This is a genomic window from Mitsuaria sp. RG, from assembly GCF_028369275.1.
Taxonomy (GTDB): domain Bacteria; phylum Pseudomonadota; class Gammaproteobacteria; order Pseudomonadales; family Pseudomonadaceae; genus Aquipseudomonas; species Aquipseudomonas peradeniyensis.
The window spans coordinates 57672-115342 of sequence record NZ_JAQMYQ010000013.1; the positions used below are offsets into that span (position 1 = coordinate 57672).

The following is a 57671-nucleotide window of genomic DNA, read 5'->3' on the forward strand; positions in this document are numbered from 1 at the left end:
AGCGTGCTGTGGCTCAAGTCCGACAACCGTGCCCAGGCCGAAACCGAGCTGGCGGCCGGCACCCTGGACTACACCCATGAACTGGGCACCCTGGGCCTGACCTATATCCACGGCATCGACGTGACCGACCAGTGGGCCAGCGAGTTCCAGAAGGCCCGTGAGGGCATGGATGTGTACAGCCTGCGCGGCGAAGGTGGCGTCGGGCTGGAAAACACCCGCTTCGCTTTCGAGTACGCCTGGCAGGACAAGCGCGGTGGCCGCGAGACCGCCTGGTACACCGAGGCCGCCTACACCTTCGCCGAAGCCCCCTGGGCGCCGCAGCTGACCTACCGCTACACCCGCTATTCGGCGGGCTGGGACCTGTTGTTCACCGGTCTGTCCAGCGGCTACGGCACCTGGATCCAGGGCGAGGTCGCCGGCAACTATGCCGGGCCGTTCAACACCAACAGCGGCATCCACCATGTGGGCCTGAAGGCCACGCCACGGGACGATCTCACGGTCGGCGCGCTGTTCTTCGACTTCGACACCGTGCGCACCCGCGACACCCTGAACCTGGATGCCCAGGAGCTGGATCTGTATGTGGAATGGGCAGTCAACGAGCACCTGATCGTCACCCCGCTGCTGGGGCTGTTCAAGCCGCGCAAGGATCAAAGCAATGGCGGCAACCAGGTGGGGAGCGGAACCAATATTTATAGTCAGTTGACGGTGGCTGTGCCGTTCTGAAGGGGTACCGGGGGCGCCCTGCGCCCCGTTCGCGGCACAAGGCCGCTCCTACAGGGACGCGCATTCTGCTGTAGGAGCGGCCTTGCGCCGCGAAAGGGCTGCGCAGCAGCCCCTGGATCCATCAGCCCAGCAGAAGGCGCAGGTCGGCACCGACTTCAGCCAACGGCGGGCACCAGTAGTACCCCCCCGTCAACGGCCGGCTGAAACGGTACAGCCCATCGATCACGCCATCCTCGAGCCCGCTCATGCGCCGTAGCTGCACCTCGAAGGCATCCAGCGAGAAGCCCAGGGCGACGAACGCCAGGCCCGCACCACGCTCGTCGGTCCACGCCACCGAACGACGCACCACGAACGCCTCCGGTGCGAAGCTTTCCTGGGCGGTACGCTTGACGTGGGCCGACTCGGGCGCATCGTCGAGCTCTTCGTTGTCGCTCAGGCGGCGACCGATGATGTTGTCCTGTTCAGCCTGGGGCAGCGACTTGAAGTACTCCAGGTCGTGCTTCCACAGCTGGAACGCGGCAAAGCTGGAACCCGCCAGGCCAGGCGCCTCGCCCGGCACGATGGCGGCGGCGACGGCCTCTTCGTCCACCGGGTTCTCGGTGCCGTCTTCGTAGCCGGTCAGGTCATGGCCACCGCGGTGCAGGAAACCGTCGACGCTGTCGACCAGGCGCAGCGCCGGCGCCAGCGCCTGCTGCAGGGCCTGGGCGCGCAGGAACAGCTCGCCGCGTTCGCCGCCGCGCAGCCACAGCCACAGGGCGTGCTGGGTCGCCGGGTTCTCCACCACCGCGTCCAGTTGCGGGAAGCTGCGCAGGCCCGGCACTTCGCGGCCCAGGGCCTTGACCAGCGGCGCGCCGACGCCCAGGATCAGGCTCTGCCCATCGACCTGCGGCAACAGCTGGTCGAGGACGGCGGGCAAGGCCTCGAGCGAGTCGAGGGCGAAGAACAGGTGGCGGGCATGGGCCGGCACCGGAGTGGCAAGCAGACCTGGCTGGAACGGCATGACAGGCGAATCCTCGGCAAAAGGTCGAATGCTACTGCGCCGTGCGATGCACCGCAACGCGACACAGGGCCGCTCGCCCCGGTAACAATCGGTTACCAAGGTAGGCCAGTTGCGATTAGCTATCGTTGCGCCACCACCTACACTCCTCGGAATCCTTCGCCCGAGAGACCGCCCATGACCGCCTCCCCGCTGCTCACCGCCCTTCTGCCGCTGGCCCTGGGTATCATCATGCTCGGCCTGGGCCTGTCGCTGACCCTGGCCGACTTCGCCCGGGTGGTGAAGTACCCCAAGCCGGTGGTGATCGGCCTGGTCTGCCAGATCCTGCTGCTGCCGCTGGTGTGCTTCCTGATCGCCAACGGCTTCGGCCTCGAATCGGCGCTGGCGGTAGGCCTGATGCTGCTGGCCGCCTCTCCGGGCGGCACCACCGCCAACCTGTTCAGCCACCTGGCCCATGGCGACGTGGCGCTGAACATCACCCTGACCGCGGTCAACTCGCTGATCGCCATCCTCACCATGCCGCTACTGGTGAACCTGTCGCTGATCTGGTTCATGGAATCGGACCAGGCCATCCCGCTGCAATTTGCCAAGGTCATGCAGGTGTTCGCCATCGTCCTGCTGCCGGTGGCGCTGGGCATGCTGATTCGCCGCTGGACGCCGCGCTTCGCCGCGCGCATGGAAAAACCGATGAAGATCGTCGCGGCGCTGTTCCTGGCCTTCACCATCGTCCTGGCCCTGGCCAAGGACTGGCAGACCGTGGTCGAGTACGCGCCGATCGTCGGGGGCGCCGCGCTGCTGTTCAACCTGCTCAGCCTCGCGGTAGGCTACTGGGTGCCGCGCCTGCTGAGCATTCCGAAGCGCCAGGCGATCGCCATCGGCATGGAGATCGGCATCCACAACGGCACCCTGGCCATCGCCCTGGCCCTGAGCCCGACGCTGCTCAACAACGCGACCATGGCGGTGCCGGCGGCGATCTACAGCCTGATCATGTTCTTCACGGCGGCGGGGTTTGGCTGGTGGGTGAGCCGGGGGCACAAGGCCGCCGGCACCGTCAGCGACTGCGCCTGAGTACCAGGTCTTTCAAGGTGTTTGGGCTCGAGGGCTATTGACCGCATCAGGGCTACCAAGGGCTGCGCCTAAGTACGAAATGTGTCTGCGCGAGGCCAAACTAGGCTAAAAGGGGAAGCAAGCGCAATGCACTGGCGTACATGAGCATTCCGAGCCCCGTTTCGGGTCGGACTCGGGATACTCACCACGCCTCGATGTTGGCGCCCCAGCCGGCGGATACTTCGCAACCATTGGATTCAGGCAAAGAAATGTAACAGCCTGCCATTCGCAAGCCCGGCGATCGCGACTAGGCTCAGAAGCATGTGATGCCGGGCCCCTCTGACGGTTTGCGCCGCCATGTCGGAATCACTGTTGCCTTGCAACGTCGACAATCAAGGAGGGGCTCATGACGGCTCTGCAGCATTTCCTCTTCACGCCTTTTCTCGGCACCAGCGCCTGGTTGTGGCTGGTCTTCATCACCATCGTCATCGCCTTGCTGGTTCTCGACCTGGGTGTGCTGCACCGCCAGGACCGCGAGATCGAGATGCGCGAAAGCCTGTTGCTGTACTCGGGCTACTTCAGCGTTGGCGTGCTGTTCGGCCTGTGGGTCTGGCATGAGCTGGGCGCGCAGCCGGCGCTGGAGTTCTACACCGGTTTCCTGGTCGAGCAGTCGCTGTCGATGGACAACGTGTTCGTCATGGCGATGATCTTCAGTTTCTTCGCCATCCCCCGCCGCTACCAGCATCGCGTGCTGTTCTGGGGCATCCTCGGGGTAGTGGTGCTGCGGGCGATCATGATCGGCGTGGGCGCCGCGCTGGTGCAGCACTTCGCCTGGGTGCTGTACCTGTTCGGCGCCTTCCTGCTGTTCACCGGGGTGAAGATGGCCCTGTCAAAGGACGACGCCCACCCGGACCTGGCCAACAACCCGGTGCTGCGCTTCGTGCGCCGGCACATGCGCGTCACCGACCAGCTGCATGGCCGGCACTTCTTCGTCCAGCTCACGCCGCCCGGGGCGACGCGGGCGATCCGCTATGCCACGCCGCTGTTCCTCGCCCTGGTCTTGATCGAGCTGGCCGACCTGGTGTTCGCCGTCGACAGCGTGCCGGCGATCTTCGCCATCACCCAGGACCCGTTCATCGTCTACACCTCGAACATCTTCGCCATCCTTGGCCTGCGTTCGCTGTACTTCGCCCTGGCGGCGCTGATGCACCGCTTCGTCTACCTCAAGTACGCGCTGGCGCTGGTGCTGATCTTCATCGGCTGCAAGATCTTCTGGCACGGGCTGGTGGGCAAGGTGCCGGCCGGGATATCGCTGGGGGTGACGTTCGGATTGCTGCTGGGCGGAGTGCTGTTGTCACTGCTGCGCACCCGTGACCAGCCGCCACCCGCCGATACCGACGCCGTGCAGGACACGCCGCTGCCCACCACGGACATGCCGGCGACTCCACGCCCTGCCGGCGAAAACCCGGAAAAGAAAGACCCGCACCTGCGGGTCTGATCAGGGGGCGAGCCCCTCGACGATGATCACCTGCGCCAGCGCCACGCCCTGGCAATGGCGGCAGGCATCCTGGTACAGGTCCGACCGGTAGCGGGCCCCGCGGCACTGCAGAAGGTCGCCGGGGGGGGTGGTGATCCTGGCCAACCACGAAGAGCGACCTGAGCAAGGGCGCCGGGGCCCATTGAACGCGACGGCGCCCACAGGACCTGTGGGCGCCGCGATGGGGATTCAGCGCGGATTTACTTCTTCGACGGGACACGCGGCGTGAAACGCCCCTTCTTGGCCCGCTGCAGGTGCGCCGGTTGCAGTTGTTCCGACTCGTCCAGGGTCATGTTGGCAAAGCCCAGGCGCACGGCTGCCTGGCCACAGCGCACCTGGCTGTTGATCGGAAACGCATCGTTCAGGTCTTCGAAATAGGATTCGCTCATGCCCTGTCTCCCTCCAATGGCGACCGTGCCGGCAGGCAATACGCCTGCCTAGTGAAGCGGCGGTCCGTTGAAGTTAGACTAGCCGGTCATTTGCAGACCAGTCGGACAAAATTTCCTGGTCCGACCAGTGGCAACTGGCCTTACTTCAGACGTACCGCCGTGCCGGTGGCGAACACCACGACCATGCCGCCCTGTACCGACGGCATGCTGATCTCGAAGTCCACGCCCACCAGCGCATCGGCTTGCAACTGCCGTGCCCGCGCCATGAGTTCCTCGGTGGCCTGCTCGCGGGCCAGCTTCAGCGCGCCCTCCAGGGTTTGTGAGCGGCCGCCGAAGAAGTCGCGAAAGCGTGCGAAGAAATCGCGCACGAAGTTGATCCCCTGCACCGATTCGGCGCTGACCACGCCGAGGTACTCGGCAATCGGGCGGCCGTCGAGCTGGCTGGTGGTGCTGATGATCATGGGTGACGCTCCTGAAACAAGACAAAAGAGCACGATCCTAGCAAAAACATCACCGCCAAATTACACAAGCAAAACCTTGAATAATGATTTTCCGACTCCTAGACTCCCAGCGCAGGACCACGCAAGGAGCGTACATGACCGCAATCCCCGAACAGCCCCCGGCGCGCTGGAGCGAACTGCTCAGCGGCGGCAACGCGCTGCGCTCGATCGCCCTGGCCGGCGGCGTCGCCCTGCATGCCATCAATGTCTACATCGTCACCACCCTGCTGCCGACCGTGATCGAAGAGATCGGCGGGTTGGCCTTCTATGCCTGGAACACCACCTTGTTCGTGGTCGCCTCGATCATCGGTTCCACCCTCTCCACCCGCCTGCTGGCCCGCAGTGGGCCGCGAGTCGCCTACCTGCTGGCGCTGCTGGTGTTCACCATCGGCTCGCTGCTCTGCGCCCAGGCCGGGAGCATGCCGATGCTGCTGCTTGGACGCAGCGTGCAGGGCCTGGGTGGCGGCATCCTGTTCGCCCTGAGCTATGCGCTGATCCACCTGGTGTTCGACAGCCGCCTGTGGCCCCGCGCCATGGCCCTGGTCTCGGCGATGTGGGGCGTGGCCACGCTGTGCGGCCCGGCCGTGGGCGGGGTGTTCGCCGAAGGTGGACACTGGCGCTGGGCGTTCTGGTCGCTGCTGCCGGTGGCTGGCGCCCTGGCGCTGATCGTCTGCCTGCGCCTGCCGGCGCGCCAGGCCGTGGACGACAATGGCGCGCGCCCGGCCTACGGGCTGATCGCCTGCCTGGTGGCCTCGGTGCTGGCGATCTGTGCAGCCAGCCTGGCCGATACCTTGTGGATCAACCTGGCCGGCATCGTCGTGGGCCTGGCCCTCGCCGCGCTGATCGCCCGCCGCGATCCGCGGGCGCGCCATCACCTGTTGCCCACCGGGGCCTACAGCCTCAGGCAACCGATGGGCGCGCTGTTCGCCATGATGTGCCTGCTGGTGGCGGCCATCACCACCGAAATCTATGTACCTTACTTCCTGCAGCGCATCCATGGCTTCGGCCCTCTGGCCGCCGGCTACCTGACCGCCGTGATGGCCGCTGGCTGGACGGTTGGCGCCCTGGCCAGCGCCGGACGCGACCGCGATGGCGGCGCCTGGCAGATCCGCAGCGGGCCGCTGGTGGTGGCCGTGGCGCTGCTGGCCCTGGCCGTGCTGACCCCCGCCCCGGCCTGGATCGCCAGCGCGCCGGGCCTGGCCCTGTTCGCCCTGGCCCTGGCCGGCGTCGGCCTGGGCATCGGCCTGGGCTGGCCGCACCTGCTCACCCGGGTGCTGCAGGCAGCGCGCCCCGGCGAGGAAAACCTCGCCTCGGCCTCGATCACCACCGTGCAACTCTACGCCACCGCCCTGGCCGCGGCCCTGGCCGGCCTGGTCGCCAACGGCGCCGGGCTGGTCGAGCCCGGCGGCGAGCAAGGTGCGCGCCAGGCGGCGCTATGGCTGTTCGCCGTGTTCGCCTGCGCGCCGCTGCTGGCGCTGCCGTTGGCGCTGCGACTCACCTCTGAAAACAAGGAGCGCCCATGAAGGAATCCAAGGAAGTCTACGAGCGGATCAGCGAGCAGTTCGAAGACTTCACCAGCCACGCCAGCCAGCGCGGGGTCGAGGTCGACACGTTTCGCTACATGGCCGGCGAAGTGACCGGCGAGGAAGTTCTCGACCTGGCCTGCGGCCATGGCTTCTTCAGCCGCCGCCTGAAGGACTGGGGCGCGGCGCGGGTACACGGCGTGGATATCTCGCCGAGCATGATCTACCAGGCGCGCCAGGCCAACGACGGCATCGCCTACGAAGTGCGCGACGTGGCGCAGATGGGCCGCATTGGCCAGTTCGACAAGGTCACCGCCGCCTGGCTGTTCAACTACGCCGGCAGTGTCGAGGAATTGCGGCGCATGTTCGAGAGTGTCGCCCTTAACCTCAAGCCGAACGGACAGCTGATCGCCTACACGGCGAACCCCGCCTTCGACCTGGCCCTGGGCAATTTCACCGAGTACGGCATTCGTGTGCTGGACGAACAGCCGGTGGAAGGCGGCCTGCGCTGCCGGGGCCAGTTCATGAGTACACCGCCTGCGGACTTCACCTATTACCGCTGGCAAAAGTCGGTCTACGAACAGGCCGCCCACGATGTCGGCCTGCGCAACGTGCGCTGGATTGCCCCACTGATCAGCGGGATCCGCAAGAAAGCGCATCCGCCTGGGTATTGGGACCTGTTCGAGCAGAACAGCCTGCAGGTCGGGCTGATCTGCAGTCGCTAGGTTGCGCGTTTCCCAGATCACCTGTCGCAGCGGGAACAAAGTTGTAAGCATCACCAGCGTGGGAGCGGGCTTGCCCCGCGATCACCGGCAAAGCCGGTGCCACACATCGCATCGCGGGGCAAGCCCGCTCCCACGCTATTGCAGTTAAATCAATAAGGCCCCAAGGATCTGTGATGTGATCACGATCGCCGGGGCTGCTTTGCAGCCATTTCGCGGCACAAGGCCGCTCCTACAGGGAAAGCACAGGGCGCTAGACCTGGACCAGCCACTCATCCACCAGTCCCTGGCGCGCCAGGGCCTCGCACCAGGCTGGCTCGGCCTCGACCTGGACTTCGTTACAGTCGAGTTCATGCAGCGCCTGTAGTAGCTGCAAGCCACCCAGATCCTCCAGCTCCTGGCAACGCGCACGGGCATACCGACCGTCCCGCCTCGCCTGCGCCCCATGCAGCACCAACGTCGGCGCCCGCCCATCGAGCACCTTGGCCGAAGCCGGGCAGTCCAGCCCCTGGTCGAGCAGTACCCGCAAGGGCACCACCGGCTCGGCCCTTTGCCCGGCAACCTGCGCCACCAGCGAGGTGTCGCAGGCCTTCACCCAGTCACAAGTGGTCAGCAACGCCGAAGCCCTGCCCCGCCAGTGCGCCAGGGGCGTCTGCTCGTCGCAATGGCTGAGCATCGTGCCTTCGCCCAGCGTACCGATCTCCAGCGCCGCCGGACGCAACACCCGCACCCAAGGGCGCTGGCGCTCGATGCGCGAGAAGAACCCGCGATTGAGCGCCCGTGCCCGTGGGCAAGGCAAGGCCTCGACCGCGATGCCCGCACCACGCAGGCGATCCGCGCCGATGCTCTGCGAGACATCGCCGCTGGCCGTGACCACCCGACTCACCCCCGCCGCCACCAGGGCATCGGCGCACGGCGGCGTGCGCCCATGGTGACCACAGGGTTCCAGGGTCACATAGGCGGTCGCACCCCGCGCCGCCGTGCCCGCCTCGCGCAGGGCGTGCACTTCGGCATGGGCCTGGCCGGCGCGCTGATGCCAGCCGCGCCCCACCACCTGCCCGGCGTTGACGATCACGCAGCCGACCCGCGGGTTGGGCATGGTGCTGTACAGGCCCTGGCTGGCGAGCGCCAGGGCCATGTCCAGGTAGTGGCGATCAATTGCACTCACGTGCGAACCAGCGCCAGCAGGTAGCGAGCCTCGCCGTGCTGGCGCTCGATCACCTCCAGCCCCTGCCAGGTGAAGCCATGGCCCTCGAGGGTCTGGCGGATGCCGTCGTCGGTGAAGAAGTAGCCCTGGCGCTGGTTGTCCATCTCGCGCCAGCCCGGCTGCGGATGGGCCGCGTCGACCCCGAACACGTTCAGCCCCACCAGCGCGCCGGGGCGCAGCAGGCGGCGCACATGGCCCAGGTATGCAGCCCACTCATCCGGGTGCTGGTGGTGGAAGCAGCCATTGTCCAGGGCCGCGTCGAACACCGTGCCCGGCGCCGGCTGCCAGTCCTGCATGGCCTTGTTCACCAGGTCCAGTCGATCGCCCCAGCGCTTGCGCAGCAACGGCCAGCTGGAGTTCTCGACGATATCCAGCCCGGTGACCCGGTGCCCGGCGAGGATGAAGGTGGAGGCGTCACGGCCACGGCCCACACCGATGTCCAGCACATGCTGGTCGGCACGCGGGTCGAGCCGTTCAAGGAAGGCCTGGGCCGCCTGGATCATGCCGATATCCCACGACCACTCGTCCTCGCCATGGCTGTAGCGGTGCACGAACGAAGTGTCGAGGGCCTTGCGGTAATCGCCCTGGGCCATGAAGTCGCTTGCTTGCTTGCTCATCGTGCTGCTCCTTCAGGACGCCAGGCGGGCGTCGATACCGTAGATGCGCCCGTCATAGGAGCTGGCCAGGAAGGCGTCGCTGACGGCGTCGTGGGTCAGGCAGGAAATACCGCTGGCGGTCGGCCGCTGCATGGGCAGCCAGCGCCGCGAGGCCAGGTCGAACAGCGCCACGGTACCGTTGTAGGCCGCGGTGGCGATCACCCGGCCATCGCCGGAGGCGGCGATGCACTTGATCGAGTGCTGGTGCGGCGAGTCGAACACCTCGTCGCCGGTCTCCAGCCACAGGCGCAGCTTGAGGTCGCGACCGATGCTGGCGAAGCCGCCGGTGATCGGGCAGCAGCCATTGGAAATACGCGTGTGCGCCCCCTCGATATGCCGCACGCTGCTGAAATCCTCGATGCTGTGCAGCGCGGCATCGGCCGAGGCGCAGACGCTGAACAGGTGGCGCTCGTCGGCGGCCACGCCCTTGATCGCGTTGTCGTGCATGGGGATCGACGCCACCAGGCGCAGTCCGCCCTGGCCGTCATGGCCGAACACCAGGCCTTCGCCGGTGTAGGTGCCGATCAGCGCCAGGTCCTCGCCGTTCCTGACGAAAGTTGCGCCGCAGTTGAGCGGCGAACGGTGCTGGTACAGCATGCGCCCGGACAGGCCGTCGAACACCTGGCCCATCTGGCCGCCGGTCAGCAGCAGCGGGCCGAACGGCAGGAGGAAGTTGCACAGGCTGCCGACACTGGTCACCGGCTGGTCGTCACGGTGCAGGATGCCGGCGTCGCCGATGCTGTACTGGCGCTCGTCGCTGCGCACCACGGCGTTGATGCTCACCGCCGGCTCGATGCCCGACACCTGCCATTGGTCCTGCTCGTAGTTCCAGGTGGCGTAGCGCGAACCGAAGGTGGCGAACACCAGCTGTTCGTCACCGACGAAGGCGCAGCTGCGCGGCCAGACGATGCTCGGCAGCGCGGTGCTGCGGCGCTTGACCAGGTTACGCCCGGCGTCGAAGGTCCAGAGGATCGCCGAGCGGTCGTAGCTCAGGCTCACCAGCAGGCGCTTGTCGTCGTTCCAGACGATGCGCTTGATCCCGGCGGCGTGGGCCGGCACGGTCTGCACCTGGCCCTGGGCGATGATCGAGATACGCCCCTCGTCGTCCCCGGCGAACACCACGCCTTCGCGGGTGATGGCAATGGTGTCGGTTTCCACGCCGCCGATGTCCACCTCGTCGCATTGCTGGCCGGTGCGGGTGTCCCACTGGCGCACGGTACCGTCGTCGCTGCTGGAGATCAGGCGCTGGCCGTCCGGCGACCAGACCACCGAGATGACGTCGGCCTGGTGGCCATGGAACGCCTGCAGCTGCACGCCGTCGAGGTCGAAGATGCGCAGCACGTGGTCACGCGAGCAGGTGGCCACGCGCTGGCTGTCGGGCGAGAACACCGCCATCTCGACGTCGTCGTTGTGCCCCTGCAGCACGGCTTTCAGGCGCATGCTCGGCACTTCCCAGATGCGCGCGGTGTAGTCGCTGCTGGCGCTGACCAGGTGCTTGCCGTCACTGCTGAACGCGCACTGGTTGGCCAGGTGGTCGTGGTGCACGCGGTGGATCGGCTCGCCGGTGGCGGCGTTCCACAGGATTACCTGGTTGTCGTAGCCGGCGGTGGCGACGAAGCGCGCGGCATGGGCGGCGATACCGCTGATAGGGCCAATGTGTTTCATCGAAAGATCCTTTTTCGCTGGAGTCAGAGCTTGATCGAATGGCTGGACTTGACCGCCTTCGCCTGCAGGTAGTTGCGGTTGTGATTGGTCAGGAACACCCCGGTGGGCACCTGCTCGATCACATCGATGCCACCGGCGCGCAACTGGGCGACCTTCTCCGGGTTGTTGGTCAGCAACCGGCACTGGTCAACGCCCAGGGCGCGGAGGATCTGCACGGCCGGGTCGAACGAGCGCGAGTCGGCCAGGTGGTTCAGACGCAGGTTGGCCTCGTAGGTATCCAGGCCCTTGTCCTGCAGCAGGTAGGCCTCGAACTTGGAGTACAGGCCAATGCCGCGCCCTTCCTGGCGCAGGTAGATCAGGTAGCCGCCCACCTCCTTGAGGGTGCGCAGCGCCTCCTGCAGCTGCGGGCCGCAATCGCAGCGCTGCGAGCCGAACACATCGCCGGTGATGCATTCGGAGTGCACCCGCACCAGCGGCACGTCGCACTGCTCGCGGCCGATGCCGACGGCGAAGTGCTCCTGGTCACGCTCGAAGCCGTGGAAGCCGAAGAAATGGGCGTCGACGTCGCCGCCGAGGATGGAAATCGGCACGATGGTGTGAAGCGAAACATCCTTGTTCATGGAATCAGACCTCTTGCACGGAAGACGGAACAGCTCAGTTGTGGTTTTCAACCAGGCGAAAACCCATGACGTAGATCGGTCGCGGGTAACGCCCGTGGCGGCGCGCGGTGCGCGCCAGGTCGCGGAAACGGGTGAAGCTGCCACCGCGGGCCACGCGGTGGGTGCCGACATCGAGCACCAGGTCGTCCTCGATCTGCGGGCCGCCGGGGTATGGCCGGTAGTCCTCGGCCACGTACTCCTCGACATTGCCGGCCATGTCCAACACGCCGAAGGGCGAGGCGGCGTCGATGAACACGCCGACCGGCGTGCTGTCCAGGTAGCCCAGCTCGGCGGTGTTGGCCTGCTCGACCTGGTAGGCGTCGCCCCAGGGGAACTGGCGGCCTTCAGGGCCGGCGGCGGCGTACTCCCATTGCGCCTCGCTGGGCAGGGCGAAACGCCGGCCGGTGCGTTCGCTGAGCCACCGGGCGTAGGCGTCGGCGTCACTGGCCGAGACGCTGTACACCGGATGGTTGGCGTGATGCCGCGGGTAGCGGCCGAACGCCCAGCCGTCAGGGATGCCGGCATGCCCGCTGTCGAGCAGGAACTGGCGGTACTCCTGGTGCGTCACCGGAAAGCGGGCGATACGAAATGCCGCCAGCTCCACGGCGTGGCGCGGGGTCTCCTTGTCGATCCAGCTGCGGTCCAGGCCGAGCCCGTCGAACTGGTCCATCACCTGCTCGACCGCGCGCGGATCGAGGCCGATGTGCACCCGCGCGGCGGGAATGTCGATCATCTGCGGGGCGAAGGTGTCGATGCGCGGGTCGCCACGCAATGCCAGCACCTCGCCAGCGGCAATGCGCCGGGCCAACGGCTGGCGCGGCTGCTCGAGCAGCGTCAGCAGGCCGTCCAGCGGCGCCTGGAGCAGATCGTCGAGCGCCGTGGCGACCTGCGTCTGCAATGGGTGCTCCTGGTAATGCTGCGGGTAACCCATCAATGCCCGGTCGCTGACATCCTTGGGCAACGGGCTGGGCAGCCGTGGCCAATGCCACTGTTTGTAGCTGTTCATGCAAATACCTGCCTGGGCACAGGCCTGCCCGATGGCAGGCCTGTGACGACGTGGGATCAGAGGCGGTCGAGGAGCAACCGTGGGTTGCTTTCGATCATCTCCACTTCAGCGCTGTAGACTTCGATCACCAGGCCATCCGGGTCCTCGAAGTAGACGGCGCTGCGCACGTTGTCCGGCCCATGGTGGTAGCCCGGCGCCGGGCCGTTGCCCTTGACCAGCTTGATGGTGCCGGCGGCGCTGACCTGCTCGGCGATGCGCCGAACGTCCTCGGGCAGCGCCCGCACACCGATGTGGTAGCCGGTCGGGTAACTGAACGACTCGCTCTGCTCGATGAAGAAGTCGAAGCCGTTGAGCTCCATCACGGCCTTGCGCGGGCCGAGGTTGTAGCAGTAGTTGGCGCCGAGGATGTCGCTGTAGAACGCCTTGGAGGCTTCCAGGTCGCGGGTGAGGATATTGACGTGGTTCATCTCGGGGCGCTGCGCGGCCCGCGCCGCTTCGTCCAGCCCCAGGCCGTCGAGCGAGCGCCACAGCTTGGTCGCGGCTGCGAACTTGGCGAAGCCCGCCAGCCAGTCCTTGATCGCCAGCTCCGGCGCCTGCCCGGCACCGATATCCAGCGAGTAGGGATAGAGGAAGCCCTGGCTCGCCTGCTGCCACTGGGCGATCACGCCGCTGGCGGAAGGCAACTGCGCCAGTGCGCCCTGCACGCGGACCAGCACCAGCGCGGTGTTGCGGCACAGTCCGCTGGCCTCGTTGAGCAGCGTGTTCAACGCCGCCGGCGGCGTGGCGCTGTCGAGCAGCAGGCAGACCGCGTCCACCGGTCCCTGGCCGGCCGGCTTCTGGCTGACCTGCAGGCTGAAACCCGCCGCCGCAGCAGCGCTGCCCAGGCTGTCCAGGGCCTGGGCCGCCGCGTCGCCGAGCGGCGCGGCATGCAATGCCAACAAGCGCAGCATCAGACAGCCCTCCGTCCGATCAGCAGGGTGTAGCGGCCGATCGGCTCCTGCTCCACGGTGAGCCCCGCCTTCGCCATGCTGTCGATCAGGTAGCGGGTCGAGTGCAGCTCGCCGTTGACCGTGTTGAGCATCATGTGCAGGGAGAAGTCGGCCGACAGCGCCGGATGGATCTCGTCATCCTCCAGGGCCATGCTCAGCACCAGCAGCGCGCCGTCACCCTCGACCATGCCGGCGGCGCCGGCGATCAGGGTGCGCACCTGCTCGCGGGTGAAATAGTGCAGGCAGTCGTTGAGCATCACCACGTCTGCCCGCTCGCCCTGGTACTGCGCCAGGTCCAGCAGGTTGCGGGCATGGAAGCCCAGGCGGTCGTCGAGACGGTACTTGGCGAAGGTGGCCGCAGCCGCCTCGCGGGTCGGCTCCAGGTCCCAGACCTCACCCTTGACCTGCGGATTTCGGCTGGCGATCTCGGCCAGGTAGGTACCGTGGCCACCGGCCAGGTCGATCACCCGCCGGGCCTTGTCGAACAGCGGCAGGTCACGCAGCACGTCGACCATGGGCTGGCTGAAGCGGACCATGGCATCGTTGAAGGCATCGCGAGCCGCCAGGTCGTGCTTGAAACGGTTTTCCTGCTGGAAATCCAGCGAGGTGCGGCTGCGCAGCACTTCGTCCAGGCGCGGCCAGTTATGCCACTGCAGACGCTGATGATCGATGATCGGGCCGATGAACTCGGCGCTGTCGCTGACCAGGAAACGCTGGCTCAGCGGCAGGTTCTCGAAACCTTGGGCAGTGCGTTTCAGCAGGCCCATGGCTACCAGCGCGTTGAGGAAGATGCGGCCCTTGTTCGGCACCCAACCCAGCGCATCGCTCAGGGCCTGGGCGCTGACCGGCTGGCGGGTGTGGTCGAACACACGCTGGGCCAGCGCCGAATGCAGGATGGCGGACTGGCGGTACTGGTCGGAGAGCTTCACCAGGTCGACCACGCCTTGCAGACTGTTCAGTTCGTCGGCGTGTTCGTAGATGGTCACGGGTTTCTGGGCATTCATGCACTCACATCCCTGTCGAGTTATTGTGGGTGAGCCCATGCCCGGCATCTACCAGCAAGGTGTCGATTGACTTGCACGCACCCCTCCCTGGGACCGGCAAGCACAGGCTCCGCAATTGAGCCTAGACGCAGACCCAATAAATACAACTAATACCTTTTATATTTTTATCGCATATAAATTTTCTTATCGATAATCGTTCATCTTGCACAATTCACCGCGAATCCGGGCTATCCTTCGCCCACTTGCCTGCGCAAAGGATGGCCCAGGAGAGTGCCCGATCCGTTCATTCACGCCCGGTTTCCAGCGCTCCATGACCTCGACCACCGTTGATACCAACTGCACCGCCGACCGCATCCTGTTCCTGCTCAAGACCCGCGGGCCGCTCAAGACCGCCGACCTGGCCCAGCTGCTCGCTATCACCTTCGAAGCCACCCGCCAGCAGGTGCAGAAACTGCAGGCGTCCGACCTGATCAGCGGCATCAGCGTGCCGGCCAAGGGCGCCGGGCGCCCTTCGCAAAAATGGGCGCTGACCGCCACGGCCCAGCGCCGCTTCCCCGATTCCCACAGCGTGCTGACCCTGCAACTGATCGAGAGCGTCGAGCAGGTGTTCGGCAGCGACGGGGTCGACCGCCTGATCAGCCGCATGGAGGACAGCAACAGCCGTGAGTACCAGCAGGCCTGCGCCGATGGCCAGAGCCTGGAAGACAAGGTGCGCATCCTCGTGCAGTTGCGCGAGCGCGCCGGCTACATGGCCGAGATGCAGGCCGACGGCAATGACTGGCTGATCGTCGAGAACCACTGCCCGATCTGCATCGCCGCCACCCGCTGCCAGGGGTTCTGCCGCAGCGAGCTGCAGGTGTTCCAGGCGGCGATCGGCGAGCAGGGGCTGGTGGAACGTTGCGAGCACCTGATCTCGGGGGATCGGCGCTGCGTCTATCGCATTTCGCCGAAATAATCTGGCGTTCTACCAACGTGGGAGCGGGCTAGCCCCGCGATCACCGGCCAAGCCGGTGCCATGCAGCGCCTCGCGGGCCAAGCCGGCTCCCACGCCCCCTCGTGACTCATCAGATCCGCCGCCTGCCCTTCAGCGCCGGAATGGTGGTCTGCGCAATCGCCACCTGTTCCTGCTCACGCCGGGTGTTGGCCGCCAGGCCCGCCAGGGTCGGCTGGCTGAACAACAGGCGCGCATCGGCATGCAACCCCGCCTGGCGCATGCGCGCCACCAGGCTGACCGCCAGCAGTGAGTGTCCGCCGAGCTCGAAGAAGTTGTCGTCACGGCCGACCTGCTCGATCTTCAGCACCTCCGTCCAGATCTGCGCCAGCGCATGCTCCAGCTCGTCGCGGGGCGCCTCATAGGCCCGGCTGATCACCGCCTCCGCGCCCGGCGCCGGCAAGGCGCGGCGATCGACCTTGCCGTTGGGGCTCAGCGGCAGCTCGGCCAGGAGCACATAGGCCGAAGGCACCATATAGGCCGGCAGGCGCGCCGACAGGTACGTACGCAGCGCTTCCAGCGTCGGCGCGGCATGGCCGTCGCGACAGCTGGCATAGGCCACCAACCGCTCCTCGCGCACCAGCACCACGGCCTGGCTTAAGGCCGGGTGGGCGGCCAGCAGCGCCTCGATTTCGCCCGGCTCGATACGCAGGCCGTTGAGCTTGACCTGGAAGTCATTGCGCCCGATGAACTCCAGCTCGCCATCGGCGCGATAACGCACCAGGTCGCCGGTACGGTACAGGCGGTCGCCGGCCACGAACGGGCTGGCGATGAAGCGCTCGAACTGCAACGTCGGCAAGCCCAGATAGCCGCGGGCCACGCCGATGCCGCCGATATGCAGTTCGCCAGCACAACCCACGGGCACCGGACGGTCATGGGCGTCGAGCACGTACAGGCGGGTATTGCCGATCGCCCGCCCGATCGGCGGGGCGACGGCGGGCAACGGCTGGCGCGGCTCCAGGGTCCAGGCGGTGCTGTCCACGGTGGCCTCGGTGGGGCCATAGACATTGTGCAGGCGCACCTGGGGCAAGGCCTGGCGCACCTGTTGCGCCAGCGCCAGGGTCAGCTCGCCGCCGCCACAGAAGACATCGCGCAGGCTGCTGCAACGCTCGACGCCCGGGGTGTCGAGAAACGCCTGCAGCAGGGCCGGGACAAACTTGACGGTAGTCACCCGGCGCGTCTGGATCAGCTGCACCAGATAGGCCGGATCGCGGTGCCCGTCGGGGCGCGCCAGCACCAGGCGCAAGCCGGCGCACAGCGGCCAGAACAACTCCCACACCGAGCCGTCGAAGCTGAACGGCGCCCGTTGCAGCAGCGCGTCGTCGGCCTGTGGCGGGCACAGCTCGCTGCCCCAGCGCATCAGGTTGCACAACCCGCGATGCTCGACCATCACCCCTTTCGGCGTACCGGTGGAGCCCGAGGTGTACATGACATAGGCCAGGTGCCCGCCGCCCAGTTCCGGCAGTTCGGGCGCAGGGTCGCCATGCCCCTGCCAGTCACCGTGATCCAGGTCCACCAGCGGTGTCGACAGGCCCTCGAACAGGCCGCGGGTGGCTCCGTGCACCAGCAGTGCCAGGGGCGCGCTGTCGGCAAGCATGTAGTGCAGGCGTTCGTCGGGGTAGCCGGGGTCCAGCGGCACATAGGCGCCACCGGCCTTGAGCACGCCGAGCAAGCCAACAATCAGCGAGGCGCCGCGCTCCAGGCACACGGCGACCCGGCTGTCGGGCCGCACGCCCAGGCCGATCAGGTGATGGGCCAGCCGGTTGGCCAGGGCATCGAGCTCGCGGTAGGTGAGCTGTGTCTCTTCGCTCTGCAGCGCCACGGCATCCGGCGTGCGTCGCACCTGGGCGGCGAACAACGCCGGCAGGTGCGGATAGGCGGGATCCAGCGCCACCTCGGTGGCATTGAGGGTCTCCAGCAGATAGACGCGCTCCGTCTCCGGCAAGGTCGAAAGCGATTGGAGCGCCACTGGCGGCTCGCTGACCAGGGCATTGGCCAGCGCCTGCAGGGCGCAGCAAACATGCCCGAGCACCCGTTCGGCGCCCAGCTCGCGAGGCGCCCGCACACTCAGCCGCAGGCTGTCGCCCTGCTCGTCCACGGTCAGCACCAGGGCGTGGCTGTGCACCTCGCTGGCATCGAGCAACGTCACGCCAGGCAGCGCCACGCTGTCGTGCGCGGCGCCATGCCGATAATTGAGCAGGCTGTCGAACAACGCCACCCCGGCAGGCAAGCCGCTGCAGCGCTGGGCCAGCACCAACGGCGCATCCTCGTGCCCGAGCAGTGCCGCCAGCTGGCCGTGGATTCCGGCCAGCGCCTGGCCCACATCACGACCGGCCAGCGACACCCGCAGCGGCAGGCTGTTGATGAACATGCCCAGCGCCCGCTCGGCGCCCTCGCCCGCCATCACACGCCCCAGCAGCACGGTGCCAAATAGCACCTCGTCGCGGCCGCCCAAGGCTCCCAGCACCTGGGCCCAGGCCAGGTGCATCAGGCTGCCCAGGCCGACGTCGTGCTGACGCACGCGCTGGCGCAAGGTCGTGGCCAAGCCCTCAGGAACGGTCAGGGCGCAGGTTTCAACCTTGGCCTGGCCCTCCTCGCCCATGCCGGCCAGCCTAGGGGGCGCTTCCACCCCGGCCAGGGCTTCGCGCAGGAAGGCTTCATGCCCCGCCTGCCTGACCTCGTCGCGGCTCAGGGCGACGTAGTTGCGATACGGCACGGGCGCTGGCAGCGTGTGTCCCTCGCCCGCCATCAGCGTCGCCAGCTCGGCCAGCAGCACCTGCACCGAGACCGCGTCGTTGACCAGGTGGTGGAAGTGCAGCAGCCCCAGCCAGCGCTGCCGCGCGCTGTCCTCGACGCAGGCCAGGGCCATCATCGGCGCCTGGCGCAGGTCCAGCCGCAGGGCCTCTTCGCGCAGCCGGGTGGCCGCGTCGCCCGAACCGGGCGCAAGCACCCTCAGCGGCAACCAGGCCTGGCGCCACACCACTTGCTGCGGCTGCGCCAGGCCTTCCCAGGCCAGGCTGGTACGCAGGATGTCGTGACGCTCGATGACCCCGGCCAAGGCGCGGTTGAACGCCTCCAGCGCAGCCTGGCTGGCGAAGGCGAACAGCGCCTGTTGCTGGTACGGGTCACGGTCTTCGGTGAGGTGGTGATACAGCAGGCCTTCCTGCAGCGGTGCCAGCGGGTAGATTTCCTGCACATTGGCCGCGCCACCCGGAACCATGCCGACGATGCGGTCGATGCTGGCCTGATCGAGGCGGGTCAGGATCAGCATCTCGGGGGTGATCCGCTGGCTACCCGGGGCCACGTGGTTAGCCGGTACCGACTGCGCAGGGGTACTGCCGAGCGATGCGGCCAGGCTCGCCAAGGTCGGCTGACCGAACAGGACCTGTGCATCTACTTGCAGCCCCGCCTGACGCATGCGCTCGATCAGGCGCACCGCCAGCAGCGAATGGCCGCCCAGCTCGAAGAAGTGATCGTGCCGCCCAACCTGCTCCACCTCCAGCAGCTCGGCCCACAGCGCGGCCAGGCGCAACTCCAGTTCGCCCTGGGGCGGCTCATGGGCGCGCCGCACCGCGGCCTCGCTGCCCGGCGCGGGCAAGGCGCGACGGTCGAGCTTGCCATTGGCGGTCAACGGCCAGGCCGTCATCGCCACAAAGGCGCTCGGCAGCAACGCGGCCGGCAGGCGCCTGCGCAGGTGCTCGTGCAACTGCAATGGGGTCGAGGCGTGTTCGCCGAGGTACCAGGCCACCAACTGGCCGTCGCGCAGCAGCACCAGCGCCTCGCGCACGGCCGGGTGGCTGGCCAGCGCGCTCTCGATCTCGCCCAGCTCGACCCGCACGCCGCGGATCTTCACCTGGTCGTCGCCGCGCCCCAGGTACTCCAGGGTGCCGTCGGGCAACCAGCGCACCAGGTCCCCTGTGCGGTACATCCGGGCGCCGTGCTGCGGGGTGAACGGGTCGTCGAGGAAGCGCTCGGCTGTCAGGTCGGGGCGATTCAGGTAGCCGCGGGCGACACCCGCACCGCCGATGTACAACTCACCGACGGCGCCTATCGGCAGTTGCCGGCCCTGGGCATCGAGCACATGCAGGCGGGTATTGGCCACCGGCGCGCCGATGTGCAGCACCTGGCCCGGGCGCACCTCGCCCGCGCTGGCCACCACCGTGGCCTCGGTCGGCCCGTAGTTGTTGATGATCCGCCAGCCTTGCTCCCGGGCCAGGCGACGCAGGCGATCACCGCCGACCAGCAAGGTGCGCAAGGTGGGATGCGCCTCGCCCTGGGCGAAGGCGTGCTCTGCCACCGGCGTGGGCAGGAAGCTGACCTGCAGCGGCTGGGCGCGCCACCAGCGCAGCAGCGCGTCGATGTCCTCGCCGCTCTCGCCCACCGGCGCCAGGTGCAGGGTGGCGCCGGCGCACAGGGTCGGCCAGATCTCCCAGGCCATGGCATCGAAGCCGAAACCGGCCAGGCTGGAGGTGGCGCTGCCCGGGTGCAGGTCAAAGGCTTCGCAGTGCCAGTCGACCAGGTTGGCGAGCATGCGGTGCTCGATCATCACGCCCTTGGGCTGTCCGGTGGAGCCGGAGGTGTAGATCACATAGACCAGGCTCGAACCCGAAAGCCCCGGCATCTCGAGGTCATCAAGCACTGCCGTGGGCAATGGCAAGCGGTCCAGCTCGATCACCGGCACATCGATGGCCGGCAAGCGCTCGCGCAGGACGGACTGGGTCAGCACCACCTTTGGTGCGCAATCGTCGAGCAGGTAGCGCAGACGCTCGCCCGGGTGCGCCGGATCGATCGGCACATAGGCCGCGCCAGCCTTGAGCACCGCCAACAGGCCAACCAGAGTGTCCAGGCCTCGGCGGGCGACCACCGCCACCCGCTGCTCCGGCGCCACGCCCAAGGCCTGCAGTTGCGTGGCCAGCTGATTGGCGCGGTTGTTCAGCTCGGCATAACTCAGGTGGCGCCCCTCATGCACGGCGGCCGTCGCCTCGGCGCGCAGCGCGGCCTGGGCCTCGATGCGCCGATGGATCAGGGCCGGGCCTTGGGCGGCGCTGGCCGTGGCATTCCACAGCCGCAGGCGCTGGTGCTCGTCGGGCAACAGCAGGTCGTAGTCGTCGATGGCCGCCTGCGGCCGCTCCAGCCCCTGGGCCAGCACATGCAGCAGGCGCGCAGTGAACACCTCGACCTCTTCGGGGGCCAGCCAGGCCTGGTTATGCACCAGGTGCAACCAGGCCTTGCCATTGTGCGGGTTGCTGCGCAGGTAGATCGACAGCGGCGTCGGCTCGTGATCGTTGCATACCTTCACGCTGTGGGCGCCGAGGCTGCCAAAGCGCAGGTCGTGGCCCTCTTCCTCGTAGGACACGGTGATCTCGAACAACTGCCCCCGGGCCTCCCGGGACAGCCCCAGCGCCCGGTTAAGGTCGCTGAGCGGCAGGCGCTGGTGGCGCAGGTCACGCCGCAGGGCATCGCCGATACCGCGCACCAGCTCGGCGAAGCTCAAATGCCGGCCGAAGTCCATGCGCAAGGCATTGACCTGGACGAACATGCCCAGGGTCGCCTTGGCCCGCGCATTGCCACGGTTGCGCACCGGCAGGCCGACCACCCAGTCGTCCCGCTGCCAGGCCCGGGCACAGCACACGTGCAAGGCCGCCAGCAGCACATGGGCGACCGATCCCTGCAGCTCGTCGGCCAGTTGCCGCATGCGCGCCAGCAGGTCGCCATCGAAACTGCGCTCCAGCGCATGGCTGGGCGTGGCACCTGGCGGCAGGCCCTGTTCCCTGGGGCGCAGCAGCGCATCGGGCAGTTGCGGGTAACGGCATTGCCAATAGGCAAGATCGCGCTGCTGGCGGGCCGATCCCTGGTAGGCCAGGTCATCCTCGATGAACGTCCGGTAGGACGGGGCGGTGTCCGGCAGTGCCAGGCCCTGCTCGAGCAGACCGTAGTACTGGCCCAGCTGGTGGAGCAACTGCTCCAGGCCCCAGCCGTCGAGGATCAGGTGATGGGCCTGCAACATCAGCAGGCTGCGCCCGCCGCCCACATGCAGCAATGCCATGCGCAGCAACGGTCCGGTTTCAAGGGCGAAGGGCTGTTGCAGCAAGGTCTTGGCCAGACGCTGTGCAGCGGCGAACGGCTCAGCCTGCCCGCGCAGGTCGTGCTCGTCCAGCGGCACCTGCAAACCGGCCACAAAGCGCTGGCGGGCCACGCCATCGTCCCCCGCCTCGCGCACCAGCACCGTGCGCAACCCGTCGTGAAGCGCGACCAGATGCGCCAGCGCGCGCCGCAGCAGGCCACTGTCCACGGTACCGTCGAATTCGAGATAGCCGCCGACGTTGTAGAGCGGCGAGTCGCCATGGCTGATCTGGTCCAGCCAGATGTCGCGCTGGGCGCAGGTCAGGGGGAAGCTATCGGCGACGGACATGGGCGGGTCTTCCTTGAAACGGGATCGTCCGCGGATTCAAGCACCCACCCCGTGCCCTGTATGGCCCCCCAAACCCGGACATTGGCCAGTACCTTTTCGCTCCGCCTGAGCCTGCTGAATCTTTTGTAGGAAATTGACGATAGTCGGCAGCCGGTACCTGCCTACCCCTGTCAGCCTGCGTGGCAATCGCCGGCGATCTGGCCGGTTTCCGGCGCCAATTGTCCGACAATCCATCGATTCTGGCTGCGTGGGCCCAGGAAAATACCGACTTTTCTTGTCGGATAATTTGGCATTTCCTGTCCCCGCTTTCCGCTACAGACGCAGGCTCGGAGCCTGCTATTCAATAGCGCCAAGCCCCAGCACAGAGAGGACTCGACCGCGAGACCCACCGCGTTACCGGATCAAGGAAGACAACGACATGAAGCTGATCGACAGCCTCGAACACCGCCACGACCCGCACCTGTACCTGCAGTTGGGCGCACTGGTTGCCAGCACCGGCGATGCCACCTTCGCCGAACAGATGTTCCAGCTGATCGACGACCAGGTGCCGATCCATCGACTCGACCTCAGCGAATGGACCCTCGACAGCGACCAGGCCAGCATTCGCCAGGTCAAGGTGCTGGGCAGCGCCGGCCTGCCCGAGGCGACGCCCGCGCAGGCGCAGCTGCGCCATCCCCTGCTGCAAAGCATCATGTGCATGGAAGACCCGCTGCTGATCCAGATAAACGCCCCCGCGCACCAATGCAACCTGGTGTCGCGTAGCGGCGACCGGCGCTGGGTCATCTGCTGCCACCGCCAGCGCAGCGAACGGATGTTTACCCTGGCCGAGCTGTCACTGCTCAAGCGCCTGTCCGACACTCTGCTGCCATTGGTCGAGCACCATGCCCAGCTTTTCCTGCAGGCGGCACAGCGCCGACCGGGAAGCCTTCAGGCGGATGAGGCCGGTTCGCTGCGCCAGGTCTTCACCGAGCGCCTGGAGCAGGAGGCGATCCGCCTGTCCACCCGCGAACAGGAAGTGTGCATCGGCCTGCTCACCGGAGGCACGGTGCCGCAGATGGCCCAGCGCCTGAATGTGAAGAACAGCTCGGTCGAGACCTACCTGAAACGCGCCACCGCCAAGCTCGGCGTCAGCGGACGCCATGGCCTGGCCCGCTGGATGGCCGGCACCTGATCCCAGAGACCCTGTCATGCCGCGAATCACCCTGCCCTTGCTTGCTCTCGTTCTGACCGGTTGCAGCCTCGCCCCCGACTACCAGCGTCCACTCTCGCCCAGCGCCGAGCAGTACCCCACGGGCGTCGCCTACCGTGGCGGGCCACCCGCCACGGAGGTGACCGGCGACTGGCGCGGGGTGTTCCGTGACCCGGTGCTGCGCCAGTTGCTCGACAGCGCGCTGGTCAACAACCGCGACCTGCGCGTGGCCGTGCTCAACGCCGAGGCCTACCGTGCCCAATACCGCATCCAGCGCGCCGAACTGCTGCCGAAGATCGCCGCCAACGCCCAGGGCACGCGCCAGTACCTGCCACGGCGGCGCACCGGTGGCGAAGGCATGATCAGTTCCCAGCAATCGGCCACCGTCGGCATCAGCGCCTACGAACTGGACCTGTTCGGTCGATTGCGCAGCCTCAGCGACCAGGCCCTGCTCAACTACCTGGCCACCGACGAGGCCCGACGTGGCGCCGAGCTCAGCCTGCTCAGCAGTGTCGCCGGCGCCTACCTGACCTGGCGCGCCGACCAGGAGCTGCTGGCCCTGTCGCGCCAGACCCTGCAGGCCGACGAGAAGAGCCTGCGCCTGACCCAGCGCCAGCGCCGCACCGGCACCCTGTCGGCGCTCGACCAGATCCAGGCCACCACCCGCGTCGACAGCACCCGTGCTGCCGTGGCGCGTTACACCCGCCTGGCCGCCCAGGACCTCAACCAGTTGCAGCGCCTGGTCGGCGCGCAGGTCGACGAACGCCTGCCGGCGCTGCCGCTGGCCGACGAGCAGATCGCCCGGGTGCCCGCCGGCCTGCCCGCCGACCTGCTGCAACGGCGCCCGGACATCCGCCAGGCCGAGTACCAGCTGCAGGCCGCCAACGCCAATATCGGCGCGGCGCGGGCGGCGTTCTTCCCGAGCATCAGCCTGACCGCCAACGCCGGCAGCAGCAGCCGCGAATTGGCCGACCTGTTCGATGCCGGCAGCGGCACCTGGCTGTTCCAGCCGCAGGTCAACCTGCCGCTGTTCAACGCCGGCAGCCTGCGTGCCAGCCTCGACTACGCCAAGTTGCAGAAGGACATGCAGGTGGCACGCTACGAGAAGTCGATCCAGACCGCCTTCCAGGAAGTGGCCGACGGCCTGGCGGCGCGCAGCACCTACCAGCAGCAGTTGCAGGCCCAACGCGACTTGGTGGAGGCCAGCCAGCGCTACCACGACCTGGCCGAGAACCGCTACCGCACCGGCATCGACAGCAGCCTGACCTTCCTCGACGCCCAGCGTTCGCTGTTCAGTGCCCAGCAGGGCCTGATCAGCGACCGCCTGGCACAGCTGTTGGCCGAGGTGAACCTGTTCACCGCGCTGGGCGGCGGCTGGGACGAGGCGCCGGGGCTGGCCTACCAGCGCTCCGCGGCCCTGCCGAAGTAGACCGACGGCGACACCCCGAGGGTGCGACGGAACATGGCGCTGAAGGCGCTGGGGCTGTCGTAGCCCAGGTCCAGCGCCACCTCCAGCACCGACTGCCCGGCCGCCAAGGCATCAAGGCTGGCCAGCAGGCGCATGCGCCGCAACCACTGCACCAGGCTCAGGCCGGTCTCGCGCTGGAAGGCGCGGGTCAGGGTGCGCGGGTTGAGGCCGCTGTGGGCCGCGGCACGGGCCAGGCTCCAGTCCTCGGACGGTGCCTGGCGCAGGGCCTCGCACAGGCCTTGCAGATGCGTCGAGTGCGGGCTGGGCACATGCAGGGCGAACACCGGCAGCACGCGCAGCTCGTCGAGAATCAGTTGCATGATCCGCGCCTCGCGCCCCTGGGCCGGATGGTCGGGGGCGATGTCCATGGCGCGGATGATCAGTTCGCGCAGCAGCGGTGAGATCTCGATCACCTGGCACTGGCGCGGCAGGTCCGGGCGCGCGCCAGGGTCGACGAACAAGGTACGCATGCGCACTACGCCGGCCATGCGCAGTTCGTGATCGACCGCCGCCGGCACCCAGACCCCGCGCCCCGGGGGGACCACCCAGCTGCCTTCACGGGCGCTGACCGTGACCACGCCGCTGATGGCGTGGATCAGCTGGGCGCGGTCATGGCAGTGCGGGGCGATGTGCTCGCCATGGCGGTAGTTCTCGGCGAGCGGCAGGATGATCGGACGCGGCATTGGTGCGGGTCTGGCTAGGGTGGAGGGGGGATTATGGCGATGTGGGGGGTGAAGGGGAAATCGGGTGGGCGTGGGAAATTGCAGATGGTGGGGTGTTTCGAGGTGTTCGGCGACAGGATTGCAGCGCCTATGAGATCGAGCGCCGCCCGCGCGGCGCATCGCGACGCAAGGCCGCTCCTACATCTGTTTCGGGCCAGTCAATCCTGTGCCATTACCGAGTCCGCCTTGTTGGTATGACGCGGTTTTGGGGTGTGCACCACTGGCGCCTCACCTGTCTCAAGGCATGCACCAAGGCGGGCAACCATGGCCTGACAGGTTCGGCACGTTGCAACAAATGTAGGAGCGGCCTTGCGTCGCGATGCGCCGCGCGGGCGGCGCTCGATCTCATGGGCGCTGCAAACCTGTCGCCAGGCACCTTTACGCCACTACACAATCCCCGCCATCAACACCCCTTGACCACTTCCTGCGCCGACACCGGCACATCGAAGACCTTGTCGAACCCCCACTGGAACACGAACGCATAGACAAAGAAGAACACGAACAGCGCCAGGTTGGTCACCAGCGCCGCCCACAGCCCGATGTCCAGCCAGTAGGCCACCAGCGGCAGCAGGATCAGCACCAGCCCACCCTCGAAGCCCAGGGCATGCAGCAGGCGCCGCAGGAAGGTGCGGCTACGCTGACTTTGGCGTGCCTCCCAACGCTCGAACGCCCAGTTGTAGGCCATGTTCCAGCTCATGGCGATGCCCGACATGAGGATCGACAGCACGGTCGACTGGGCCATGCCGGCGCCGAATGCCAGCTCCAGCGCCGGCGCCACGCAGGCCACGGCGATGGCCTCGTAAAGGATGGCCTGGACGACCTTGCGCGCCTTGCCTTGCATGTTCAGCTCCCCGAAGAAAAGACCTACAAAGCTACAAGAAGAAGGCTGTAAGAAAAAGTCGGAAATACTTTATTGACTGACCGTTCAATCAAGAAAAGCTAGCATAAACGTTTCCGCACCACCCCTCCCTGGCGTCCGGCCCGTCAAGTGCCGACACGACCCCCGCCTCCGTGGCACTTCCGCAAGCGCCTGCACCGCACCGTCCGGCGCAGGCCGCGCATTGGACAACCCCGTGATCGACTGCTTGTATCTATGACTGGCAAGCGGCGACACGTCGTACAACTTCGTCCAGGGAATCGAACGAGGAACTACACGATGGCTTACACCGTGATGATGGTATTCGGTACCCGCCCTGAAGCGATCAAGATGGCCCCGCTGGCCCGCGTCCTGCGCGACTGGCCTGAGGTCGACTTGCATATCTGCTCCACCGGCCAGCACCGCGAAATGCTCGAGCAGGTCCTGACCGCCTTCGGCCTCACGGTCGACCAGGACCTGCAGGTGATGACCCAGAACCAGACCCTCAACGGCCTGTCCCGCGACCTGCTGGACAAGCTCGACCGCGCCTACGAGCAGGTCAAGCCCGATATCGTCCTGGTCCACGGCGACACCACCACCAGCTTCATCGCCTCGCTGGCGGCCTTCCACCGGCATATCCCCATCGGCCATGTCGAGGCCGGCCTGCGCACCGGCAACCTGCAGCAGCCCTGGCCCGAGGAAGCCAACCGGCGCTTGACCGGCGTGCTCGCCGACCTGCACTTCACCCCCACCCGCGACTCCGACGCCAACCTGATCCGCGAGGGCGTGCCGCCCGAGCATATCGAGGTCACCGGCAACACGGTGATCGACGCCCTGCTGTGGATGCGCGACAAGCTGCACCGGGACAACTGGCGCCCCGCGCCCGAATCCCCGCTCAAGGTGCTGCGCGACGACCAGCGCATGGTGCTGATCACCGGCCACCGCCGGGAGAACTTCGGCAGCGGCTTCGAACGCATCTGCCTGGCCCTGGCGGAGCTCGCCCTGCGCTACCCGGATGTGCAATTCCTCTACCCCGTGCACCTCAACCCGCAGGTGCAGCACGCGGTGTACAGCGTGCTGTCCGGCCGCGACAACATCCACCTGGTCGCGCCCCAGGACTACCCGCATTTCGTCTGGCTGATGAACCGCGCCCATATCATCCTCACCGACTCCGGTGGCGTGCAGGAAGAGGCGCCCGCCCTGGGCAAGCCGGTGCTGGTGCTGCGCAAGGTCACCGAGCGTCCCGCCGTGCTCAAGGGCGGCACGGTCAAGCTGGTCGGCACCCTGACCGAGCGCATCGTCCACGAGACCAGCCAGTTGCTCGACAACCCGGACGCCTACGCGCGCATGGCGCAGGTGTTCACCCCCTTCGGCGACGGCCACGCCAGCGAGCGCATCGCCGAACGCCTGAGCCGCTGGTTCGCCGAGCAATCCGCCGCACGGGACAACGCATGAGCCTGGTCTTCATCGATTTCCTTACCTATGTCCTGTTCGGCCTGAAGATCCTTGCCATCATCCTGGCGACACTGATGTTCGTGCTCGGCCTGGACGACCTGTTCATCGACCTGTGCTACTGGGGGCGCAAGCTGATCCGGCGCTTCCGGATCTACGACAAGTTCGAGAAGGCCGACGAGAAGCGCCTGTTCGAGGTGCCGGAAAAGCCCCTGGCGATCATGGTGCCGGCCTGGAACGAGGTCGGCGTGGTCGGCGAGATGGCGCGCCTGGCCGCCTCGACCATTGACTACGAGAACTACCAGATCTTCGTCGGTACCTACCCCAACGACCCGCAGACCCAGGCCGACGTCGACGCCGTGTGCCTGCACTACCCCAATGTGCACAAGGTGGTCTGCGCCCGCCCCGGCCCGACCAGCAAGGCCGACTGCCTGAACAACATCATCGACGCCATCCTGCGCTTCCAGCAGGACGCGCGCATCGAGTTCGCCGGGTTCATCCTGCATGACGCCGAGGACGTCATCTCGCCCATGGAACTGCGCCTGTTCAACTACCTGCTGCCGAACAAGGACATGATCCAGATCCCGGTGTACCCCTACGCCCCGGAATGGAAAGGCTTCACCGCCGGCCACTATGTCGACGAGTTCGCCGAGAACCACGGCAAGGACGTCATCGTGCGCGAGGCGCTCACCGGCCAGGTGCCCAGCGCCGGGGTCGGCACTTGTTTCAGCCGCCGGGCGATCAGTGCCCTGCTCGAGGACGGCGACGGCATCGCCTTCGACGTGCAATCGCTGACCGAGGACTACGACATCGGTTTTCGCCTCAAGCAAAAAGGCATGAAGTGCATCTTCGCCCGCTACTCCATCACCGACCCGGCGCTGGCCCTCAAGCAGGACTGGCGCCCCGGCATGAGCCGCGAGTTCGCCCAGGTGATCTGCGTGCGCGAGCACTTCCCGCGGGACTGGCAGCACGCCATCCGGCAAAAATCGCGGTGGATCGTCGGCATCGTGTTCCAGGGCACCAGCAACCTCGGCTGGAGCCGCAAGGGCGCGCTCAACTACTTCCTCTGGCGCGACCGTCGCGGGCTGTTCGCCTACCTGCTGAGCTTTTTGGTCAACCTGTTGCTGCTGGTGCTGCTGGCGATGTGGCTGGTCACGGTGATCGCGCCGGAGTCGTGGCGCTTCATGTCGATCCTCAGCGACAGCAAGCTGCTGACCACGCTGCTGTGGCTCAACGGCCTGCTGCTGTTCAACCGCCTGTTCCAGCGGTTCTGGTTCGTTACCCGCTACTACGGCATCTTCGAGGGCCTGCTGTCGGCGCCGCGGATGATGTGGAGCAACTTCGTCAACTTCTTCGCCAACCTGCGCGCCTTGCGCCAGGTGATGGAGATGGGCGATTCGCGGCGGGTGGCCTGGGACAAGACCACCCACGAGTTCCCCGCCCTCGCCGCGCCTGCGCGCACACCGCTGGGCCAGCGCCTGGTGGAGAAAGGTTTGATAACCGAGACCCAACTGGAGCAGGCCATCACCAGCCCGGTCCGCCGGCGCCTGGGCCGCGAGCTGCTGCTGCGCGGCTGGCTGAGCAGCGAGCAACTGGTCGAGACCCTGGCTGAACAGCTGGACCTGCCCTGGGCGCCGCTGAACCCGTTCAAGATTGAGCCTGCGCTGATCGCCAAGCTGCCGCGCAAACTCGCCACCCACTACGGCGTGCTGCCGGTGGACGAAGACGGCGACACCCTGGTGCTGGCCAGCGAGAGCCCGGTCAGCCAGGTCTCGCTCGGCGTGATCAGCCGCCAGCTCAAGCGCCCGGTGCGCGCCCGCCTGGCGCCGCAAGGTCGAGTCACCCTGGGCCTGCGCTACCACTACCCGAGCCCCTGGCAGAAGCCCGAGACCCGCGAAATGCTCGCGGTACTCGAACGTCATCAGGACGACGCTACCCTGCTGGAGCAGGTGGGCATCCACCAGGTGATGCTCGGCACGCTGTTGCAGGTGCGCGGCATGGTACCAGTGACCCTGTTCAACCAGGCGCTGATCGATTTCAGCCCCGAGCAGCAGAGCCTGGGCGAGCACCTGATCGCCCGCGGCATCATCACCGAAGAGGTGCTGCAGCAAGCCCTCGCCGAGCAGGCCAGCGAACAGCAGGCCGCCTATGAACTGACCCGGGAGGTGGCATGACGCCCCGTCTTTCCCTGACCCTCGCCAGCCTGCTGCTGTGCTCATCCACCCTGGCCGCGCCGACCAAGCCGATGACCGACTTCCAGCGTTTCACCAGCTACCCGTTCATGGAGCGTGGTTACCGGGAAGCGCAGAAGGACAACTGGGCGGAGGTCGAGCGCCTGACCCGCCATGTACTCAAGCGCGTGCCCAACAACAACGAGGCCCGCGCCCTGCTGGCCGAATCCCTGGCCCACCAGCGCCGCTACAAGGAGGCCGAGGCCATCGCCGAGGACCTCGACGACAACCCCGAGCACGCCGACGCCCTGCTCGAACTGCGCCTGACCTGGATCGAGCAGGACCCGCCCGCGGCGAGCCAGGTGGAGGCCTGGCTGGCCGACAGCCAGGGCCAGCAGCGCGTGCGCCTGTGGCAGGCGTACAGCGTCAGCCTGGCCAAGTTCGGTGGCGCGGCCAAGGCCCTGGAGTGGCTCAACCAGTTGCCGGTGCGCGACGACGGCATGGTGCTGCGCATGACCCGGGCCAACTTCGCCGAGCAACTGCGCAACTGGGGCGAGACCATCGACCAGCTGCAACCCCTGGCCGACAAGGGCGAATTGCCGCCGCAGGACTGGCAGCGCCTGGCCAACGCCTATATCCAGCAGGTCGATGAAAAGGGCCTGAACAAGCTGCTGGCCAGCGCGCCATCCCAGGAGGCGGCGACCCACGCCCGCCTGGCCATGGCCAACCGCGCCATCGCCATGGGCCACAACCAGCAGGCCGAGCGTTGGCTGCAGAGCCTGCCCGCCGATCAACTGCAACATCCCGAACAGCGCCGGCAACTCTGGGAACTGGCCCGCGAGGGCGACGACGCGGCGCTGGTGCGCCAGCTGAGCAACGAATTGCAGCGCCCGTGCCTGGAGACCGTCGACTGGCTGTCGCACAAGGACCTGAAGCTGGCCCGCGAGCAGCTCGCCCAGTGCCAGGCAAGCGACAATCCACGCAGCTACGCCATCCTCAAGCAGCGCCTGTACGGTGAACCCGCGCAGCCGCCGCAGCCACGCACGGCGGCACAATGGGAGCAACGCTACCGCCAGACCGGCGACCTCGCGGCGCTGGAACAAGCCACGTTCATGCTGCTCGAACGCGGCCAGGCCGAACACGCCCGGCAGCTGCTGGAGAACGCCTACGACCGCCGCCAGGGTCGGTTGACGCCCTCGCTGCTGCAACGCCTGGGTAACCTCTATGCGCGCAACGACGGCCCACTGGACACCCCGCGCATGCTTGCCCTGGTGCCGCGGGTCGATGCCGCCACCCGCGGCCTGTTGCTCGCCCGCCTGGCCGAGGCCGGCCAGTGCGACGCGGTGCGCAAGGCCATCCCGGCCAACCCGAGCGAAGCTGGCCAGTATCGCGCCCTGGGCCGCTGCGCCATGCCCGACCAGCCCGGCGAAGCCGTCATCTACTACCAGGCCGCCGAACGTCTGGGCGACCCAGGCAGCCGCCTGCCCCTGGCCTACGCGCTGGAGGCCTCGGGCGACTCCGAGGCGGCGCTGCCGATCTGGAACAGCCTGCCGGCCGACGCCTGGACCGACAATGCTCGCCTGACCGCGGCGCGTGGTGCCTTGAACGCCGGCGACGCCAACGCCGCCCGCCGCCACTGGGACGCGGCCGCGCACCTCAGTGCCGACGATTGGGCCCTGGGCGCCGCCATTGCCCAGCGCCAGGGCGACACCCAGCAGGCCCTCGCCTTCCAGCGCGAAGCCCTGCGCCACACCCCGCGTGCCGATCATTACTACGCCGCCGCCGGCACCGCCCAGCAGGCCGGCGACAGCGCCCAGAGCACCGCCTGGCTGGCCGAGGCCGTGCGCCTGGCGCCGGACCAGCCGCGCTACCGGGCCGACTACGGCATGCGCCTGGCCGGCTCGGCAGACAAGCAGCAACGACGCCAGTCCATACCCTACCTGGAACGCGCCACCCGCGACTTCCCCGAGGACTACCGCCTGGGCGAGACCCTGGCGCTGCGCTACGACGAGGCCGAGGACAGCGCCTCGGCCCGCCGCGAACTGCGCCGGGTGCTGGACGTGGAACACAACCTGGTCGACGGCGACGACGAGTACGGCAGCCTGGAAGCGCGTAAATACCGTCAGCGCCGCGCCCATGAAGCGCTGTCGCGCCGCGATACCATCACCCTGGCCAGCACCTGGTCGCCGGCCGGCACCTCGACCAACGACAAGTTCCTCGACGACGGCGCGCGCGCCGGCAGCTCACGCCGGGCACAATCGCAGAACGTGCAACTGGCGATGTGGGACCACGCCCTGGGCGAGGAGCCTAGCCGCAACGGCAGCACCCTGTCGGTGTATGGCCGCGTGCTGTTCGGTGGCCAGAGCCGCACCGACTACGCCCAGAGCATGGGCACCGGCGTCGGCCTGCGCTACAAGCCGCTCGGCCAGGCCAACCTCAACCTTTACGCCGAGCTGTACCACCAGCGCCAGATCGACAGCACGCACTACAGCGGCCTGAGCCTGGGCGAGCTGCTCAGCCCGGCCAAGGTCGGCGGCAACTGGGGCGACCTGCGCCACAACGCCGAGTCGAGCAACGATCTGCTGCTGCGCGCCACCGCGTCCTTCCTCGACCAGGGCCGGTACCGCAACGACTGGCGCATCGACGAGGACGACTGGGACGAGCGTTTCCTCTACCTGGACGCTGCCTGGTGGACCCGGGCCGGCGATCATGCCTGGCTGTCGCGCTTCCAGCAGGGCCATGCCTGGAAACTGCCGAGCCAGTCGCCGCAGACCATCATGCCCTACGGCTTCCTCGAGTTCTCAAGCCAGGACCCGAGCAACGACTGGCGCCAGGACGCCCGCGCCGGGGTCGGCGTGCGTTGGCAGTGGTGGTTCGACGATGACCGTTACAACGCCTACCGTGGCTCGCTGAAAGTGCGCGCCGAGTACCAGCAGGCACTGGGCGGCAACCTCTACGAGCGCGCCAACGGCGTGTTGCTGGGTGTGGAGATGAACTTCTGATGCGTACCTTCCTGGCGCTCTGCCTGCTCGCCCTGTGCCTGCCCGCCCAGGCCGACCAGCGCCTGTTCTACCAGCCGCTCAACCGTGATGCCAACGTCACCCACGCGCAATGGCAACAGCTGTGGCGCGCCACCAAGGCCCAGGGTGGCAAGACCCTGATCGTGCAGTGGAGCGCCTACGGCGACAGCGACTTCGGCGGCGCCAACGGCTGGCTCGCCGACAGCCTGCGCGAGGCGCGGACCCAGGGGCTGGAGCTGGTGCTGGGGCTGTACATGGATCCGGCCTACTACCAGCGGCTCGAACAGCTCGACGGCGAAGGCCTGAACAGCTATTTCAAGGCGCAGCTGGGCCGCTCCCTCACCCAGTACCAGCAGCTCAAGGCCGACTGGGCGCTGCCGGTGTCCGGCTGGTACCTGCCGCTGGAGCTGGACGACCTGCACTTTAGCGATGCGGCCAGGCGCGAGGCGCTGTACACGCAGTTGCAGGCGTTCAACCGACAACTGGACAAGCCCCTGCATATCAGCGCCTTCAGCGCCGGCCAGCTGTCGCCTCGGGTCAATGGCGCGTGGCTGGACCAACTGGCGAGTCTTGGCCTGAACGTGTGGTGGCAGGATGGTGCCGGCACCGGGCGCCTGCCGCCGCTGGTGCGCCAGGGTTATGAACAGACCCTGCCCTGCCGGGTGGGTATCGTGCGCGAGGCGTTTCGCCAGGTCAGCCAGCCGGGGCAACCGTTCCGCGCGGAACCGGCGCAGCCGACGCTGAACGGAGGTTGCCACGCAGAGGCTGTGTTCGCCTTGCGCTACCGGCCTTGGGCCAAGGACGTGCTGAAACCGGACTCGCTGTAGGAGCGGCCTTGTGCCGCGAAAGGGGCGCGTAGCGGCCCCGACGATCTTTGCATGAACGCTGAAATCCTGGGGCCGCTGCGCGACCCTTTCGCGGCACAAGGCCGCTCCTACACGGCCACAGACAACATCCCCATGTACAAAACCCTCGAAGCCCACATCCGCCAACAGGTCGCCCCCGCCGCCCTGCGCGCCGAGTTCCGCCAGCACGAATTCGAGGCCATGCGCCGCTTCTGCCTGCTGATCTTCTGCATCGGCATCGCCATCTGGCTGATCTTCGATCTGATCGTCAGTTACCTCGGCGGCCAGGGCTTCACCTGGCTGTCGGGGATATTCATCGCCCTGCTGTGCAGCCTCTGCGTGGTCCTGGGCTTCACCCGCAAGAGCCAGCATTTCGACGTGCTCAACCTGTTGTTCGTGGCGGTGATCACCCTGGCCATGCGCCTGGTGATCGAGGGCATCCCCATCGTCCTGCACCCGGTGTGGCTGGTGCTCGGGGTGTCGACGGTGCTCTACGCCGTCTCGGTACTACCGGTGCGGCGCTGGTCGTTCTTCTGCGCCATGGCCATCACCTGGCTCATGCTCAACCCCTTCTACCACACGCGTATCGAGGCCCTGGAGCTCGAGGGCGCGATGCTGCTCAGCTACGCGGTGTTCCTCAGCGGCCTGGTGATCTACAGCTACCTGCGCATCCGCCAGGCCAAGCTGCACAACTTCTACCTGACCAAGGTGCTGCTGGAACAGGCCTACATCGACGCCCTGACTGAAATCCCCAACCGCCGCTCGTTCATGGCCAAGGCCGAAAAGCAGCTGCGCCAGGCGGACGCCGGGCAGTTCCTGGCGATGATCGACATCGACAACTTCAAGCAGGTCAACGACCGCTTCGGCCATGACATCGGCGACGAGGTGCTCAAGCGCGTGGCCGCGCACATCAAGGCGGCAATGACCGGCTACGAGATCGCCCGGCTGGGCGGCGAGGAGTTCGCGATCTTCTTCCAGGGGCTGAGTGAGCAAGGGGCTGAGGAACAGGTCGGGGACTTGTGTCGGCGGGTGCGCGAAGATGCTGTAGAGCATTCGGTGACCATCAGTATCGGCCTGGCACGGGTCAACCAGGGAGACAGCCTGACCATGGCGCTGGTGCGCGCCGACCAGGCGTTGTATGAGGCCAAGCACAGTGGCAAGGATCGATTTGTACTGTGGTCGAGCCAGATGGCAAGAACGCTTTAAGTACATCTGCGGACAGCATTCGCCCGAACACGTGCCACCTATCATTTCTGTCAGTTGTACCAACCTGTCGCAGCGATTGAAATGTCATCCACCGTCTCTTTCTAATGGAAGTGCAAGTGATGACTCAGCAAACAGACGCAGGCCGCAGCGACGATGCATGGTTTTCGAGCTCAGCAACCCACTACCATGGGCTTACCGATACTGCCGCAACGCTCAGCAATGCGCTTTCAGTCAGCGCCAAGCCATTAGAATTCCATGAATTCGTGCTTCCGCTTCCGATGCAAGGGGTCGCCATTATCGTGCGCCGCGTGCAGGCAGAGCCGTGGATGGATCTGGACGATAAACTTTATGCGGCACAACCGGCTTTGGATGTGGACCCTAAGCAACTTGATCTTGACGCTTATCGAGATGCCTGGATGGGCGTGCTCTCCCTGGCCGATCCATTTAAAAGGCTGGTCGCTTTCAATATCCAGGAAGAAGGCAGCCCGACACAATACTTCGCCAAGGCAACGCTTTGCTCTCTGTTAACGCAATTGCCAAACAGCAATGCGTGGTTCAAGGCAACCTTGCATGCAGATGCCTATCTGACAATCGAGCAGCATGGATCGATGCTTCTGCTTCCGGCGCCTGGGGCCGGTTTTCTTGATCTTCACACCGGAAAAAAGCGGAGCGTTAATACTGGTTTACCTCAGCCGGTCTTACTCACGATCTCGACCGCATCCCAGACTTTGGAGGCACTTGAAATCGAACCAGACATGCTGCTGTTGAGCCTTCCGGCAGTCTGGCCCGACGATACACCTACACTGCGCTGCGACGGCATAGCTTTGCTTCAGTACTACGTTTCAACTGACAAGAAAAAAGTGCAGCTGCGGGAAAAACCCGGTGAGGAGGTGCTTGGCTTTGTCCATGGAGGACAAATTGCAGCCGATGTTCTTCAGACCTTGCCCGAGCAACTCTTTGCGCTGATTGAAAAGCACTGCAAGCTCGTGTCCATCGAGCTTTTTATCTATGAAACACAAATAGACCGCAACTCCGAGCGGTCGGGTTTCTTGGATGAGGCCCTGCCTGGCTGGGCGCTTCCTCCGCCTCCCCTGTTGTTCAACTGGACACAGGCCCCGAGCGACGCGTGGGATGACTGGTTGCCCGATACGGTCGGCTTCGAGTACACCACCCGCCCTACGGCGACGGATAAATGGACCAGCCCCGGCTACTTGCTGGCTGATCGCTCATTGGCAATCGGCGAGACCCTGCATGTATTCGCCCAGGATATCCATACCGGCGCGGTACTGGAGCAAATCAGCCTGACCGCCGACAAACAGAACCATCTGCGCAATCAGTGGCCGATCGAACTGGCAAAACGGATCAACGCTGCTGACACCCGCTTTGACACACCTATCTGTATTGGTAACGAGGTTGACGGGGCCTTCGGCATTGCCACTGACACGCCCGACAGCACTGCATTTGCCGCCATGAACGACGAAGCACGCAATGCGGTAAGCAGACTCTGGAGCCACGGCAGTGACATTCGTGTCACCACTACGGCACCTTTCATGGCCAACCTGGTGTGTGCCTTGTTATTACCGGCCACCGACCTGCTGCCTGGTACTCGACTTTGTGTACAGGTACGCGACGCCACTACCCAGCGCTTGCTGGAGAACCATTTCTTCACACCAGCCGACTTCCTTCTCGAAGCACATCAGTGGGCACCCGCGTTGTGCCACTTTCTCAATACGCAAAGTGCTTGGCTCAGGGCAGGACAATTATTCGGATCCTCGACCTGGATAGTGCCCAGTGCCAACAACAACGGTATCTGGATTCCCCAGGAGTCGGATCTCTCCGTTACCGTCCAGCCATTGCATTGGCAAAAATACTCTCGTTTCGAAGCGAACAAGCCCTTCGAAGCAGGACAGCGCATGGTCTTGCATGTGCACGACCCATTCACAGGCGAACCGATGCCGGGATCGCCGTTCGTGTTCAGACCCAGTGTCAAGGAGTGCCCCAAGACTGCCTGGCCAACAGCCCTCGCCAAAGCGCTGATGGCATCACCACTGGCGGACTACATTCGGCTGGGCAACGCCAGTGAACCAGGCGCTGGTGTATTGGACAACAGTGCAACTGTAGGTGTGTGGTGGACACCGAACTTGGTATTGAGAATCTGGTTCGACGACCCGCAGGGGGCCGTGTTGGATTGGACCTGCGTGATGAACGAGGATGACGAACCGCTTTTACTGTCTTCGCTCTACCAAGCACCCTACGGTGCTCTGGAGATCATTCTCAGGGACCGGAAAACGCAAATGCCATGGAGGTATCTCTCCTACACCCCTGAACTCAATGGGCAGGCACATGATCTGGAGAGCTGGACACGCGGTCTTTACAACTGCCTGCGTGCTCAGGACCCCATCAGCGTTGCCGTTGCAGCGAATAGACCAGAAGCGAACGCATGGGACCTGCCCGGCAGCCCTTTCGAACAATGGAAATTGTGGGTGCCCCGCCAGGGGGAAATGGATACTGTCCTACTCAGCGTACCGACCAAGCCCCTGAAGTACACGGGGCAGTGGCCTCCGGTAGAGGCCAACGTTAATCCGCTAAAAGTGGATAGCGAGTACCTCATTTTTGCTAAGAACTCTACAACAGGGCAAATGCTGCCGGGCTCACCTTTCAAGTTCAAAGGCACAACGACGAACAGAGAGCCAGCAAAATGGGTCGACGAGCTGACCAAGGCCCTAAAGACAGTAGCTTGGGGGCATAGCATCTCCATCGATATTCCCGATACTGACCTCCCCTACACGGCTAGATTCCAAAATCAATCGTCCGATACCGTCGTCACCTTCGACCCTGCAATGTTGTCTTCTCATTGGGAAGAAGCCATTAGCGAGTACGGTGGTCCATCCGTGTGCCCAGCTGACTGGTACAAGTCACCATCTACCGCCCTCGTGGTTATCTCTACGGCTGCCCGTCAGCCCAGCCGATGTACTTATGTACCCGCCACGGATGGTAGCGTCACCGACAAACGCAGTTGGCTTCGCGGTCTATACAACGTTCTGTTCTGCTACTCATTGAAGAGCGAACTTGACTTCATTGCCGTCAGCCCTGCACTTGTCGGCCATAGTACCTGGGACTTTAGTGATCCCCAGTCCTGCAAGATATGGCTGAGACAGGGCTCTGGCATGCTGAAGTTTGAGTACTTCCAGCACAGCAAAACCACAACTACACCCGCTTCGATTTCCACCCCTGACTTTAGCGACCCTCACCCGGTCCACGATCGCTTGCTAAAACAAGGGAGTTTTCTGGCGGGCAACATCGAATGGTTCAACTGCCAAGACAAGGAAAACTGGATAGCCCCCTTACGGACGCCCTATCTGGGCTCGGACTTCAAAGCATCCAAGGCGGTGGTCAGGGACCTGGTTGGACTGGTTCGTACTAATGACCGGGTAGGCAATATGGATGACGATGCCAAGCTCGTAAATTTAAGAGAGGCCATGACCATCGGCGGCCTTCATGAGCGCCTGCAACCACTGCCAAAGCTGCATAGCGATATCCGTTTACGCGACGCACTGGAACTGCTGGATGAAGGCATGCTTCAAGGCGCACTGCACTATCGCCTCAGCCTGGATGATGGGCAACAGCTCAGTGAGCCGTATCGTTGGCTGCTTGGATTCGATTATTCAGTACGCGCGCTGATACCCCTGCACTGCAGCGGCCGAGAACTTTCAGTTGCAGTGGTCACCACTGAATCGCAGACGGTCTTCAGGCTAAGGCTGCTGCCAGGCGTTTTCGCGGCGGGCGTGCGCCTACTCTCCTGTCACGTTGAACCCGACAGCGAGAACGCCTTGAGCATTGGCCTGCATCTACCTGACTATCCGGCATGGCCCAGTCTTGGAGCGACTGGGCCCTCTCCCTTGGCGTGGGCAGACTTCACCACCGACCAGGCACTCAGCCAAGGCGGCAGGCAAGTCTGTATCGAGACGCCATTGCGCGGCCGGGCATTCATACCAGAAGACTCGTTGTGCGCCGACTACAGCAACACGGTCCAGTCGGAGGTCTATGACGTCAGCGGCGTCGTTGAAAATGGTGTCGACCCGCGAACCGGCTTGTTCCATGCCCATTACCCCATCGCCACGCTGCAAGGTGTGGAGGGACTTGGTCCCGTGGTGGAACTGAACATCCACTATTCAGCACGCCGCGCCAACGAGGGCGCACTGGGGGATGGTTGGGCGTTCCGTTTCTCCTCGTTCGACAACCGCCTACGGATGCTCACGCTCGGTACGGGCCAAACCATCCAGTTGACAACAGATGACGTTTACCAGCTGTGCACTCAACCCGACAAGGTACTCGACAAGGGATTCTGTCGACTCAGCCACGGTGTCGCAGACGGGAAGCTCTACGGTAAGTGGACCTGCTTGTCCAGTTTGACGATCACCTACCTGTCACATCGCGTGGAAGTATTGGCCAAGCCGGCTGTACATGATGGCAAAGAGGCAGGCGAAAAGTACCGCGAGACTGTATGGGCAAAACTATCCAGTATCTTTAATAACCTGAACCATTGGATCTACAACGAGGAAATTACCGACAAACAGAAAGACGATTTCAAGAGCTCGCGCGACAACCTCGAGAAAGAATTTTGGGAGTTTTCACGAAGAGCGTTCATTCTCACCACCAATAGCATCACCTCCCCACAAGGTGGGGTACTGGAACTGACATGGGAAGGTTGGCAGGGCCATGTTCGGCTGCTCAATGTCCAGAGCGGAACCACCTGCTTGCTCCGCGCCGTACACGAACAGCCGATTAGATCAGGTCGTTATTCCAGCACTTTTCATGTTTGGCCAGGCACTCATGAAGCCTATCAGGTTACGCTGACGATAGACGACTGCCTGCTCAGGACCCTCGTGCGCAAGGCTGATGAACAATCTTCGGCAATCCAACAGGTTCAATACGGCTACCAACCTGACAAAGCTCTGGATCGAGTCCTCTGCTCCGTTCGGGAAGAAGATGGCTCTCTGGAAGTTGTCAGCTACGAGCCACAGGTGCCTCGACGCAAACAACTGCGGCGTCGCCATGACTCGTTAGAGCTCCCTGAAGAAGATTGGGAGACAGGAACATCAGGTGACCCTGGAACCGAAGAACCTGACCCGGAAGATCTCCAGCTCTGGCCCAATGAGGCGCCCACCACACCCCTGCCCCGTGTAGCGCGGCACACGCTGGTTCCCGGGGCAGGCCAGGCAACCATCAGTCACCGTTGGCGCTGGGCCGACTATGACCCGCGCGATGGCAATGGTCGCTTCACTTCAACCGAGACACTGGAGGTGAATGCCCCGAACGGGGCGCCCTTCACCCAGCGAATCTGGGGCGTGAAAAACGGCATGGAGCTTCCACTTGCGATCGTGGAAGAAACCCCCGGAAGCATTCGACGCACCACCACCAACACCTATCCGGACACCACCGAGGCTACCGACAGCCAAATCAAGTCGTTACTGCTGAGCCAGCCTATTGCCACTGATATCACTTACGAAGATGTGAGCGAGCAAGCCAACGAGGAACCGCAATCATGAGCACTGAAAAAAAGTCGGTTGTCACGGAGAAGACTGCCTTCGAATACAATGCACTGGGCCAGGTTGCTCGCACCTGCAGCGATGAAAGCGATACCCACAGTTACTACTACTTAAAGCCATCAACCGCAGGTGGCGGCGGCACTGACAAGTCCGTGCCAGACCTCAATGGTTTATTGAACAAGTTCAAAATGGCGGATGGCACAGCGCTTCTCGATGCTTTGCAATTCTGCTGCCCGTCCATCCCTGACACGCGTCAACCTCCACTACTGGGTTTGTTGCAGCTTTTCCGAGCGCCGAACGGCAGTGCCTTGTCCGCCAAAATGACGTTGTTCGGTTATCACCTGGTAACGCTCGATAGCAAAGGCATACTGATCCCCAACACGGTCCTTACCCTGGAAAATATCGCAGTAGATCCGAAGACGTCGCCCTGGACCGTCAGCAAGATGAAGGACGGAGAAGGTCTGCGAATTACCCTGCAACAGAGCACTCGGGCGTTGGATCACAGCGGTTCGCAACAGACGGTTACCACCTGGTACAACGACAACAGCACACGCCTCACGCACGCCCTCAATGAAACATTCAGCCACCATGCTGCAAGTAACACCCACCTGTCCTGCACCACAACCCATTTAGTTGAAGAGGGCGTTGAATTACAACCCGTGTTGTCGCAGCAGGTACGCAGCGCGCTAAGTGGTCTGCTTCTGCGTGAATCGCACCAAGATGAATTGGGGCGCCCTGTTTCGCAGTTCCATCATCTCTATGACATCAGGGGTCGTCAAAACGGCAATTACATTACGGCGTATGACGCAACAACCTTTACCGAAGGCGTCAACAGCCAAGCCACGGACTTAGGGGTTCGCCGAGAAGAGACGGGCAATGGGACCTGGGTAACCGTAACCGGCCCGGATGGCCGTTGTGGCCGGACGCTGTACGATGGCCTTCAGCGTCCCGTTCGCCATGAGCTGCAGCGGTATCCTGGGGCCGACCAGACTGCACACAATTACTGCCTGCTCCACGAAACCCATTATGACGCCTGCGGCAACATTGTGGAGCAAAACCTGTATGACTACCTGCCTGGCGGTTTGCGTCGTCGCCAGCGCAACCTGCAATTGCCCAATAACCTGAAGGACTGGTTCTGGCATGGCAAGAGCTCCAGTACCACGACCGATTCGACCGGTAACACAACACAAGTTACTGAGAACAGCTTGGGCAGCATCAATCAAAAAACACACTCCACTGTTCGACAGAGTTTGACCAGCTACGCAGATGGTCAATTCAGTCTGCACCAACAACGCTGGAGCAGTCATGGAGCCGAAAAAACTGCCCAAGGCATTGACTCAAAAAAGAAAATTGATGCATTTGGTCGCGTGCTGGAATTGACGGAAGTGGTCCCTAGTGCGGACGAAACTGGATCTCAACCCACAACCCGTTTGTGGCGCATGGAGTATGACGCCCTCAACCGCAAAACGAAACAACACTGCCCTGGCGACATGACCATCGAATATGACTATCAAGGGTACGCAACGAGCCCGGTAAAACTAACCGTCCGCCAGGGCAAGGAAGTCCGTGTAATAGGCAGCCGGACCCTGAAAGAAAAGGGATTAAAAGGGGAGCAGGTCTTGACCATGACGCGCGGCAACGCTGCCACCGAGGGAGGGCTCACCTATAAGTACCAGGAGCAATGTACTGTTCTTCCAGACAGCTCGAAGATCGTGAAAGAACTGAACGCAGATGGCGAAAGCGTCGACTATTTCACCGAATACCCGTGCGAGGCCGGCAAAACTCCACGCAGAACCCTGCTGTTCAGTTTCAAGCGAGCGCCAATCGCCCATGCAATTAGCAAGGAGCGCCATGCGTTCGGTGAACATCAAGGTTACAACACCGAGCTGACGACCTCGGCTGCAGTAGTAGGTACACACAGTATTCGGCAGCAGACACGGGGGGCAAGCCTCCGGCATACGGTTCATAGCAGCTTGCGTGGTGAAATTGAGCATGTACGCCTGGCCAGTGGCGTACACAAGCAGATTTGGCGTAACGCCAATGGGCAAGTACGTCGCGTACAGCGTGCGGGTATGGAATATCTTTACGAATATACAACATTGGGTGAAATCAAGAGGGTGCAGGTGAAAGGCAGTAGCGCAGACCACGATCTCGAGATGAACAGCACATACGATGCTTTCGGTTACGAGTCCTCGCGTGAGTATCGCCTTGCCGGAGAAACCGTGGTCCGCCATGAACGGGTTTGGTCACCGACGGGTCAGCTGACCAGCAAATCCATTTATCGGGACGGTGGGACCACCCCTTCCAGCACCCAGACCTATAAATACGACGCAGTACGCGGATGGCTGACAGGCTGGTCGATTGATGCCAAGGACGGTGACAAGGTCCTGGACAGCAGCGGAAACGTACTGTCCAGCCAATCCTATCAATATGACTTGATCGCCAACTTGACCCAATGCCGCAGTGAACGGGCCGATGGTACGACCGAAATTCGCGACTACACCTACCACACCCACTACTCGACGCGACGGGAAAGTGTCTCCATCACGCTGTTGGACCGCGCAGGCAAGCAGATATCACAGTCCAAAGTTCAACTGGGCTATGACGCCAATGGCAATTTGTCAGTTAACGAGCGCGGCCAGAACCAGAGCTATACACCGACTGGCAGACTGGCTTCAGTGTCCGATGCGTCCGGCTTGCTCACCACCTATGAGTACGATGCCGATGATCGCCTGATCGGCCAGTGGGACCATGTGCGAAAACAGCGTCATGTGCTGGCCTACAGCGGTGATCGGCTTTGCATGGAGATCGTGCAGGATAAGCGAGGCACAATCATCAAGCGGCGTATTCTGGACGAGGAAACTGGGCTACTTGCCCAGGTTTTCGACTCCTCGGACAGCGACACAAACGGCAGGATGTTGTTCAACCTGCTTGATCCTCAAGATGGCAGCGGCGACCAGTATCACCTTGCTGAGGATGGCCAGTGGGTTCGGGCGGGCATAACATTCTCCCCTTGGGGTGAAACCTGCCTCGAGCAGTTCGACAATATTGAAGGTATCGGCTACAACGGACAACGCGTCGACCCGATCACCGGCTGTTACCACCTGGGTAATGGCTACCGAAGCTATGCCCCCAGCGAAAAGCACTTCCAGCAACCTGATGACTGGAGCCCGTTCGGCTTGGGCGGCCTGAATGACCGCGGCTACTGCTCAGGTGATCCCGTGAACTGGCAGGACCCTAGTGGCCACTTCATGATCAGTCGCCAAGGTGCCGCGAGCCAACTGGCAAGCCTCGATGAGATGATTCGCAAGACAGCTCCTCCAGTTCATGAACGAGCGGCGTGGTGGGAGTGGGTGCTTCTAGGCGTGTTCGTCGTGATAGGTGTCGTCACCGCCTTGATGACAGGCGGCGCCATGGCGGTCTTTCTCCTCACGCTACTGGTCGTCAGTACCGCGTTGGATATCGCGAGCATGGCAACCCGACATACAAACCCCAGGTTGTCGAAGACGCTGGGATACGCGGCTCTCGCTGTTGGCCTTGCCGACCTCGCAAAAACAGGTATCAAGAAATTGGGCCAGGGATTGGTTTGGCTTGCGCGTCAGACCAAACAAATAAAGGCAGCCATTAAATTTAATGGGCTATCCAACGCTTTTCGCCGCCTGGGATCGCGTGGTGATAATCTAGATAAGTTGCACAACATTGGCAGTAGTGCGAGCAAATCACGTACAGCAAACGCTGTGAATCAAGTAGACCATATGTTCGACCTGGGCAGTGCGGCGGGTGATGTCAATCATCTACTTGAGAACCCACTCGGCATCACGACATGGGCAGGTCAGCAGAGGCTCTTCACGCCACTGAACGTTAATCCACATGGCCCTGGCAACCTACACGCCATTGTGGAGCAGTCTCGAATCGGCAACACGGTGGCCAGTAACGTTGCTGAAATTGAGGACATGAAAAAAATATCTGACGAGATCAACAAACTCACCAAAACCCTTGGCGGCACGCAGGCGCTGGGTGAGGATGCAGCCCTGATATCAATGGAAGTAAAAGAAATGCAGGGAATTAACCTGCGCGCCACCGCAGAACATCACAACTTCTGCGCCCTGAAGCAGCAACACAATCAAGCATTTGAACAAGTTGCCACTCTCAAAGGAGCTCATGAAGAGCTTGTCGGTCTTAGAACACAGCACAGCGAATTCTTCTTCCGCAACTCGGAGAAACAGGCATTTGGCCGACGTTTAAGTGCCACCTCCGCCATGGCAGACGATAAGGAGATGATGGCCATTGCCAGACCAGATAGCCACAAAGCTATGCAAGGCGAGCTTGTTGAGTTCATGGACACACTGGAACAATCCTCTGCCATTGCCACAGAGATAAGAACGGCAACATCACGCCTCGAATCACTGGCAATAACCGATCTGAGGAACACGCCCTACAAGATAATTTCTCCACACACAGGCGAAGAACTAAGACAATCTCAACTTCTGGACAACTATTTTAAAACCACCCTCACCTCAGATGCCGCCGCCACACTACGACAACACAAAACGGACCACCTGCTTTCCCTGGCAAAACTAATCGGTGACGGCAACGATGTAGCGCTTATTTTGAACAAAGCAAAAAATACACCCGGAATATCGCACCACGATCTGTACACACGAATTCATCACGAACTGATCAACAGTTGCGCGCGCCGGCATGCTCTAGCCGTTAGCGAGCTACAAGAGCTCAATAAAAAACTTCTCCTGAAGGCCAATGTCCTGCAAGAAGTTTTTGATCACCAGATCGCCTCCTTTAACCGCTATAGATCAGCTGCCAGGCGTTGGAGCGCAAAGGCTTTCGAGTTAGAGCCGAAGGGGGCAAGTACAGCATCCCTGCATAAAATAGGATCGTTTGAACCGAAAATAACCATGCCCAGTTTGAAGCTAAAGGTTTTTGGCCACACGGCGAATGTCAGCGCCCCCGGGGATAAAGCCCGCTATATGATACGCGTAGAAAGCAGCATCGAGAAGCGAGCCGCACATAAGTTACTACACGATACGTCACCAGAAACTTCAGCAAGTCACGCCCTTGAACCAAAAGTCCACAGCGAGTATTGGGATGGCCACGACCTTAATGACCGTCTTATTCGATCCAACCTTGACCCAAAGCACTTCGACGAGATTGAATTGGTCATGTGCGACTCGGCGACGGGCGGCAACTCGTCAATAATGAGGGAACTCCACGCAAGCTCCGGAACGCCCATAAAAGGCTATGAAGGCAGTGTCACTTCGACAGGCTTTATCGAATCAGCCGGCACATGGGACCTTGTACCTGACTCTCGCAACCCCGGATGCTTCACGAGTGAATTGGTAGAAAAGCTAGGCAACCGAAACAACGCTGGTTTCTTCCCCATTGTTGAAATGCACTATGAAAACTCCCTGAGCCACTACGACTCCATCATCAAAACGCGCTCGATCACTCATACAAACTATCAAAAAGCCCAGAACACTTACCTTACCCACAAGCTTGCAATAAATGATCTCGGCCCCAAAGGCCCGCAAATAGTCGCAAACTTAGAACACAAAGCCGACACACTACACAATGAACTTACCTACTTAACCATGACCCAGGACGCTGCACTCATGGAGGCCGGGCGCGAGGCTGGCAGAAACGCTTCCAGCGTTTATCTATCGGTACTTAAAAGTAATAAACCCTATAGCAACTACAGGCCTAAGCGTATCCCTTAGGCATTGGATCTGACGGAATGTTAATCAACTGAAGCTGGCGACCTATCAACTGCTGCCGCATCGAATCACTTGGGCGGCGGCAGTTGTTCACCTCATGCACCGATGTTCATCACAGCGACCCAGGCAAGCGAATCCTGAACTGCGCCCCACCCAACGCCGACTGCGCCACGGTCAGTGTCCCGCCCTGCCCTTCGATGGCCCGCCGACTGATCGCCAGCCCCAACCCGAACCCACCGGTATTGCGATCACGGCTACGGTCCAGGCGATAGAACGGCTGGAAGATCCGCTCACGCTCCTCGGTCGGGATGCCGATGCCATCGTCCTCCACGGTCACCAGGCAGGCGCCGTCTTCTTCCCGGCGCAGGCGCAGCAGCAGGCTTTCATCGCAATAGCGCATGGCGTTGCGCACCAGGTTCTGCACGGCGCGGGCGGTCAGCCGCGGGTCGAGGACAAAGCGCGGCAGGTCGGTTTCGCAGCGCACCTCCCAACGGATGCCACGGTTGTCGAGCTCCTCGGCGAAACTGCCGAGCACGCTGTCCACCAGCTCCAGCAACGACACCTCGACCCGCTCGCGGGCCTGGTCGACGCTGTCCAGGCGGCTGTAGGACAGCAGCTCGAGCACCAGCTCGTCCAGCTCGCGCACGTGCCCCACCAGCCCCAGCAGGCGCTTGCGGCTGGCCGGCGGCACCTCGTCGAACAACAGCACCAGGCCGAAGTCCAGACGCGTCAGCGGCGTGCGCAGCTCATGGGAGACCGCGTTGAGCAGTTCGCGCTGCTGGTTGACCTGGCGCTCCAGGTCGCTGGCCATGGTGTCGAACACCCCGGCCAGTTCACCGATGTTCGAGCGTGGCGAAATAGACGTGCGCTCGGACATCTCGCCGCGCCCCAGGCGCCGGGCGGTGTCCTTCAACCGTTCGAGGTCGCGCCAGTGCGGCCATACCCACAGCAGCAGGCAGCCAAGCATGGCCGCGCCGATCAGCACGGTCACGCCCCAGGACAGCACGTTGATGTCCAGCGGATCGTCCGGCGAGTGCAGGCGCACCAGCCATTGCGAATCCAGCGGCGCCAGCACCGTTTCGTAGTAACCCCAGTCGGCCATGCGCACCGCGTACAGGCCATGCTCGAGCCGGGCTTTCTCCTCGCCGCTCAGCTCGGCCTCGTCCATGCGCAGCAGGCGCACTTGCAGCGGCTTGAACACCTCGGCCAGGTCTTTTTCCACTGCCGGCCACTGCTCCCGCGGCGCCTGCTGGAACTGGCGCACGATCAGGGTCTGCACGCCTTTGGCCTGCTCGAGGTTGTAGGCCATGAAACGCTCATGGAACAGTCCGACGATGGTGTCGGGGATCAGCGCGATCGCCCCGGCATAGGCGACGATGATCACCAGGTACAGCCGCACCAGGATCTTGAGCATGGCCTGTCAGTACTCCCACTCGACCCGGCTGAACAGATACCCCTTGCCCCACACGGTCTTGATCTTGCGCGCCTCGCCGGCGCTGTCGTCGAAGCGCCGGCGCAGCTTGGAGATGGCCACGTCCACCGAGCGATCGGTGCCATTGAACTCGATGCCGCGCAACTGCTGCAGGATACGGTCGCGGCTCATCACCTCGCCGGCGTTGCGCGCCAGCACCACCAGCAGGTTGTACTCGCCACTGGACAGCTCCACCTCCTCGCCGCGCCAGCTGACCGTGCGCTCGGCCAGGTCGATGCGCAGGCCGCCGACCTGGATCAGGTCGCTGTCCAGGCGCGGTTCGTTTACGCTGCTGCGGCGCAGCAGGGTGCGCACCCTGGCCAGCAGCACCCGGGGTTCGCAAGGCTTGGTGACGTAGTCGTCGGCGCCCATTTCCAGCCCCAGCACCTGGTCGTGGCTGTCGTCACGGGCGGTCAGCATGAGGATCGGCAGGCCCTGGGTTTCCTGGCGCAGCAAGCGGCACACCTGCAGGCCGTCGAGGCCCGGCAGCATCAGGTCGAGGATCACCAGGTCCGGTTTCTGCCGGCGGAACTCGTCCAGCACATGGTCGCCGCGGGCAATCACCCGGACATGGAAATCGTTGCGTTGCAGGTAGCTGGCGATCAGTTCGGACAACGCGCTGTCGTCTTCGACCAGGAGAATGTTCGGCATAAGGGGATTTGACGAAAGATTGAAGTAAGGCAGGATATAGAATCCTGGGCGGGCCACCGCCGATTGTTCACACTTTTTCACACACGCCCAACACAGCTTAACAGCCGCCACCCGAACGGCTGCTTTAGCATACGCTGGATCAAACCTGGAAGATCCGTATGTCCATTCCCTGCCCTTCGCGCCTGCGCCCCTTGGCGCTGCTGGCGCTGATGACCCTTTCCCTGGCCGGTTGCAACGACGCCGCCGAACAGGAAGAACAAGCCCCGCCTTCCCAGGTCCGGGTCGAGACCCTGGCCGTGCAGCCATTGGCGATCAGCACCGAACTCAGCGGCCGCATCCTCGCGCCGCGTACCGCCGAGGTGCGCGCCCGGGTAGCCGGCGTGGTGCTCAAGCGGGTGTACCGCGAAGGCAGCGACGTCAAGCAAGGTGATGTGCTGTTCCTGATCGACCCGGCGCCGTTCAAGGCCGACTTCGACAGCGCCCGCGCCAGCCTGGCCAAGGCCGAGGCAACCCTGTACCAGGCCCGCCTGCAGGAGCAGCGCTACCGCGAGCTGGTCGACGACAAGGCGGTCAGCCGCCAGGAGTACGACAACGCCCGCGCCGCCTTCCTCCAGGCCGATGCTGCGGTCGGCGAAGCCAAGGCGGCGCTGGAACGGGCACGCCTGAACCTGGGCTACGCCACCGTCACCGCGCCGATCTCCGGACGCATCGGCCGCGCCCTGGTGACCGAGGGCGCGCTGGTCGGGCAAAGCGAAACCACGCCGCTGGCCACCATCCAGCAGTTGAACCCGATTCATGCCGATGTCACCCAGTCGACCCGCGAGCTCAATGCCCTGCGCCGCGCATTGCGCGCCGGCGAGCTGCAGCAGGTCGGCCAGGGCCAGGTCAAGGCCACGCTGATCCAGGATGACGGCAGCGCCTACCCGCTGGCCGGCAAGCTGCTGTTCTCGGACATCAGCGTCGACCCAAGCACCAACCAGATCACTTTGCGCAGCGAGTTCCCCAACCCCGACCTCGACCTGCTGCCAGGCAGCTACGTGCGCGTGCGCCTGGACCAGGCCGTACAGCCCCAGGGCATCAGCGTGCCGCAGCGGGCGATCCTGCGCGACAGCGCCGGCGTGCCCAAGGTGCTGCTGGTCGACCCGCAGGACCGCATCAGCGAACGCCAGGTGGTCCTGGGCAGCGCCCAGGGTGATCGCTGGATCGTCAGCGAGGGCCTGGCCCCCGGTGATCGCGTGGTGGTCGAGGGCCTGCAACACGTCAAGGCCGGGGACCAGGTCCAGGTCGACGAGCAACCGGGCGCCTCCGCGGTCGCCCAACACACCGGCCAATGAGGGCCTGATCCATGCCGCAGTTCTTCATCGACCGCCCGGTATTTGCCTGGGTGGTCGCCCTGTTCATCCTCCTGGTCGGCGCCCTGGCCATCCCGCAGCTGCCGGTGGCCCAGTACCCCGACGTGGCGCCGCCGCAGGTGGAAATCTACGCCGTCTACCCGGGCGCCTCGGCGGCGACCATGGACGAGAGCGTGGTCAGCATCATCGAGCAGGAGCTCAACGGTGCCGACAACCTGCTCTACTTCGAGTCGCAGAGCAGCCTGGGCAGCGCCACCATCACCGCCAGTTTCCAGCCCGGTACCAACCCGGACCTGGCCCAGGTCGACGTGCAGAACCGCCTCAAGGTAATCGAGTCGCGCCTGCCGCGCCCGGTGACCCAGCAAGGCCTGCAGGTGGAAAAGGTGTCCACCGGTTTCCTGCTATTGGCCACCCTCACCTCCGAGGACGGCAGCCTCGACGAGATCGCCCTGTCGGACATCCTCGCGCGCAACGTGATGAACGAGATCCGCCGCATCAAGGGCGTCGGCAAGGCGCAGCTGTATGGCTCGGAGCGGGCCATGCGCATCTGGATCGACCCGGCCAAGCTGGTCGGTTTCAACCTCACGCCCAACGACGTGGCCGAGGCCATCGCCGCGCAGAACGCCCAGGTCGCCCCCGGCAGCATCGGCGACCTGCCCAGCCGGCCGACCCAGGAAATCACCGCCAACGTGGTGGTCAAGGGCCAGCTGAGCACCCCCGAGGAATTCGCCGCCATCGTCCTGCGCGCCAACACCGACGGCTCGACCGTCACCGTCGGCGATGTCGCCCGGGTCGAGATCGGCGCCCAGGAATACCAGTACGGCACGCGCCTGAACGGCAAGGCCACCAGTGCCTTCAGCGTCAAGCTGTCACCCGGCGCCAACGCCATGGAAACCGCGGGCCTGGTCAAGCAGAAGCTCGACGAGCTGGCGCGCTACTTCCCGGCCGGGGTGAAGTACGACATCCCCTACGACACCTCGCCGTTCGTCAAGGTCTCGATCCAGCAGGTGATCAACACCCTGGTCGAGGCCATGGTGCTGGTGTTCGCGGTGATGTTCCTGTTCCTGCAGAACTTCCGTTACACCCTGATCCCGACCCTGGTGGTGCCGGTGGCGCTGATGGGCACCTTCGCGGTGATGAACGCGCTGGGCTTCTCGATCAACGTGCTGACCCTGTTCGGCATGGTGCTGGCCATCGGCATCCTGGTGGATGACGCCATCGTCGTGGTGGAGAACGTCGAGCGGATCATGGCCGAGGAAGGCCTGCCGCCCAAGGAAGCCACACGCAAGGCCATGGGCCAGATCAGCGGCGCCATCGTCGGCATCACCCTGGTGCTGGTGGCGGTGTTCCTGCCGATGGCCTTCATGAAGGGCTCGGTAGGCGTGATCTACCAGCAGTTCTCGGTGTCGATGGCGGTGTCGATCCTGTTCTCGGCGTTCCTCGCCCTGAGCCTGACCCCAGCGCTGTGCGCCACCCTGCTCAAGCCCCTGGAAAAGGGTGAGCACCATGAGCGCAAGGGTTTCTTCGGCTGGTTCAACCGCCGCTTCGAAAGCATGAGCAACGGCTACCAGCGCTGGGTGACCCACGCCCTGGCCCGCAGCGGCCGCTACCTGCTGGTGTATGCCGCGCTGCTGGCGGTGCTCGGCTACGGCTTCAGCCAGCTGCCCACCGCCTTCCTGCCCACCGAGGACCAGGGCTATACCATCACCGACATCCAGCTGCCGCCGGGCGCCAGCCAGGCGCGGACCATCGAGGTGGCGCAGCAGATCGAGGCGCACAACGGCGAAGAGCCAGGCGTGGCCAACACCACGCTGATCCTCGGCTTCAGCTTCTCCGGCAGCGGGCAGAACGCGGCGCTGGCCTTCACCACGCTCAAGGACTGGTCCGAACGCGGTGGCGACGACAGCGCGCAGTCCATCGCCGACCGCGCGACCATCGCCTTCACCCAGCTCAAGGACGCCATCGCCTACGCGGTGCTGCCGCCACCGGTGGACGGCCTGGGCGAGTCGACCGGCTTCGAGTTCCGCCTGCAGGACCGCGGCGGCATGGGCCACACCGCGCTCATGGATGCCCGCGACCAGTTGCTGGAGGCGGCGCGCAAGAGCAAGGTGCTGGTCAACGTGCGCGAAGCCTCGCTGGCCGAAAGCCCCCAGGTGGAACTGGAAATCGATCGACGCCAGGCCAATGCCCTGGGCGTGTCGTTCGCCGACATCGGCGCGGTGCTCGACACCGCGGTGGGTTCGAACTACGTCAACGACTTCCCCAACCAGGGCCGCATGCAGCGGGTGGTGGTGCAGGCCGAAGGCGACCGGCGCAGCCAGGTCGAGGACCTGCTGAAGATCCACGTGCGCAACAACAGCGGCAAGATGGTGCCCCTGGGCGCCTTCGTCACGGCCCACTGGCAGTCCGGACCGGTGCAGCTGACCCGCTATAACGGCTACCCGGCGGTGTCGATCTCCGGCGAGCCGGCGGCCGGCTACAGCTCGGGCGAGGCCATGGCCGAGATCGAGCACCTGGTCGCCCAGTTGCCGGCCGGTTCCGGCCTGGAATGGACCGGCCTGTCGCTGCAGGAGCGCCTGTCCGGCAGCCAGGCGCCGCTGCTGATGGCGTTGTCGCTGCTGGTGGTGTTCCTGTGCCTGGCGGCGCTGTACGAAAGTTGGTCGATCCCCACCGCGGTGCTGCTGGTGGTGCCCCTGGGCGTGCTCGGCGCGGTACTCGCCGTGACCCTGCGCGGGATGCCCAACGATGTGTTCTTCAAGGTCGGCCTGATCACCCTGATCGGCCTGTCGGCAAAGAACGCCATCCTGATCATCGAGTTCGCCAAGGACCTGGTGGACCAGGGGCACGACGCGGTGGACGCGGCGATCCAGGCCGCGCGCCTGCGCCTGCGCCCGATCGTGATGACCTCGCTGGCGTTCATCCTCGGCGTGGTGCCCCTGGCCATCGCCAGCGGCGCCAGCTCGGCCAGCCAGCAGGCGATCGGCACCGGGGTGATCGGCGGCATGCTCAGCGCCACCTTCGCCGTGGTGTTCGTGCCGGTGTTCTTCGTCGTGGTGATGCGCCTGGCAGGGCGTGGCAAGGCACCCCAGGCAACGCTGGAACACAGCGCATCCCGATGATGCCACCTGGACAGGGAGGCACCTGCCGCCTCCCTGTCCATCATCGTGGCGAAATGCTCAGTTGACCGTGTTCCTCAATGCCTTGCCGGCCTTGAAAACCGGTTGTTTCTTCGCCGGGATCTTCAAGGCCTTGCCCGTTTGCGGATTACGCCCTACCCGTGCGCGTCGCTTGGCCACGGTAAACGCGCCAAAGCCGACCAGCGATACCTTCCCCCCTTCGACCAGTGTCCGGGTCACTGCCCGGAGAAAGCCATCCAGGCAACGCCCTGCCGCCACTTTCGTGATGTCGGCCGATTGGGCAATTGACGTGATCAGTTCGCTCTTGTTCATCAACACTCTCCGTGATGCTCGCCAATGGCTCGATTCGATCCAAGGCCGCGAGCCCTATTAGCCATCGGCAACCCGCCCCGTACAACTGACAGAAATACCAGGTGCGCCGTCTGTAGCGCACTGGACAATACAGGGACGAAGTGGGAGGGTTGCAGGCCGTGTACCCGTAGAGCCTGCCCCATGCCCACATCCTTCCCCCCCTGCTCCATCCTCATCCTCGCCGGCGGTCGTGGCCAGCGCATGGGCGGCCGCGACAAGGGCCTGGTGACCTGGCGTGGCGAGCCGCTGGTGGCCCATGTGCAGCGTGCCGTGCGGGCACTCAGCGACGACCTGGTGATCTCCTGCAACCGCAACCAGGCGGCCTATGCGGTTTATGCCGACCAGCTTGTCGGCGATGCCGAAGCAGACTTTCCCGGCCCACTGGCCGGGGTCATCAGCGGGCTCAAGGTGGCGCGGCATGAATGGGTAGTGCTGCTGGCCTGCGATGCGCCGCGGATCGACCGGGCCTTGATCGAGGACCTGCTGGCCCTGGCGGTGGCCCACGACAGCGCGGCCATGGTGCGCCAAGGTGGGTACTGGCAGCCGATGTTCAGTGTGTTGCCGCGGCGGTTGCTGCCGCTGCTGGAGCAGGCCTGGCAGGTGGGTGAGCGGAGTTTGCAGAAGGCCTTGCTGCAGGCGAGCGTCCAGCGGCTGGAGTGTGTCGAGGACGATCAGCGATTGACTAACTTCAACAGCCCGGATCTGTTGCAGGATTAACCTGTCCACGACCCTCTGTAGGAGCGGCCTTGCCGAGGCGTCGGACCGGCCGGAAAGGGCTGCAAAGCAGCCCCAGGATCTCGTGGCGAGGCGGATATTGCCGGGGCCGCTACGCGGCCCTTTCCGGCCGGTCCGACGCCTCGGCAAGGCCGCTCCTACAGAGATTGTGTAAGCCCAAATAAAAAAAATAGCCCCGGGGCAAAGATCCCCCGGGGCCGAGCGGTTGGATTCCCCAACCAAAGGAGTTGGTTTCAGCCCTTGTCCGGCCAGCCACCGCCCAGGGCACGGAACAGATCGACCAGCGCCAGCTGACGCTGGGTGCTGGCCTCGATGAACGCCGCTTCGTTGACATAGCCGTTGCGCTGCGCATCCAGGTAACGCAGGTGGCTGTCCACGCCGCCCTCGTAGCGCGCCTTGGCCAGCGCCACGGTCGCCCGGCTGGTGTCGGCCAGGGCCCGGCGCGCCGCTTCCTCGCGGCGCAGGGTGTCGGTGGCGGCCAGGGCGTCGGCGACTTCGCGGAAAGCGGTCTGGATCGTGCCTTCGTAGGTCACCACCGCCGAATCCTTGCGCGCCTCGGCCAGGCTCAGGCCAGCCTTGTTGCGCCCGGCGTCGAACAGCGGCAGCGACAGCTGCGGCATGAAGCTCCAACTGCGCGAACCACCGTCGAACAACCCGGACATCTGCGCGCTGGAAGTACCGAAGCTGCCGGTCAGGCTGATCCGCGGGAAGAACGCCGCCCGCGCCGCGCCGATATCGGCGTTGCGCGCCCGCAGCCGGTGCTCGGCGGCGAGGATGTCCGGGCGGCGCTCGAGCAGCGCCGACGGCGCGCCCGGGGCGATGTCCGGCAGGACCAGCGGCGCCTCGCCGCGCTCGGCCGGGATCGCCCTGGCCGCGTCCGCGCTGCCCAGCAGCAACACCAGGGCGTTGTAGGCCTGGCGCTGCTCGCGCACGATGCCTTCCAGCTCGGCCCGCGACTGCTCGACCAGCCCCAGTGCTTCCTGGTGATCCAGCGCCGTGGCCGTGCCAGCAGTGCGCCGCTGGCCGACCAGGGCCAGCGAGTCCTCGCGGCTGGCCAGGGTCTGGCGGGTCAGCGCCAGGCGCCGCTCGGCGCCGTCCAGGGTCAGGTAGGCCTGGCTGACATCGGCGATCAGGGCAATGCGCGCGGCGCGGCCAACTTCCTCAGTGGCCAGGTACTGCTCCAGAGCCGCGTCGCTCAGGCTCTTGACCCGACCGAATAGGTCCACCTCGTATTCCGGCAGCGACAAACCCACCTGGTAGGTGCTGCTTACACCCTCGCGGCCATTGCTCGACAAGTCGGCCGCCAGGTGCTGACGGTTGCCGGAGGCCCCGGCATTCAAGCCCGGCACCCGGTCGGCGCGCTGGATGCGGTACTGCGCGCGGGCCTGCTCGATATCCAGCAAGGTCTGGCGCAGCGAGCGGTTGTTGTCCAGCGCGGTACCCACCAGCTGGCGCAGGGACGGGTCGACGATAAACGCCTGCCAGTCCAGTTGCTCCACCGACTTGCCGTGGTGGCCGGCGGCATCGCCCCACGCGGTCGCCACCGGTGCCTCGGGGCGCTGGTAGGTCGGCGCCATGGAGCAGCCGGCCAAGGTGACGGCCAGCGCGAACGGAATTGCAAGATTGCGCATGAGCATCACTTGGTCACCTCGACAGCGTGTTGCACGGGGGCCGGCTTGCGCTTGAGCAGCTTCAGCACGAATACGAAACAGATCGGCACGAACACCACGCCCAGCAAGGTGGCGCTGAGCATGCCGCCGATCACCCCGGTACCGATGGCGCGCTGGCTGGCCGCGCCGGCGCCGCTGGCGATGGCCAGCGGCACCACGCCGAGGATGAAGGCCATGGAGGTCATCACGATCGGACGAAAACGCAGGCGCGCGGCTTCAATGGCGGCGTCGCTCAGGCTGTAGCCCTTCTCCCACAGCTCCTTGGCGAACTCGACGATCAGGATCGCGTTCTTCGCCGCAAGACCAATGATGGTGATCAGGCCGACCTTGAAGTACACATCGTTGGGCAGGCCGGTGAGCATCACCGCCCACACCGCGCCCAGGGCGCCGATCGGCACGATCAGCATCACCGTCAGCGGGATCGCCCAGCTTTCGTACAGCGCCACCAGCAGCAGGAACACCACCAGGATGGCCAGGGCGAACAAGGCCGTGGCCTGGCCGCTGGAGACCTTCTCCTGGTACGACAGGCCCGTCCAGGCATAGCCGATGCCAGGCGGCAGCTCGCTGACCAGGCGCTCCATCTCGGCCATCGCCTGGCCGGTGCTGTGGCCGGGCGCGGCGTCACCGGCGATGCGAATCGACGGATAGCCGTTGTAGCGCACCAGCTGCACCGGGCCCTCTTCCCACTTGGTGGTGACGAAGGCACTGAACGGTACCTGCTCGCCTGCGGCATTAGGGGCATACAGGCGCAGCACGCTTTCCGGGGTCATGCGCTCGCCCTGTTCGGCCTGCACCACCACGCGCTGCTGGCGCCCGGCGTTGGTGAAGTCGTTGATCACCGCCGAACCGAAGGCGGTGGCCAGGGTGCTGTTGATGGTTTCGAAGCTCACGCCCAGGGCGCGGGCCTTCTCGCGGTCGATCTGCACGCGCAGCTGCGGTGCCTCGGCCAGGCCTTCCATCATCGCGTAGAGGATCACCGGGTTGCCGTTGGCACGGGCCAGCAGCTGGTCGCGGGCCGCCAGCAGTGCTTCGCGGCCCAGGCCGCCACGGTCCATCAGGCGCAGGGCGAAACCGCCCGAGTTGCCCAGGCCATCGATCGGCGGCGGCATGACCGCCGTGATGGTGCCGTCGCCATTGGCCGCGAACTGGGCGTTGATGGCGGCGGTTTCCGCCTCGGCCGACTGCTCGGGGCCGCGCACGGACCAATCCTTGAAGGTCGGGAACGCCAGCGCGGCATTGTCGCCCTGGCCCGAGAAGCTGAAGCCGCTGACGATGAACGAGCTGGCCGTCGCCTCGCGGGACATCAGGAATTGCTCCAGCGCCTCGGCGGTGTGGTCGGTACGCACCCGGCTGGCGCCCGGCGGCAGTTGCACGTCGACAATGCTGTAACCCAGGTCCTCCGAAGGCACGAAGGCTTCCGGCAGACGCAGGTAGGAATAACCGAGCACCACCAGGATGCCGACGTAGGCCAGCATCCAGCGACCGGCGCGGGCCACCAGGGCGCTGTTCATTACCGAGTAGCGCTCGGTCACGCGGGCGAAGGCGCGGTTGAAGGCACCGAAGAAACCGCCCTTCTCATGGTGGCCATGGGGCACCGGCTTGAGCAGCGTGGCGCACAGCGCCGGGGTGAAAGTCAGGGCGAGGAAGCCGGAGAACAGGATCGACACCGCCAGCGACACCGAGAACTGCTGGTAGATCACCCCCACGGAACCGGACATGAACGCCAGCGGCAGGAACACCGCCGCCAGCACCAGGGTGATGCCGATGATCGCCCCGGACACCTGCCCCATCGCCTTGATGGTCGCGTCCACCGGCGACAGGCCCTCCTCGGCCATCAGCCGCTCGACGTTCTCCACCACCACGATGGCGTCGTCCACCAGGATGCCGATGGCCAGCACCATGCCGAACATGGTCATCATGTTCACCGAGAAGCCGAGCAGCTTCATGATCATCAGCGTGCCCAGCAGGCACACCGGCACCACGATCGACGGAATCAGGGTATAGCGCACGTTCTGCAGGAACAGGAACATCACCAGGAACACCAGCACCATGGCTTCGATCAGGGTGTGG

The 57671-nt window shown here is 64.7% G+C and carries 36 protein-coding genes (2 of these 36 cut by a window edge); 18 read left to right on the top strand and 18 right to left on the bottom strand.

Annotated features, from left to right (window positions below; translation table 11 throughout):
* On the top strand, positions 1–723 hold the 3' portion of the coding sequence (locus POF53_RS10060) for an alginate export family protein (RefSeq protein ID WP_498967519.1). The gene continues 591 nt to the left of window position 1, outside the view; the window shows 723 of its 1314 coding nt (coding positions 592–1314); its start codon lies beyond the left edge, outside the window; it ends in the stop codon at positions 721–723.
* Positions 724–844: 121 nt separating this feature from the next.
* Here POF53_RS10060 and POF53_RS10065 read toward each other — a convergent pair whose 3' ends face one another.
* The gene (locus POF53_RS10065; RefSeq protein ID WP_498967521.1) at positions 845–1723 is read right to left on the bottom strand and encodes a Dyp-type peroxidase; all 879 of its coding nucleotides are present in this window, start codon (positions 1721–1723) and stop codon (positions 845–847) included.
* 174 nt (positions 1724–1897) lie between these two features.
* On the opposite strand from POF53_RS10065, the gene POF53_RS10070 reads away from it, so the two are divergent.
* Together POF53_RS10070 and POF53_RS10075 are read left to right on the top strand one after the other, a co-directional pair.
* Complete coding sequence (locus POF53_RS10070) at positions 1898–2788, top strand: bile acid:sodium symporter family protein (protein ID WP_498967523.1); 891 nt, start codon at positions 1898–1900, stop codon at positions 2786–2788.
* A 385-nt stretch (positions 2789–3173) separates the two neighbouring features.
* Entirely contained in the window at positions 3174–4265 is a 1092-nt protein-coding gene (locus POF53_RS10075; RefSeq protein ID WP_234561453.1) for a TerC family protein, read from the top strand.
* 239 nt (positions 4266–4504) lie between these two features.
* Here POF53_RS10075 and POF53_RS10080 read toward each other — a convergent pair whose 3' ends face one another.
* Both POF53_RS10080 and POF53_RS10085 read right to left on the bottom strand, forming a co-directional pair.
* Positions 4505–4693 (bottom strand): hypothetical protein, encoded by a 189-nt coding sequence (locus POF53_RS10080; protein ID WP_028691681.1) that lies wholly within the window; start codon positions 4691–4693, stop codon positions 4505–4507.
* A 140-nt stretch (positions 4694–4833) separates the two neighbouring features.
* A complete protein-coding gene (locus POF53_RS10085; RefSeq protein ID WP_050705861.1) occupies positions 4834–5154 on the bottom strand; it encodes a heavy metal-binding domain-containing protein in 321 nt (106 codons plus the stop codon).
* A gap of 134 nt (positions 5155–5288) precedes the next feature.
* On the opposite strand from POF53_RS10085, the gene POF53_RS10090 reads away from it, so the two are divergent.
* A complete protein-coding gene (locus POF53_RS10090) occupies positions 5289–6716 on the top strand; it encodes an MFS transporter (protein WP_498967526.1) in 1428 nt (475 codons plus the stop codon).
* Positions 6713–7441, top strand: a complete 729-nt coding sequence (locus tag POF53_RS10095) for a class I SAM-dependent methyltransferase (protein ID WP_203647083.1) — start codon at positions 6713–6715, stop codon at positions 7439–7441. Before POF53_RS10090 ends, POF53_RS10095 begins: the two co-directional genes overlap by 4 nt.
* A 250-nt stretch (positions 7442–7691) precedes the next feature.
* On the opposite strand, the gene ribD is transcribed toward POF53_RS10095, so the two are convergent.
* The 7 genes from ribD to POF53_RS10130 are packed head-to-tail and all read right to left on the bottom strand — an operon-like array spanning position 7692 to position 14624.
* Complete coding sequence (ribD, locus tag POF53_RS10100; protein ID WP_498967529.1) at positions 7692–8606, bottom strand: bifunctional diaminohydroxyphosphoribosylaminopyrimidine deaminase/5-amino-6-(5-phosphoribosylamino)uracil reductase RibD; 915 nt, start codon at positions 8604–8606, stop codon at positions 7692–7694.
* Complete coding sequence (locus POF53_RS10105; RefSeq protein ID WP_203647086.1) at positions 8603–9262, bottom strand: SAM-dependent methyltransferase; 660 nt, start codon at positions 9260–9262, stop codon at positions 8603–8605. The genes ribD and POF53_RS10105 overlap by 4 nt, the downstream gene beginning before the upstream one ends.
* Before the next feature lie 12 nt (positions 9263–9274).
* Positions 9275–10966, bottom strand: coding sequence for a WD40 repeat domain-containing protein (locus POF53_RS10110; protein WP_203647087.1), 1692 nt, complete (start codon positions 10964–10966; stop codon positions 9275–9277).
* A gap of 23 nt (positions 10967–10989) precedes the next feature.
* Positions 10990–11586 (bottom strand): GTP cyclohydrolase II RibA, encoded by a 597-nt coding sequence (gene ribA / locus POF53_RS10115; protein ID WP_028691687.1) that lies wholly within the window; start codon positions 11584–11586, stop codon positions 10990–10992.
* A gap of 34 nt (positions 11587–11620) precedes the next feature.
* On the bottom strand, positions 11621–12631 hold the full coding sequence (locus POF53_RS10120; protein ID WP_203647092.1) for a formylglycine-generating enzyme family protein: 1011 nt from the start codon (positions 12629–12631) through the stop codon (positions 11621–11623).
* 56 nt (positions 12632–12687) lie between these two features.
* Positions 12688–13581, bottom strand: coding sequence for a VOC family protein (locus POF53_RS10125; RefSeq protein WP_498967532.1), 894 nt, complete (start codon positions 13579–13581; stop codon positions 12688–12690).
* Positions 13581–14624 carry a methyltransferase gene (locus tag POF53_RS10130; RefSeq protein ID WP_203647098.1) on the bottom strand — a complete coding sequence of 348 codons (1044 nt, stop codon included), beginning with the start codon at positions 14622–14624 and terminating at the stop codon, positions 13581–13583. The genes POF53_RS10125 and POF53_RS10130 overlap by 1 nt, the downstream gene beginning before the upstream one ends.
* A 310-nt stretch (positions 14625–14934) precedes the next feature.
* Here POF53_RS10130 and POF53_RS10135 point away from each other — a divergent pair, with 310 nt between their 5' ends.
* On the top strand, positions 14935–15579 hold the full coding sequence (locus POF53_RS10135; protein ID WP_203647100.1) for a helix-turn-helix transcriptional regulator: 645 nt from the start codon (positions 14935–14937) through the stop codon (positions 15577–15579).
* A gap of 109 nt (positions 15580–15688) precedes the next feature.
* Here POF53_RS10135 and POF53_RS10140 read toward each other — a convergent pair whose 3' ends face one another.
* Complete coding sequence (locus POF53_RS10140) at positions 15689–22027, bottom strand: amino acid adenylation domain-containing protein (RefSeq protein WP_498967535.1); 6339 nt, start codon at positions 22025–22027, stop codon at positions 15689–15691.
* Between the two features lie 418 nt (positions 22028–22445).
* On the opposite strand from POF53_RS10140, the gene POF53_RS10145 reads away from it, so the two are divergent.
* The gene (locus POF53_RS10145; protein ID WP_498967537.1) at positions 22446–23198 is read left to right on the top strand and encodes a helix-turn-helix transcriptional regulator; all 753 of its coding nucleotides are present in this window, start codon (positions 22446–22448) and stop codon (positions 23196–23198) included.
* Between the two features lie 16 nt (positions 23199–23214).
* Positions 23215–24645: an efflux transporter outer membrane subunit gene (locus tag POF53_RS10150; RefSeq protein ID WP_498967539.1), complete on the top strand. Its 1431-nt coding sequence runs from the start codon at positions 23215–23217 to the stop codon at positions 24643–24645.
* On the opposite strand, the gene POF53_RS10155 is transcribed toward POF53_RS10150, so the two are convergent.
* Both POF53_RS10155 and POF53_RS10160 read right to left on the bottom strand, forming a co-directional pair.
* The gene (locus POF53_RS10155; RefSeq protein WP_232856472.1) at positions 24615–25367 is read right to left on the bottom strand and encodes an AraC family transcriptional regulator; all 753 of its coding nucleotides are present in this window, start codon (positions 25365–25367) and stop codon (positions 24615–24617) included. The genes POF53_RS10150 and POF53_RS10155 overlap by 31 nt on opposite strands.
* Before the next feature lie 442 nt (positions 25368–25809).
* Entirely contained in the window at positions 25810–26247 is a 438-nt protein-coding gene (locus tag POF53_RS10160; RefSeq protein ID WP_498967541.1) for a PACE efflux transporter, read from the bottom strand.
* Positions 26248–26562: 315 nt separating this feature from the next.
* Between POF53_RS10160 and wecB the strand changes: the two genes are divergently transcribed.
* The 7 genes from wecB (at position 26563) to POF53_RS10195 (ending at position 46237) form a co-directional block, all read left to right on the top strand.
* Positions 26563–27717 (top strand): non-hydrolyzing UDP-N-acetylglucosamine 2-epimerase, encoded by a 1155-nt coding sequence (gene wecB / locus POF53_RS10165; RefSeq protein ID WP_203647108.1) that lies wholly within the window; start codon positions 26563–26565, stop codon positions 27715–27717.
* A complete protein-coding gene (gene nfrB, locus POF53_RS10170; RefSeq protein ID WP_232856470.1) occupies positions 27714–29888 on the top strand; it encodes a cyclic di-3',5'-guanylate-activated glycosyltransferase NfrB in 2175 nt (724 codons plus the stop codon). The genes wecB and nfrB overlap by 4 nt, the downstream gene beginning before the upstream one ends.
* Complete coding sequence (locus POF53_RS10175; protein ID WP_498967544.1) at positions 29885–32887, top strand: phage receptor; 3003 nt, start codon at positions 29885–29887, stop codon at positions 32885–32887. The genes nfrB and POF53_RS10175 overlap by 4 nt, the downstream gene beginning before the upstream one ends.
* Positions 32887–33732, top strand: a complete 846-nt coding sequence (locus POF53_RS10180; RefSeq protein WP_498967546.1) for a DUF4434 family protein — start codon at positions 32887–32889, stop codon at positions 33730–33732. Before POF53_RS10175 ends, POF53_RS10180 begins: the two co-directional genes overlap by 1 nt.
* A 51-nt stretch (positions 33733–33783) precedes the next feature.
* Positions 33784–34956: a GGDEF domain-containing protein gene (locus POF53_RS10185; protein WP_498967548.1), complete on the top strand. Its 1173-nt coding sequence runs from the start codon at positions 33784–33786 to the stop codon at positions 34954–34956.
* A 119-nt stretch (positions 34957–35075) separates the two neighbouring features.
* Entirely contained in the window at positions 35076–40505 is a 5430-nt protein-coding gene (locus POF53_RS10190; protein WP_498967550.1) for a hypothetical protein, read from the top strand.
* Positions 40502–46237 carry an RHS repeat domain-containing protein gene (locus POF53_RS10195; RefSeq protein ID WP_498967552.1) on the top strand — a complete coding sequence of 1912 codons (5736 nt, stop codon included), beginning with the start codon at positions 40502–40504 and terminating at the stop codon, positions 46235–46237. Before POF53_RS10190 ends, POF53_RS10195 begins: the two co-directional genes overlap by 4 nt.
* Before the next feature lie 109 nt (positions 46238–46346).
* On the opposite strand, the gene POF53_RS10200 is transcribed toward POF53_RS10195, so the two are convergent.
* Together POF53_RS10200 and POF53_RS10205 are read right to left on the bottom strand one after the other, a co-directional pair.
* On the bottom strand, positions 46347–47648 hold the full coding sequence (locus POF53_RS10200) for an ATP-binding protein (RefSeq protein ID WP_498967554.1): 1302 nt from the start codon (positions 47646–47648) through the stop codon (positions 46347–46349).
* A 6-nt stretch (positions 47649–47654) separates the two neighbouring features.
* On the bottom strand, positions 47655–48356 hold the full coding sequence (locus POF53_RS10205; RefSeq protein WP_050705882.1) for a response regulator: 702 nt from the start codon (positions 48354–48356) through the stop codon (positions 47655–47657).
* Positions 48357–48514: 158 nt separating this feature from the next.
* Here POF53_RS10205 and POF53_RS10210 point away from each other — a divergent pair, with 158 nt between their 5' ends.
* Positions 48515–49690, top strand: coding sequence for an efflux RND transporter periplasmic adaptor subunit (locus tag POF53_RS10210; RefSeq protein WP_203647120.1), 1176 nt, complete (start codon positions 48515–48517; stop codon positions 49688–49690).
* An 11-nt stretch (positions 49691–49701) separates the two neighbouring features.
* Positions 49702–52827, top strand: a complete 3126-nt coding sequence (locus tag POF53_RS10215; protein WP_498967557.1) for a multidrug efflux RND transporter permease subunit — start codon at positions 49702–49704, stop codon at positions 52825–52827.
* A 57-nt stretch (positions 52828–52884) separates the two neighbouring features.
* On the opposite strand, the gene POF53_RS10220 is transcribed toward POF53_RS10215, so the two are convergent.
* Positions 52885–53157, bottom strand: a complete 273-nt coding sequence (locus POF53_RS10220) for an HU family DNA-binding protein (protein ID WP_475858255.1) — start codon at positions 53155–53157, stop codon at positions 52885–52887.
* A gap of 180 nt (positions 53158–53337) precedes the next feature.
* Here POF53_RS10220 and mobA point away from each other — a divergent pair, with 180 nt between their 5' ends.
* Positions 53338–53913: a molybdenum cofactor guanylyltransferase MobA gene (gene mobA, locus POF53_RS10225; protein WP_498967560.1), complete on the top strand. Its 576-nt coding sequence runs from the start codon at positions 53338–53340 to the stop codon at positions 53911–53913.
* Between the two features lie 251 nt (positions 53914–54164).
* Here mobA and POF53_RS10230 read toward each other — a convergent pair whose 3' ends face one another.
* Entirely contained in the window at positions 54165–55562 is a 1398-nt protein-coding gene (locus POF53_RS10230; protein WP_498967562.1) for an efflux transporter outer membrane subunit, read from the bottom strand.
* 5 nt (positions 55563–55567) lie between these two features.
* On the bottom strand, positions 55568–57671 hold the 3' portion of the coding sequence (locus POF53_RS10235) for a multidrug efflux RND transporter permease subunit (protein ID WP_498967564.1). 1025 nt of this gene lie beyond the right edge of the window; the window shows 2104 of its 3129 coding nt (coding positions 1026–3129); its start codon lies off the right edge, out of view — the gene reads right to left on this strand; it ends in the stop codon at positions 55568–55570.

Coding starts and splice junctions, on each gene's coding strand:
- POF53_RS10065 (WP_498967521.1), bottom strand. CDS start 1,723: ATGCCGTTCCAGCCAGGTCTGCTTGCCACTCCGGTGCCGGCCCATGCC.
- POF53_RS10070 (WP_498967523.1), top strand. CDS start 1,898: ATGACCGCCTCCCCGCTGCTCACCGCCCTTCTGCCGCTGGCCCTGGGT.
- POF53_RS10075 (WP_234561453.1), top strand. CDS start 3,174: ATGACGGCTCTGCAGCATTTCCTCTTCACGCCTTTTCTCGGCACCAGC.
- POF53_RS10080 (WP_028691681.1), bottom strand. CDS start 4,693: ATGAGCGAATCCTATTTCGAAGACCTGAACGATGCGTTTCCGATCAAC.
- POF53_RS10085 (WP_050705861.1), bottom strand. CDS start 5,154: ATGATCATCAGCACCACCAGCCAGCTCGACGGCCGCCCGATTGCCGAG.
- POF53_RS10090 (WP_498967526.1), top strand. CDS start 5,289: ATGACCGCAATCCCCGAACAGCCCCCGGCGCGCTGGAGCGAACTGCTC.
- POF53_RS10095 (WP_203647083.1), top strand. CDS start 6,713: ATGAAGGAATCCAAGGAAGTCTACGAGCGGATCAGCGAGCAGTTCGAA.
- POF53_RS10105 (WP_203647086.1), bottom strand. CDS start 9,262: ATGAGCAAGCAAGCAAGCGACTTCATGGCCCAGGGCGATTACCGCAAG.
- POF53_RS10110 (WP_203647087.1), bottom strand. CDS start 10,966: ATGAAACACATTGGCCCTATCAGCGGTATCGCCGCCCATGCCGCGCGC.
- ribA (WP_028691687.1), bottom strand. CDS start 11,586: ATGAACAAGGATGTTTCGCTTCACACCATCGTGCCGATTTCCATCCTC.
- POF53_RS10120 (WP_203647092.1), bottom strand. CDS start 12,631: ATGAACAGCTACAAACAGTGGCATTGGCCACGGCTGCCCAGCCCGTTG.
- POF53_RS10125 (WP_498967532.1), bottom strand. CDS start 13,581: ATGCTGCGCTTGTTGGCATTGCATGCCGCGCCGCTCGGCGACGCGGCG.
- POF53_RS10130 (WP_203647098.1), bottom strand. CDS start 14,624: ATGAATGCCCAGAAACCCGTGACCATCTACGAACACGCCGACGAACTG.
- POF53_RS10135 (WP_203647100.1), top strand. CDS start 14,935: ATGACCTCGACCACCGTTGATACCAACTGCACCGCCGACCGCATCCTG.
- POF53_RS10140 (WP_498967535.1), bottom strand. CDS start 22,027: ATGTCCGTCGCCGATAGCTTCCCCCTGACCTGCGCCCAGCGCGACATC.
- POF53_RS10145 (WP_498967537.1), top strand. CDS start 22,446: ATGAAGCTGATCGACAGCCTCGAACACCGCCACGACCCGCACCTGTAC.
- POF53_RS10150 (WP_498967539.1), top strand. CDS start 23,215: ATGCCGCGAATCACCCTGCCCTTGCTTGCTCTCGTTCTGACCGGTTGC.
- POF53_RS10155 (WP_232856472.1), bottom strand. CDS start 25,367: ATGCCGCGTCCGATCATCCTGCCGCTCGCCGAGAACTACCGCCATGGC.
- POF53_RS10160 (WP_498967541.1), bottom strand. CDS start 26,247: ATGCAAGGCAAGGCGCGCAAGGTCGTCCAGGCCATCCTTTACGAGGCC.
- wecB (WP_203647108.1), top strand. CDS start 26,563: ATGGCTTACACCGTGATGATGGTATTCGGTACCCGCCCTGAAGCGATC.
- nfrB (WP_232856470.1), top strand. CDS start 27,714: ATGAGCCTGGTCTTCATCGATTTCCTTACCTATGTCCTGTTCGGCCTG.
- POF53_RS10175 (WP_498967544.1), top strand. CDS start 29,885: ATGACGCCCCGTCTTTCCCTGACCCTCGCCAGCCTGCTGCTGTGCTCA.
- POF53_RS10180 (WP_498967546.1), top strand. CDS start 32,887: ATGCGTACCTTCCTGGCGCTCTGCCTGCTCGCCCTGTGCCTGCCCGCC.
- POF53_RS10185 (WP_498967548.1), top strand. CDS start 33,784: ATGAACGCTGAAATCCTGGGGCCGCTGCGCGACCCTTTCGCGGCACAA.
- POF53_RS10190 (WP_498967550.1), top strand. CDS start 35,076: ATGACTCAGCAAACAGACGCAGGCCGCAGCGACGATGCATGGTTTTCG.
- POF53_RS10195 (WP_498967552.1), top strand. CDS start 40,502: ATGAGCACTGAAAAAAAGTCGGTTGTCACGGAGAAGACTGCCTTCGAA.
- POF53_RS10200 (WP_498967554.1), bottom strand. CDS start 47,648: ATGCTCAAGATCCTGGTGCGGCTGTACCTGGTGATCATCGTCGCCTAT.
- POF53_RS10205 (WP_050705882.1), bottom strand. CDS start 48,356: ATGCCGAACATTCTCCTGGTCGAAGACGACAGCGCGTTGTCCGAACTG.
- POF53_RS10210 (WP_203647120.1), top strand. CDS start 48,515: ATGTCCATTCCCTGCCCTTCGCGCCTGCGCCCCTTGGCGCTGCTGGCG.
- POF53_RS10215 (WP_498967557.1), top strand. CDS start 49,702: ATGCCGCAGTTCTTCATCGACCGCCCGGTATTTGCCTGGGTGGTCGCC.
- POF53_RS10220 (WP_475858255.1), bottom strand. CDS start 53,157: ATGAACAAGAGCGAACTGATCACGTCAATTGCCCAATCGGCCGACATC.
- mobA (WP_498967560.1), top strand. CDS start 53,338: ATGCCCACATCCTTCCCCCCCTGCTCCATCCTCATCCTCGCCGGCGGT.
- POF53_RS10230 (WP_498967562.1), bottom strand. CDS start 55,562: ATGCGCAATCTTGCAATTCCGTTCGCGCTGGCCGTCACCTTGGCCGGC.